This window comes from Clostridium guangxiense (assembly GCF_021043395.1).
Lineage (GTDB): Bacteria > Bacillota > Clostridia > Clostridiales > Clostridiaceae > Clostridium_S > Clostridium_S guangxiense.
The window spans coordinates 57,672-110,810 of the sequence record NZ_JAJNKE010000003.1 but is presented as its reverse complement, the minus strand read 5'-3'; the positions used below and the strand labels follow the sequence as shown (position 1 = coordinate 110,810).

At 30.9% G+C, this 53,139-nt stretch carries 43 protein-coding genes, 3 pseudogenes, 2 riboswitches and 1 other annotated feature (1 of these 49 cut by a window edge); of the genes and pseudogenes, 10 read left to right on the top strand and 36 right to left on the bottom strand.

Annotated elements, in window-relative coordinates:
• Positions 1-315: 315 nt before the first annotated feature.
• From LQK79_RS03525 to LQK79_RS03510, 4 genes are all read left to right on the top strand, one after another.
• On the top strand, positions 316-540 hold the full coding sequence (locus LQK79_RS03525) for a FeoA family protein (protein ID WP_231015559.1): 225 nt from the start codon (positions 316-318) through the stop codon (positions 538-540).
• Between the two features lies 1 nt (position 541).
• Positions 542-2,305, top strand: a complete 1,764-nt coding sequence (feoB, locus tag LQK79_RS03520; RefSeq protein WP_231015558.1) for a ferrous iron transport protein B — start codon at positions 542-544, stop codon at positions 2,303-2,305.
• 19 nt (positions 2,306-2,324) lie between these two features.
• Entirely contained in the window at positions 2,325-2,471 is a 147-nt protein-coding gene (locus LQK79_RS03515; RefSeq protein ID WP_084757090.1) for a FeoB-associated Cys-rich membrane protein, read from the top strand.
• A gap of 116 nt (positions 2,472-2,587) precedes the next feature.
• A complete protein-coding gene (locus LQK79_RS03510; protein WP_231015557.1) occupies positions 2,588-3,109 on the top strand; it encodes an amidase domain-containing protein in 522 nt (173 codons plus the stop codon).
• A gap of 4 nt (positions 3,110-3,113) precedes the next feature.
• Here LQK79_RS03510 and LQK79_RS03505 read toward each other — a convergent pair whose 3' ends face one another.
• The 9 genes and pseudogenes from LQK79_RS03505 to LQK79_RS03465 form a co-directional block, all read right to left on the bottom strand.
• Positions 3,114-4,025: a DMT family transporter gene (locus tag LQK79_RS03505; RefSeq protein WP_053243096.1), complete on the bottom strand. Its 912-nt coding sequence runs from the start codon at positions 4,023-4,025 to the stop codon at positions 3,114-3,116.
• Positions 4,015-5,406, bottom strand: a complete 1,392-nt coding sequence (locus LQK79_RS03500) for an MATE family efflux transporter (protein ID WP_053243095.1) — start codon at positions 5,404-5,406, stop codon at positions 4,015-4,017. Before LQK79_RS03500 ends, LQK79_RS03505 begins: the two co-directional genes overlap by 11 nt.
• A 39-nt stretch (positions 5,407-5,445) precedes the next feature.
• A pseudogene (locus tag LQK79_RS03495) lies at positions 5,446-5,734 on the bottom strand (NAD-binding protein); the annotation flags it as partial.
• A gap of 234 nt (positions 5,735-5,968) precedes the next feature.
• A complete protein-coding gene (locus tag LQK79_RS03490) occupies positions 5,969-7,387 on the bottom strand; it encodes a sensor histidine kinase (protein ID WP_231015556.1) in 1,419 nt (472 codons plus the stop codon).
• Positions 7,388-7,568: 181 nt separating this feature from the next.
• Positions 7,569-9,062 carry a glutamate/gamma-aminobutyrate family transporter YjeM gene (gene yjeM / locus LQK79_RS03485; protein ID WP_231015555.1) on the bottom strand — a complete coding sequence of 498 codons (1,494 nt, stop codon included), beginning with the start codon at positions 9,060-9,062 and terminating at the stop codon, positions 7,569-7,571.
• A gap of 352 nt (positions 9,063-9,414) precedes the next feature.
• On the bottom strand, positions 9,415-9,825 hold the full coding sequence (locus LQK79_RS03480) for a YjdF family protein (RefSeq protein WP_231015554.1): 411 nt from the start codon (positions 9,823-9,825) through the stop codon (positions 9,415-9,417).
• 768 nt (positions 9,826-10,593) lie between these two features.
• Complete coding sequence (locus tag LQK79_RS03475; RefSeq protein ID WP_231015553.1) at positions 10,594-10,911, bottom strand: AzlD domain-containing protein; 318 nt, start codon at positions 10,909-10,911, stop codon at positions 10,594-10,596.
• On the bottom strand, positions 10,908-11,618 hold the full coding sequence (locus LQK79_RS03470; protein WP_231015552.1) for an AzlC family ABC transporter permease: 711 nt from the start codon (positions 11,616-11,618) through the stop codon (positions 10,908-10,910). The genes LQK79_RS03475 and LQK79_RS03470 overlap by 4 nt, the downstream gene beginning before the upstream one ends.
• Positions 11,619-11,692: 74 nt before the next feature.
• On the bottom strand, positions 11,693-12,619 hold the full coding sequence (locus LQK79_RS03465) for a DMT family transporter (RefSeq protein WP_269144046.1): 927 nt from the start codon (positions 12,617-12,619) through the stop codon (positions 11,693-11,695).
• A gap of 227 nt (positions 12,620-12,846) precedes the next feature.
• On the opposite strand from LQK79_RS03465, the gene LQK79_RS03460 reads away from it, so the two are divergent.
• Positions 12,847-13,752: a metal ABC transporter substrate-binding protein gene (locus LQK79_RS03460; RefSeq protein ID WP_231015551.1), complete on the top strand. Its 906-nt coding sequence runs from the start codon at positions 12,847-12,849 to the stop codon at positions 13,750-13,752.
• Positions 13,753-13,906: 154 nt separating this feature from the next.
• Here LQK79_RS03460 and crcB (LQK79_RS03455) read toward each other — a convergent pair whose 3' ends face one another.
• The 3 genes from crcB (LQK79_RS03455) to nhaA all read right to left on the bottom strand — a co-directional run bounded on the left by crcB (LQK79_RS03455) (position 13,907) and on the right by nhaA (position 16,102).
• Positions 13,907-14,257 (bottom strand): fluoride efflux transporter CrcB, encoded by a 351-nt coding sequence (gene crcB / locus LQK79_RS03455; RefSeq protein WP_231015550.1) that lies wholly within the window; start codon positions 14,255-14,257, stop codon positions 13,907-13,909.
• Positions 14,258-14,269: 12 nt separating this feature from the next.
• Positions 14,270-14,698 (bottom strand): fluoride efflux transporter CrcB, encoded by a 429-nt coding sequence (gene crcB, locus LQK79_RS03450; RefSeq protein ID WP_231015549.1) that lies wholly within the window; start codon positions 14,696-14,698, stop codon positions 14,270-14,272.
• A 53-nt stretch (positions 14,699-14,751) separates the two neighbouring features.
• Positions 14,752-14,812, bottom strand: a riboswitch (Fluoride riboswitch).
• A gap of 87 nt (positions 14,813-14,899) precedes the next feature.
• Positions 14,900-16,102, bottom strand: a complete 1,203-nt coding sequence (nhaA, locus tag LQK79_RS03445; protein WP_231015548.1) for a Na+/H+ antiporter NhaA — start codon at positions 16,100-16,102, stop codon at positions 14,900-14,902.
• 275 nt (positions 16,103-16,377) lie between these two features.
• Here nhaA and LQK79_RS03440 point away from each other — a divergent pair, with 275 nt between their 5' ends.
• Positions 16,378-17,667: an MFS transporter gene (locus LQK79_RS03440; RefSeq protein ID WP_053243135.1), complete on the top strand. Its 1,290-nt coding sequence runs from the start codon at positions 16,378-16,380 to the stop codon at positions 17,665-17,667.
• A 157-nt stretch (positions 17,668-17,824) separates the two neighbouring features.
• Here LQK79_RS03440 and LQK79_RS03435 read toward each other — a convergent pair whose 3' ends face one another.
• Genes LQK79_RS03435 through LQK79_RS03425 form a run of 3 tightly spaced genes read right to left on the bottom strand, consistent with a single transcriptional unit; the run spans position 17,825 to position 21,347 of the window.
• Complete coding sequence (locus LQK79_RS03435; protein WP_053243134.1) at positions 17,825-18,964, bottom strand: acyl-CoA dehydrogenase family protein; 1,140 nt, start codon at positions 18,962-18,964, stop codon at positions 17,825-17,827.
• 26 nt (positions 18,965-18,990) lie between these two features.
• Positions 18,991-20,541 carry an acyl CoA:acetate/3-ketoacid CoA transferase gene (locus LQK79_RS03430; RefSeq protein ID WP_053243133.1) on the bottom strand — a complete coding sequence of 517 codons (1,551 nt, stop codon included), beginning with the start codon at positions 20,539-20,541 and terminating at the stop codon, positions 18,991-18,993.
• A gap of 29 nt (positions 20,542-20,570) precedes the next feature.
• The gene (locus LQK79_RS03425) at positions 20,571-21,347 is read right to left on the bottom strand and encodes an enoyl-CoA hydratase-related protein (RefSeq protein WP_053243132.1); all 777 of its coding nucleotides are present in this window, start codon (positions 21,345-21,347) and stop codon (positions 20,571-20,573) included.
• A 1,221-nt stretch (positions 21,348-22,568) separates the two neighbouring features.
• Here LQK79_RS03425 and LQK79_RS03420 point away from each other — a divergent pair.
• The gene (locus tag LQK79_RS03420; protein ID WP_231015547.1) at positions 22,569-23,342 is read left to right on the top strand and encodes a DeoR/GlpR family DNA-binding transcription regulator; all 774 of its coding nucleotides are present in this window, start codon (positions 22,569-22,571) and stop codon (positions 23,340-23,342) included.
• A gap of 36 nt (positions 23,343-23,378) precedes the next feature.
• On the opposite strand, the gene LQK79_RS03415 is transcribed toward LQK79_RS03420, so the two are convergent.
• The 11 genes and pseudogenes from LQK79_RS03415 to LQK79_RS03370 form a co-directional block, all read right to left on the bottom strand.
• Complete coding sequence (locus tag LQK79_RS03415; protein WP_231015546.1) at positions 23,379-25,397, bottom strand: methyl-accepting chemotaxis protein; 2,019 nt, start codon at positions 25,395-25,397, stop codon at positions 23,379-23,381.
• Positions 25,398-25,657: 260 nt separating this feature from the next.
• Positions 25,658-26,344, bottom strand: a complete 687-nt coding sequence (locus tag LQK79_RS03410; RefSeq protein WP_231015545.1) for an aspartate/glutamate racemase family protein — start codon at positions 26,342-26,344, stop codon at positions 25,658-25,660.
• Positions 26,345-26,361: 17 nt separating this feature from the next.
• Positions 26,362-27,063: a response regulator gene (locus tag LQK79_RS03405; RefSeq protein WP_053241183.1), complete on the bottom strand. Its 702-nt coding sequence runs from the start codon at positions 27,061-27,063 to the stop codon at positions 26,362-26,364.
• Positions 27,064-27,163: 100 nt separating this feature from the next.
• The gene (locus tag LQK79_RS03400; RefSeq protein WP_231015544.1) at positions 27,164-29,869 is read right to left on the bottom strand and encodes a sensor histidine kinase; all 2,706 of its coding nucleotides are present in this window, start codon (positions 29,867-29,869) and stop codon (positions 27,164-27,166) included.
• 20 nt (positions 29,870-29,889) lie between these two features.
• On the bottom strand, positions 29,890-30,057 hold the full coding sequence (locus tag LQK79_RS03395; RefSeq protein WP_157055656.1) for a hypothetical protein: 168 nt from the start codon (positions 30,055-30,057) through the stop codon (positions 29,890-29,892).
• Positions 30,058-30,088: 31 nt separating this feature from the next.
• The gene (locus LQK79_RS03390; protein WP_053241185.1) at positions 30,089-30,709 is read right to left on the bottom strand and encodes a K(+)-transporting ATPase subunit C; all 621 of its coding nucleotides are present in this window, start codon (positions 30,707-30,709) and stop codon (positions 30,089-30,091) included.
• An 18-nt stretch (positions 30,710-30,727) separates the two neighbouring features.
• Positions 30,728-32,791 (bottom strand): potassium-transporting ATPase subunit KdpB, encoded by a 2,064-nt coding sequence (gene kdpB / locus LQK79_RS03385; protein WP_053241186.1) that lies wholly within the window; start codon positions 32,789-32,791, stop codon positions 30,728-30,730.
• A gap of 24 nt (positions 32,792-32,815) precedes the next feature.
• Entirely contained in the window at positions 32,816-34,489 is a 1,674-nt protein-coding gene (gene kdpA, locus LQK79_RS03380) for a potassium-transporting ATPase subunit KdpA (RefSeq protein WP_053241187.1), read from the bottom strand.
• A gap of 17 nt (positions 34,490-34,506) precedes the next feature.
• On the bottom strand, positions 34,507-34,584 hold the full coding sequence (gene kdpF / locus LQK79_RS21160; RefSeq protein ID WP_084757114.1) for a K(+)-transporting ATPase subunit F: 78 nt from the start codon (positions 34,582-34,584) through the stop codon (positions 34,507-34,509).
• An 870-nt stretch (positions 34,585-35,454) separates the two neighbouring features.
• Positions 35,455-35,832 (bottom strand): annotated as a pseudogene (locus LQK79_RS03375) (transposase); the annotation flags it as partial.
• 275 nt (positions 35,833-36,107) lie between these two features.
• On the bottom strand, positions 36,108-39,542 hold the full coding sequence (locus LQK79_RS03370; protein ID WP_231015542.1) for a pyruvate carboxylase: 3,435 nt from the start codon (positions 39,540-39,542) through the stop codon (positions 36,108-36,110).
• Between the two features lie 604 nt (positions 39,543-40,146).
• Here LQK79_RS03370 and LQK79_RS03365 point away from each other — a divergent pair.
• Positions 40,147-40,707 (top strand): AAA family ATPase, encoded by a 561-nt coding sequence (locus LQK79_RS03365; protein ID WP_053241189.1) that lies wholly within the window; start codon positions 40,147-40,149, stop codon positions 40,705-40,707.
• Positions 40,708-41,043: 336 nt separating this feature from the next.
• Here LQK79_RS03365 and LQK79_RS03360 read toward each other — a convergent pair whose 3' ends face one another.
• Both LQK79_RS03360 and LQK79_RS03355 read right to left on the bottom strand, forming a co-directional pair.
• The gene (locus LQK79_RS03360) at positions 41,044-41,535 is read right to left on the bottom strand and encodes a hypothetical protein (protein WP_269144045.1); all 492 of its coding nucleotides are present in this window, start codon (positions 41,533-41,535) and stop codon (positions 41,044-41,046) included.
• A 576-nt stretch (positions 41,536-42,111) separates the two neighbouring features.
• Positions 42,112-42,195: riboswitch (cyclic di-GMP riboswitch) on the bottom strand.
• A 128-nt stretch (positions 42,196-42,323) separates the two neighbouring features.
• Positions 42,324-42,956 carry an epoxyqueuosine reductase QueH gene (locus LQK79_RS03355; protein ID WP_053241190.1) on the bottom strand — a complete coding sequence of 211 codons (633 nt, stop codon included), beginning with the start codon at positions 42,954-42,956 and terminating at the stop codon, positions 42,324-42,326.
• Between the two features lie 130 nt (positions 42,957-43,086).
• Between LQK79_RS03355 and LQK79_RS03350 the strand changes: the two genes are divergently transcribed.
• Complete coding sequence (locus LQK79_RS03350; RefSeq protein WP_198149926.1) at positions 43,087-43,239, top strand: hypothetical protein; 153 nt, start codon at positions 43,087-43,089, stop codon at positions 43,237-43,239.
• Between the two features lie 118 nt (positions 43,240-43,357).
• Here the strand turns inward: LQK79_RS03350 and LQK79_RS03345 are convergent, their stop codons facing one another.
• On the bottom strand, positions 43,358-43,867 hold the full coding sequence (locus tag LQK79_RS03345) for a tryptophan transporter (protein WP_053241191.1): 510 nt from the start codon (positions 43,865-43,867) through the stop codon (positions 43,358-43,360).
• A 124-nt stretch (positions 43,868-43,991) separates the two neighbouring features.
• Positions 43,992-44,237: a binding site (T-box leader), on the bottom strand.
• A 264-nt stretch (positions 44,238-44,501) separates the two neighbouring features.
• On the opposite strand from LQK79_RS03345, the gene LQK79_RS03340 reads away from it, so the two are divergent.
• Positions 44,502-45,563: an HD-GYP domain-containing protein gene (locus LQK79_RS03340; protein ID WP_231015541.1), complete on the top strand. Its 1,062-nt coding sequence runs from the start codon at positions 44,502-44,504 to the stop codon at positions 45,561-45,563.
• Between the two features lie 50 nt (positions 45,564-45,613).
• Here LQK79_RS03340 and LQK79_RS03335 read toward each other — a convergent pair whose 3' ends face one another.
• The 7 genes and pseudogenes from LQK79_RS03335 to LQK79_RS03305 form a co-directional block, all read right to left on the bottom strand.
• The gene (locus LQK79_RS03335) at positions 45,614-47,026 is read right to left on the bottom strand and encodes a putrescine aminotransferase (protein WP_231015540.1); all 1,413 of its coding nucleotides are present in this window, start codon (positions 47,024-47,026) and stop codon (positions 45,614-45,616) included.
• Between the two features lie 16 nt (positions 47,027-47,042).
• Positions 47,043-47,828 (bottom strand): annotated as a pseudogene (locus LQK79_RS03330) (ABC transporter permease); the annotation flags it as partial.
• Positions 47,829-48,728 carry an ABC transporter permease gene (locus tag LQK79_RS03325; protein WP_231015539.1) on the bottom strand — a complete coding sequence of 300 codons (900 nt, stop codon included), beginning with the start codon at positions 48,726-48,728 and terminating at the stop codon, positions 47,829-47,831. It lies immediately after the preceding pseudogene.
• Positions 48,728-49,816 (bottom strand): ABC transporter ATP-binding protein, encoded by a 1,089-nt coding sequence (locus tag LQK79_RS03320; protein WP_331000635.1) that lies wholly within the window; start codon positions 49,814-49,816, stop codon positions 48,728-48,730. Before LQK79_RS03320 ends, LQK79_RS03325 begins: the two co-directional genes overlap by 1 nt.
• A 14-nt stretch (positions 49,817-49,830) precedes the next feature.
• Complete coding sequence (locus LQK79_RS03315; RefSeq protein WP_231015537.1) at positions 49,831-50,901, bottom strand: polyamine ABC transporter substrate-binding protein; 1,071 nt, start codon at positions 50,899-50,901, stop codon at positions 49,831-49,833.
• Between the two features lie 126 nt (positions 50,902-51,027).
• Positions 51,028-52,503, bottom strand: coding sequence for an aldehyde dehydrogenase family protein (locus LQK79_RS03310; protein WP_053241195.1), 1,476 nt, complete (start codon positions 52,501-52,503; stop codon positions 51,028-51,030).
• Between the two features lie 403 nt (positions 52,504-52,906).
• Positions 52,907-53,139: the 3' end of a D-isomer specific 2-hydroxyacid dehydrogenase family protein gene (locus LQK79_RS03305; RefSeq protein ID WP_231015536.1), read on the bottom strand. It continues 751 nt past the right edge of the window; the window shows 233 of its 984 coding nt (coding positions 752-984); the start codon falls outside the window, past its right edge — the gene reads right to left on this strand; its stop codon occupies positions 52,907-52,909.

Sequence of the window (53,139 nt, the reverse complement as noted above, 5' to 3'; positions counted from 1 at the left end):
GTCTTTTTAGCTTCTAGAAGGATAATGGGCAAAGCCCAAACCTCGTGTCCTCGGTTAGCAATAATTTTAAGTTCTTTTTCTTGCTAAGAGAGTAGTCTTTTTAGCTTCTAGAAGGATAATGGGCAAAGCCCAAACCTCGTGTCCTCGGTTAGCAATAATTTTAAGTTCTTTTTCTTGCTAAGAGAGTAGTCTTTTTAGCTTCTAGAAGGATAATGGGCAAAGCCCAAACCTCGTGTATGATTATTGACATTTTACCTTTTAGATGATATTATTTAATTAGTAAATGATAATTATTTTCATTTAGGAGGTGTTAGGATGAGCTTATACGATTTAAAATATGGTGAAAAAGGAATCATAAAAAACATAGTAGGCGATGAAAAATTGTCAAAACGATTATTCGCTCTCGGATTTATAGAAGGCACAGAAGTAAAATTAAAGACCTCAGCTCCTTTAGGAGATCCTATTATAATTCACATTAGAGATTTCAATATTGCACTTAGAAAAAAAGATGCAAAAAATATATTTTTAAAGGAGGCTTAAAATGATAACTGCAGCACTTATGGGTAATCCAAACGTTGGGAAAACCACTTTATTTAATGCCCTAACTGGTTCTGATCAATATGTAGGTAACTGGGCAGGCGTAACTGTAGAAAAAAAAGAAGGATTTTTAAATAGCTCTATTGAAATAGTGGATTTACCCGGTATATATGCCATGGATACTTATTCCAATGAAGAAAAAGTTTCAAAGAACTTCTTACTAAATGAAAATGTTGACGTAATTATTAATATAGTTGATGCATCTAATTTAGATAGAAATCTATACCTTACAATGCAGCTCAAAGAATTTAGAAAGCCAATAATACTCGTTTTAAATATGATAGATGTAGCAAAGAAAAAAGGATTTATTATAGATTATGCTAAGCTTTCACGTGAATTAAACGTAAAAATTGTACCTATCGTAGCTGCAAAAAATAAAAACATAGGCGAAATTGAAAAAATTTTATTGAACCAAAGTTTTATGGCTTCAAGTTATGATAATGAATGTAACTTTCAGTCAGAAAAAGAAACCTATGCATATATTGAATCAGTCTTAAATAAATGTATAACTAAATCGAATAAATTTATAATTTCCTATACAGAAATAATTGATAAAATATTTTTAAATAAATTTCTTGCCTACCCTGCATTTTTTATAATTATATGGTTAATTTTCAAATTTACATTTTCGTGGGTTGGCGGACCACTTCAAGATTTAGCTGATACGCTTTTAAACAACTTACTTATCCCAAAATTGCATTTATTATTTTCATCTACAAGCCCGTGGTTCAGTTCACTTTTAATAGATGGAATAGTTGGGGGTGTTGGCTCGGTTATTGTCTTTCTGCCTATAATTTTGGCATTATTCTTTTGTATATCAATTTTGGAAGACAGTGGCTATATGGCTAGAGCTGCTCTACTTATGGACATAATAATGAGAAAAATGGGACTGTCAGGCAAAGCCTTTATCCCAATGGTAATGGGCTTTGGCTGTGGAGTACCTGCAATAATGTCTGCAAGAACACTGGAAAGTGAAAAAGATAGAAAATTAGCCGCACTACTTATTCCATTTATGTCTTGTAATGCTAAACTTCCTGTTTATGCTTTACTTACTGCAGCTTTGTTTCCGAAACATCAAGGATTAGTCATAGGCTCATTATATTTATTGGGAATTATAGTTGCTTTTATCGTAGGAAAATCCTTTAAAAACACATTATTTAAAAAAGGTGAAGAGCCATTAATAATAGAGCTTCCTGATTACAAATTTCCAGAACCAAAGAATTTACTTTTTCATACTTGGGAAAAGGGCAAAGGCTTTCTTAAGAAGGCAGGAACTATAATATTTTCTGTTTCAGTTATAATTTGGGTTTTATCCCACTTTGGCATCAACGGCTTTGTAGATATAAAATACAGCTTTTTAGCTGAAATTGGACATGTTCTTGTAGCATTCTTTGCACCACTTGGATTTGGCACATGGCAAAATTCAGTTGCCCTTTTAAGTGGACTTGCAGCTAAGGAAGTAGTTGTAAGTACTATGGGGGTCTTATATGGATCACATTTACCAAGCATACTTCCAACAATTTTTACCCCAGTTACTGCATACTCATTTTTAGTATTTACCCTTTTATATCCACCATGCATATCTGCACTTGGTACAATGAAAAAAGAATACGGCTTTAAAATGATGGCATTTATGATAGTCTATCAAATTTGTGTAGCATGGATAGCTTCATTTATAGTATACAATATAGGGATTTCAATATTTTAGATTAATCGAGGTGATTTTAATGATATTAGAATTAATAATAACAGCTTTAATAATTTTCACTGCTTTATTCATATTCATAAAAAATATAAAAAAGAGTTCACATGGTTCATGTAACTGCAGTTCATGTCCATCAAAGACAAAATCTTGTTGCAATAAAAATTCATAGAATTTTATTTATAAAAAATGAGGCTGTTGCATTTTAGTTCAACAGTCTCATTTTTTTATATCAATTTTATATAGACATTCATATAATTTATTATAAGTACTTTTAGGAGATATACAATGTTAAGACAAAACAAATACTTAAGATTTGAAGCTGTATCTTATGCTTTAACTTATGCCTTAAATCCAAATCCAAAATATAGATATTTCCAATTAATAGATGATAACGGCGGCGATTGTACTAATTTTATATCTCAATGTCTTTTTGCTGGCGGAGCCAAAATGAGCTATGGAAGTAGTTGGAATTGGTGGTATAACAATAAAAATACAAACAATGTCATGGACGATACTTGGTCTATATCATGGGCAGTAGCTCATTCACTATACTATTATTTAAGAAATAATGAAGAAACTAATTCTCCTTATATTAAAGGATTAGAAGTTTCAAATGCAAATAATCTTGAATTAGGTGATTTAATTTTTTATGAGGGTAACAACAAAAAAATATTTCATTCTACAATAGTAACTTCTATTTTTAACGGAGTTCCTTTAGTCTCTCAGCATACACCTGAAGCTATAAATATTTATTATAAAAACTCTTGGAAAGCAGTAAAATATCATTATATAAAGATTATTATCTAAACAACTATTTTTCATTTGTAGATAATATTAAAATAGTACTTAAAACGCTTATCATCCCAACAAACTCAACAATGCTAAATTTTGTATTAAGCCAAAAAATTGACAATATAACTGCTGACAATGGTTCCATGCAACTTAATATACCGGTTTCACTTGGTTTTATGTATGTAACGCTCTCAAAGTAAAAATAGAACGGTATGAGTGTTCCAAATAAAACTACAAATATAATTGCTAACATAGAATAAGTTGATATACTGCCGTGAATTTTGAATGGAGAAGCTACAAAGCTAAATAATATTCCTCCAATTAGCATACCAAAGCCAACTATAGTATTAGAGCCAAATTTAATTAAAATCCTTCTTGGATATATCGTATAAAAAGCTGCTGTAAAAGCCGCTATTATTCCCCAAAACAATGCATGACTAGAAATAGCTAATTTATGTATATTTCCATTAGTAGCAAGCAAAAATGTCCCCATCAATGCTAAAATTACAGCTAAAATTTCTTTTATATGTGGAATCCTTTTATATTTAATAATTGAATGTAAAATAATAAATACAAGGCTTAAATATTGTAAAATAGTTGATGTAGGGGCATTTGAGTACTTTATTGTCGTAAAATATGAATATTGAACCCCAAGCATTCCTATAATTGAAAATATAACAAGACTAAGTAAATCATATTTGCTTTTACAAAGTTTAAATATGTTTTTATCTTTCTTAATAACCGCTATTCCAATAAGTCCTATACCAGAAAATAATAATCTTATATCAACAAGCCAATCAGCACTTATATTTGCATTGTGAAATAAATACTGTGCGAAGGTGCCTGAAACTCCCCAAAGTGTTGCAGCAAAAATTACAAATACAATTCCTTTTGTCCTATTTTCAAGTGGTATTTTAACTTTAATATCCATTATTTAACTCCTTACACTTGCTTTTTCTAGTTATAACAATATGATTTTTCCACTTTCCACTTTTAAATCTTATAACATATAAAATACCTCGTACTGTCCAATCTATATACATTCCAAGAAAAATTCCAATAAGTCCAATTTTCAAGGTTATAGCAAGCAAATATCCAAGAGTTATTCTAAATAGCCACATTCCAATTATAGATGTTACCATAGTATACCTTGCATCTCCTGCTCCCTTAAGCCCAGCTGGTAAAACAAAAGAAATAGACCAAACAACTATTGCAAATGCATTTACTATAAGTATTTTTGATGATAAATTTACAATATCCATATTACTTGTAAATAACAATGCCAAATGCTTTGAAAACACAATTGATGCAGCACCAACTATTGCAAGAAGAACCGTCGATAATTTGGTTATGTATGAAAGACATTTGGTTGCACCCTCTTCGTCTCCTCTTCCCATGTATTGTCCTACCATTGCAGTAGCCGCAGTGGAAAGAGAATTTCCTGGTATATTTATAAAATTAGCTATAGAGTTAGTTATAGTATTTGAAGCCATAGCTATAGTGCCCATATCCACTATAAATACTTGCATTATTAATTTCCCACCATTAAATAGTATTGATTCAACACTTGCAGGTACACCTATACCAAATATAGGCCTTAATAATTCTTTATTTAATTTAAATTCCCTCAATTTTTTAAGTCGTACAATTCTTGAACCTCTAAGTAAAATTGTTATTATTACAATCGCTCCAATGGTTCTTGCTGTGGCTATGCCAAGTGCTGCACCCAAAACACCCATTCCATGAATTAAAACCTTACCTCCAATTTTAATTCCATTTATAAATGTCCAGGTAAATATAACATTTAAAATATTCATGACTATAGATATCTTCATAGGAGTTTTAGTATCACCAGCTCCTCTTAATATTCCATTTGAAACCAAATCTACAGTTATGAGTGGATATGTTATAAGTGTTATTCCTAAATAACTGAGTCCATCATTTATAACTTCTTTTTCTGCTGATCCAAATAACAATGCTATAATTGGCCTTCTAAATAAAGCCATAATTATTGTTATCAAAAGTGCTATACCTATACTAGAGTAAAGTGCCTGTTTTGTGGCTTCATTTGCCTTCTTTATGTTGCCTTGTCCAATGTATTGTGCAACAACAACCGTTCCTCCCACTGCTAAAGCTGAAAAGAAGGCTATAAATATGTTGTTAATTGAATCTATCATTCCTATAGCAGACACTGCTTCTTTTCCTATATGCCCAGCCATCATTGTATTAATCATACCCATTAATGTTACAAATAATTGTTCCATCAAAATAGGCAACGTCAAATTAATGACGTCTTTTCTAAGTTTAATCATATGTTAATCGCCTGCCTAAATCATTTATATAATAAAAGTTTATTTTTCTAAAAGCTTATATAGTACCTGTGTGCCATAATCCTCTTTATTATCTTCTACAAGTTTATCATATAATGATTTAGCTAATTTTTAACCCTGGGGTTTCAAAGCCCATATTTTCTGCTTCTGATAAAGCAGTGCTCATATCTTTAACAAAATGTTTTACATAAAAGCCAGGTGCAAAATCTCCTTTTATCATTCTTGGTGCTAAATTACTTAGTGACCAACTTCCTGCCGCACCAGTTTTTATTGTATTTAAAACTTTTTCCTCATCAAGTCCAGCTTTTTGTATAGTCATTTGCTTCCTCTCCTTCTATTAGAAATATAGCTATATAATCGTATGGGGAAACAAATATGAAATTAACTTCATTTTTGTTTCCCCATATATTATAAATTGTATTCAAAGTTCATTTTCTTAATTATACATCACTTGCTTTTTTTTCTCAATAGAATGAAACTCTAAAATATAAGGAAGCTTTGTTTTAAATAAATGTAAAAGAAAACACCTATTTAAAACAAAGCATTATAAATATATATCTGAAAGTTGAATTTTAACTTCTTCATTATCCATATCCATTAACTTCTCCTTATCATTGTCATAACATGAATCTTCATCTACAATCTTAGCCGGCAATTCTACTAAGAATTTACTTCCAACTCCAACTTTACTTTTAACAGTGATCCTCCCTCCATGCATTTCTACAAAGGATTTTACTAAGGACAAACCTATGCCACTTCCCTCAACATTTCTTCTAACAGAACCATCCACTTGGATAAACACATCAAATATTTTTTTTAACATATCTTCTGGGATACCTGTACCATTATCCTTTACAGATATAGTTAAAAATTTTTCTCCATCATGAATACTAACTTTTATGCTTCCACCTAAATCAGTGAACTTAATGGCATTAGACAGCAAATTAAGCATTATTCTTTCAATTTTTTCAAAATCATATGCAATAATTTTTTCTTCCACATCTGTATCAAAAACGACTTTAATACCTTTTAGCTTTGCATATTCTACAACAGACATCGTAATATCTTCGATAGTACTTACTATATTCCCATTTTTTTTATCAAGGCTATAAAATCCAAGCCCTATTTTATTAATATCTATGTAATTATTAATAAGTCTTATAAGTCTATAGCAATTCTGTTTCATTACTTTAGAATACTTAAAAAACGAATCCTTCATATTTACTTTTTCATCACAAATATACGTATTTTCAAGCAGTTGAATGGCGCTATAAATTATGTTTATTGGTGTTTTTAATTCATGGGAAATTGTTGAGAATAGCCTCGTTTTAAGTGCATTGTATTCATTTGCTTGTTTCAAAAGAGCATCTTTTTCTGCAATTTCTCTTTTGAGTCTTTTTGACATTTGCTTCAATTGTAATTCTTCATATCCAATTTTAGATATAAAATTTGCAATCATAAATAGCAAATTAACTGCTGATTTAATACTTTTATCATCAATCACCTTAATTTCCTCTGCAGCTTTTAAAAATCCTTTTTCATCTATATTTAATTCTTTAGCCTTTTGCATTAGGTTTGGCTTTTCTATTTTATGATTTAAAATCTGTCCACCTAAAATCGTACATATTTGTTTTCCATTGATTAATACTGGAGCTGCAAAATCTATAAGGCCTGCGTGACATGTGTATATATAAGGTTTCCCCATTTTTACTGCTGTTACTCCCCCACACTTATGAGAAATAGCACATTCATTGTCTCCTTTCTCTGTTGAGTGAATAAAATTCTCACAAAAATTAGTGTAGCAGCTTGGTTTTGTTACAGGTCTTCCATTTCTATCTACTGTAATACTTGCCATATTTGTACTTGCGGCAAAACTATCCTGAAACCTTTGAAGTAAATTAATATCCACTATATCCCCAATTTCAATAGAATCAATATCGATATTTTGCTGAATATTTTTCATAATATTTCTCTCCAATCCCCTTATTCCTAAAAATCTTAAAATTTGTAATTTATATATGCCCTTTTAATTATTCTTCATAATATTTAAAATTCCTGTAATAGCTAAAAAATTAATTTATAATTGGTATCGAAAATAAAAAAGTTCTATAAAACTATTTTCATAGTCTTACAGAACTTTAAATTCAGTTTCTTATTTTCTTTTCATATGAATTATACATTGTAAGCGCCACTATCGAAAAAAATACTGGTCCTATTATCATCCATATAGTTGATTTCACATCAGGTTTAACTTCAAGTATCGGTTGTATTATTGTAAATAAATTGGCAAAAAATATTGTACAAGTCACTATAATTCCTGCAGCTATACCACTTTTATAGTTTTTATATATTTCAAATGGTTTCTCTATTTCTTTCTTCTTTTTAAAGCTTATAAATGCTATTGAAAGAAACATATATGGTAAGGTCATTGCAACATTAGTCATAAGTACTATGTATGAAAAAAACTTAGATACTCCCTCACCACCAAATGAGATGACCATAATAAATATAGCTATTATTATACACTGTATTTTCATAGCATTTCTAGGCATTCCATCTTCATCAATTTTGCTAATAAATTTAGGCCATAGCTTTTCTGGAGTTCCCTCAATCAATTGCTTTAAAGGTGAATAAATAAGTGTAAAGTAAGATCCCAAATAAGCTAAAAACATTGACAATCCTACTAGTCTTGCAAAAAACACTCCTATAGAAACAGAGGTTGCTTGTCCAAGTCCAAAACTGATACCAATAGCATATCCTAAGTTTTGCATTATTATATAAGTTATGTTTGCCAAATTAATGCCATGAGTACTATTTAGATTATTCCACTTTAAGAATGTTCCACACATAAATATACCCACAGAATATCCAACTGCAATAATTACGGCTGATATAATCATTCCTCTTGGAAAAGTTTTCTCTGGATTTTCAGTTTGATCAACTAATCCTCCAACTGCTTCTATTCCTCCATATGCAAATATTGCAAAAACTAAAAATGATAGTAAATTTATCATTGAATTATTAGAACTATTTGGAGAATCGATAAATGTTCTTATAGATGTAATTGGTTCTGCAAGTTTTCCCCCATGTATAGCAAAAATTACAATTCCGCCTACAAGTAATACAACATTTAGAAGAGCAACTGCTGTCCCTCCTACAGAAGTTATCTTACTTATTTTTTGCAATCCTTTTGACGCAATAAAAGTTACTGTGATTACAAATAAAATTGCAAGTATTCCTATCACTTGAGTAGATTTTAATCCTAAAAGGAGATTATTTTCCGTAATATCCTTGCCAAATATTAAATTTGAAAATGGAATCCATATTTCCGTTGCTACACTTACCATCCAAATTACATATGCAGAATACCACATAAAAGTTCCTATAAAAGCAAATTTTCCTCCTACTGATTTTTCCATCCACGAATATATTCCGCCCTTTTCTTTCTTAAACGCAGATCCATATTCGGCTATCATAAAAGCATATGGTATAAAAAAAGTAAGTGCTGATAATATATACCATGGTATGGCAGCATACCCCATTTTATAAAAAGCTTTAGATATATTGTTAAATCCAAATACTGATGTAAATACCATAAGTACTAAGGGTACTAGCTTTAATTTTTTTTCTCTTTCCATGTCTATATCGCTCCTGTCATAATAAATTGTGTGCAAATAATTATTATATATAAAGTTTGTATTTTTATCAACAGCTGCAATTATCACTTTTTATTACGTCTCATGTCTTTTTTTGAAACTTTCACAATTATAGCAGGCTTACGATTAAACAATGTTATCAATTTATGGAAGTTAACTAAAAATTTTTGACTTTAATTCAGTTTTCTAGATAAAAGTTTTATTTTTTTACCATTAATTTCAACTAAAAATCTTTTTTATCTATTATTAAAACTTTATCCAGTATACCACCCCTCACAATACTATAATATCAAATTTAAATAAGCAAAAATGCAGGCTAAAACCTGCATTCTTATCAATGTCCTCTTTTTCTATCCTTTTTCTTCTGCTGCTTTAGTTGAAACCTTAATTTTTCAGCTTGTTCTCTATTTATCTTAGCTGCTACTTTTCTCTGTTTCTTACTATTTTCCATCTCCAGTTTTAATGCATTTTGCGATTTAGTTCCTATACCATGATTTTGGATCTGCTCTTTTATCTTTCTTTGAAGCTTTTTAGGATTTATTTTTTTCCTTGTAACATTAACTTCTTTAACAGGAGAACTAAATCTAATTGAATTGTAATGTTTTAATATAAATTCATATACCTCTCCATCTTTTGGCTCTCTGCCAAATACTACTCTGGCCACTTCTAGACTATCGCCAAAAGTCTTTTCAAATACACCCACCCAAAATGGATCTTCGTAAAATACATTTAAAGTAATATTCATTTTTATTCCCTCGCTTAAATTTAATTTCAAGAGAACGGACAACCTCGAGGGTAGGTTACTGACATGCATTATGCGTTTGGACTACCAACCAAACCGTGTTTTTATCTCTTAATCATATTATAACATTAATTATTTAACTTTCACAATTTAAAAATATTGCGAAGTAACAGTATCTTGGAATATTAAATAAAATTAATAAATCTAAGTGGTTATTTAAAAAAAGTGGTTGCTTTGAGTTCTAGAAGGATAATTGGCAGAGCCCAAACCCCGGGTATGTTTACTCACTAATCGTTCAAACAAATCGAAATCTCTAAAGCTTTTAACAATTTGCCACTAAGATTTATAAAATTTTATTTAAACTATTCCTTCAATACTGTTACTTCGCTAAACCGGAAATGCAAGGTAAATTTTTCTCCGGTTCCCTACGAAAAATACCCTATAATCACCGTTAATCAATAAATGAGTGGACAAGTTCACACCCAAAATTCCGTAGGTACGGAGGAATTTTTTCCTTGCACTACCGTGGGAGTGAAGTAATACTGCTGAAGAAACGATTTAAAAAAATTCTAATAAATCTTGGTAAAAAAATCATAAAATACTTAGATATTTCAATTTGTCTGAGCGCACAGCGAGTTATTGAAATATCTTAGGATTTTATGATTTTTTTACCTTAGATTTATAGAATTTTTTTAATGTTGCAAAGCAGTATTACTTCGCAATATTTCTATATTGCGATAATCATATATATGCTAAAACTTAGATAGTTGCCTAAAAAAATATCATTCTCAAAACAGCCATAGACAAAACTCCCACAATTACTGTAAGCAGCAAGTTATTTTTCTTAACAGCAGTAATGCATGTTATAGCTGCCGCAACTAAAACTGGCACATTTATTGAAACCTTATTATTTGATATTACTAATGCCGAAAATACAAGTGCAGTTAAAATTGAAATTGGAATGTACTTTAAAAACATTTCAACTTTTTTATTAAGCTTAATTTTAGAAATCAACATTACCGGAAGAACCCTTGGCAAAATAGTGACTATGGCTCCGCCAATTATTATGTACCAAACGCGCATACTCATTTTTTAATAGTACCTCCTATAACAGCTCCAACCACTGCTGATATTACTATTGCTGTATTTGCAGAAAAAATTTTTACAGCTGCAATAAATACCATTGCTGATGAAACTACGACAACAGCTGATTTTTTAGCTTCAGAATTATCCTTTAGGCTAGACACTAAAAGTCCTATAAACATGGCAGGAAGGGCAAAATCCAATCCAAATTTCTTATAATCATATATTAAACTGCTAAAACATGCTCCAACAAATGTTGCGGCAATCCAATTTAAATATGCAGTTATATTTACCCCAATCATCCATTTATAGCTTATATTGCTTTTACTACTACCTTCAGATGATGCAAGTGCAAAGGTCTCATCTGTCATAAGCACACCAACTGTAAAATTCTTTTTAAGAGAATTATCTTTAAAATAAGGTGCTATTGCCGCACTCATAAGAAGATGTCTTAAATTGACTAAAAATACAGTCAAAATTGTTTGCGTAACAGATGCTGATGAGAGAATCATACTTGCGGCAATAAATTGTGAAGAACCAGCATATATAAAAGTGCTCATAGCTACAGTTTCTAGTACCGTCATACCACAAGATTTGCTTACCACCCCACAAGCAAATCCAATACTTAAATATCCAAACAAAGTTGGTATACAATCCTTAACTCCTTTAAAAAATTCATTACCATTTACATGAATTCTTTGTTCCTCAAGCATAAACTTGCCCCCTTTGAAGTTCCATTTATATATTATAGATTGCTTTTTTACCTAAAATCACCTTCTGAGAAATCTTACCCCAATTGTTTCTCTTTTTTGTTTTCAGGCAAATTTACTCCTATTACTCCTATTAAAATGAGTATTGAACCTATAATATGATAATAATAAAATTTTTCATTTAAGAATATCACTCCTGCTAAAATTGATACTATAGTGGATATATTAGAAAATACAGAAGTTGTCGATGCCTCTAGTTTAGATAAACTAAAGTTAATTAAGAAATAGGCACAAATAGAAGATATTATTCCTAAATAAACTATAGATTCAATAAATACTTTGCTTAAAAGTGGAGTAAAATACTCATGTAGATTTCCATCAAAAATGTGTATAACAATTAGAATTAAATTAAAGCTTAAAGCTCCAAACCCCATCATGAAGTAAGTTATTTCAACTGGAGTAAATCTTCTAGATACTTTCCTTGAAATTATATTAAAAAAACCTGCTGAAATAACAGCGCCCATCAGCAAAAATATTCCTGTAATTGAACTGCTAGAGGCATTTGAATTGTCCATTATCACTATAAATGCAACACCTGAAACTGATATAACTATATAAATGAGCCTTTTAACAGAAGGAATTTCCTTTAAAAAATACGCTGCAAGTATAGTTACTGCTATAGGTATTAATGCTATCATAAGTCCACTAATGGATGAAGATGTATTTTTAACGCCATAGGTTTCAAAGATAAAATACATTACAGGTTCAAAAAAGGCCAATATACTCAACCACTTTATTGGCTTATTTTTAAAGTTAACCTTAATCAATTTAATCTTTATAAGTACTGTCATAACTAAAAAAGCTGTAAAAAACCTAAAAGCAACAAGTTCTATAGGCGTCGATACCTTTAAGGCCCTTTTTGTAAATAAAAAGCTCAATCCAAATATAACTGAAGATATTACAACAGTTACATATGGAAGTACTTTAGGTCGTCTTTCTATCATTATATCCCCCCTATACAAGCCAATTAATATACTATCATAAAATATTATAAAAGAATAGTTAGATTTATACAGTTTTTTAAACTTTAACGTAAGTTTTATAAAATAAAAACCACCGTTTTGGGGTAGCTTTTTATTTTACATTTTAAAATCTTATTGACAAATTTTCCTTAATCATATATTATTGTAAATGCAAATTATTTGCAGCCAAATTTTTTAGGAGTGATTCAATGTATAAGAAATGTTTAATTTTATTTATATCTATATGTATGCTTTTTTCACTTACCTCTTGCATGAACAATAGTTCAAAAGATTCTTCAAGTGGAAAGATAAAAGTAGTAGTTTCTTTTAATGCAATGAAAGAATTTGCTTATGCCATAGGAAAAGATAAAATAAATATAATCAATATGACACCAAATGGAACAGAACCTCATGACTTTGAACCTAAAACAAGAGATATTGAAGCACTTGTAGATGCAGATATATTCATATACAACGGTCTTGGCATGGAATCCTGGACCTCTAAAACTTTAAAATCAATAAATAATAAAAATTTAATTGTAGTAGAAGCTTCGAATGGTGCTAATATAATTAAAAACACTGATGCTGGAGAAATAAAGGAGCATGGTGCATATGACCCTCATCTATGGATTAGCTTAAAAGGTGCTGAATTAGAAGCTAAGAACATAAAAAATAGCTTTGTTAAGGCTGATTCGAAAAACAAATCTTTCTATGAAAAAAACTATAATACTTTTAAAAATCAACTAGATGAACTTTATAGCACCTACAACGAGAAATTTAAAACTACAGAAAATAAAAACTTTGTTACAGGTCACGCTGCTTTTGCATATCTTTGCAAAGATTTTGGTTTAAAACAAGAAAGTGTTGAAGATGTTTTTGCGGAAGGAGAGCCAAGTACAAAAAGACTTTCGGAACTAACTGATTTTTGTAAAAAAAATAAAGTTAAAACAATATTCGTGGAAGATATGGTAAGTCCAAAGGTTTCTAAAACACTTGCTAAAGAGGTAGGTGCTAAAGTAGAAAAAATATATACCGTTGAAAGTAAAGAAGATGGGAAAAATTATATTGAAGCTATGAAATCAAATCTAGAAATGATTTATAACAGCCTTAAATAAAAAAATGTGAAGTAACAGTATCTTGTAATGCAAAATACCGCTGCTTCACATAAACATGGATTAAGATTGAATTAATTGTTAGTGCAATATTCCATTTCTTAATTTCCTTTTATTCATATTCATTCACTGTAACCTACACTCCTTGACCCTTGCTCTATATTTTTAAATTCTCTCCTAAATAAAATCCCACAACGCCAAGTATTAATGTCAAAAAAATATACATGAATGCATTAAGCTTTTTTTTCCCTTGAAATAAGTTAAAACCTTCATACATAAAAGTTGAAAACGTAGTGTAAGCACCCATGAATCCATCAGCTAATAGCAGTGACATATTTTTACTTACGCCAGAGCTAGTTAAAACCCCTAATAAAAATGCTCCTGTTATATTTATTATAAAAGTTCCAAAAGGGAACTTAGATTTTGATCTTTTAGAAATAATATCTCCTAACTTGTACCTTGTTAAACTACCAAAAGCTCCTCCAATTCCTATTAAAATATATCCCAACGCTATTCCCCCTTATGAAATCTTCTCTTCTTCATTATCTTCAGTCTTTTTATTAAAGAATCTTGAAACTCCCTTTCTTGCCACAATAACTCCAAAGTATGCAAAGCATAGTCCAAATATTACTGAAAAGCTTATATATAATATTGAAGAAAAATATAATCCATGATTTATAAGCCCTACTGTTTCCTTGCACATAGTAGAAAATGTAGTATATGCACCTATAAAACCTGTTGTAATCCCAAGCCTTATATCATTATCAAGCTCCAAGTTCTCTATGGCTATAGTAGAAATTAGCGCTAACACAAAACTTCCTGTTATATTTATTATAAGTGTGTTTAAAGGTATAGCTTCCTTATAATTATAAAAATTAATATTTTTAATAATAAATCTTAAAATAGCTCCTAACGCTCCTCCTCCAGCTATAAGTAAATACTTTTTCATATGTTTCCTCCAATCCTTTTTATTATAAATAAACAAAAAACCCCTACACTTATTAAAATGTAGAAGTCATTAATCTAAAAGATAGTTAAGGCGAACTTCATCACCTATTCAGTTATTATGGGTCATATTATATCAATTAAGTTATAGTTTGTCAATTAAAATAGCAAGCTTCAAGCTTTATGTAAGTAACTTCTTCTTAAATTACGACAATTCATTTTTAGTTTTCATAAGCTTAAAAATTAAAAATCCTAAAATTGAAGATATTATGGAAACAGACATAATTGCTACTTTAGCATCATTTAAGTAAATTGCGTTCGAAAATGATAAAGAAGAAATAAATAGAGACATAGTAAACCCTATTCCTCCAAGTACACTTGCTCCATATAAATGTTTTATTGAGACTTTTGAAGGTAATTTGGCAATTTTAAATTTAATAAATAACCACGACATACCAAAAATGCCCAATTGCTTTCCACAAAAAAGTCCTAAAGCAATTCCAATACTCACAGGAGAAATCATAAGCCTTTTAAAGCTATTAATATTAACTATAACTCCAGAATTGGCTAAAGCAAATATTGGCATAATGCCATAGGCAGACACATAATTAAGTAAATGCTCCAATTTATAAGCTGCAGATTCTTCTGCTTCTACTCTAGTTTTCCCAAGTGGTATACTTATCCCCAAAAGAACTCCAGCAATCGTTGCATGAACTCCAGACTTTAATAAACAAATCCACAAAACAAATCCTAAAATTATGAAAGCTGAAATATGCCTTACTTTCAACTTATTAGCTATAATTAGAAATACAAAAGCGATCACTCCTATAAGAAGTGCAAGCCACCGTATATTATTCGTATAAAATATTGCAATAACAATAATTGCCCCTAAATCATCCACTATTGCTAGCGCTGTCAAAAATACTACTATACCTCTAGGCGCTTTTTTATTTCCTACAAGAGAAATTACCCCTAATGCAAAAGCTATATCCGTTGCCATTGGAATTCCCCAACCAGAAACCGTATTCTGACCAAAGTTAACCATAAAATATATTATTGCTGGAACCACCATTCCCCCTAAAGCAGCTCCAATTGGAAGTATTACTTTTTTTATAGTTTTAAGTTCCCCCACAAGAACTTCCCTCTTAATTTCCATTCCGACTAATAAAAAAAATATAGACATTAAGCCATCATTAATCCAGTGAAGTATAGACATTGATATAAAAAATTTTCCCATTCCTAATGCAATATTTGTATGAAGTACCTTTTCATAAGCATGATTCAAACTCGAATTTGAAATAATTACAGCAGTCAAAGCACACATAATCAGAATAATTCCACTTGAGGATTCTTTATGAAAGAATTCTTTAAACATATTAATGACTGCAGATGCCTTTTTTAATTTCATAACATTTCTCCTCGAATATATATGATGACTAATAAACAATTTTATAATTGCATTTTTAGTTTTCCCAATATTACTTTTTTAAAACACAGCTATGATTAAAAAAATGTTAATATAAATTAAAGAAGCCTTATTTTATATAATCTTAGTCATTTTATCAACACACAGCAACCTTTTATTATAGTACTAAGTTACATTAGCCATTTTTTACTTTTATTAACATCAGCTTAACACAATTATGGTAAAATAAATACAAATATTTTAACATGGAGGAAAACATGAAAGATTTAAATAAGATTGAAAAAAGCTGGATAATGTATGACTGGGCAAATTCTGCATACAGTATAGCTATAACATCTACTATACTTCCACTATATTTTAAAATGGTGTACTCTTCTGGCACGTCTGCTTCTTCTGCCAATTCTACTGCATACTGGGGTTACGCAAATTCAATTGGAACTTTAATCATTGCATTTCTGGCTCCCATTCTAGGAACTATTGCTGATTATAAAGGATATAAAATGAAACTTTTTAAAACATTTTTTATTCTTGGAATTATATTTACCTCTCTTCTTTCTATAGTTCCTAATACCTATTGGTCTTTGCTTCTTATTTTCTATGTAATCAATTCTATAGGTTTCTCCGGAAGCTGCATATTTTACGATGCTTTTCTAGTAGACGTAACACCAAAAGAAAAAATGGATAGAGTATCTTCTATGGGCTTTGGAATGGGATATATAGGCAGCACAATTCCTTTTATATTATCCATATCCTTAATAATACTTTCTCAATCAAAAGTTATTCCTCTTTCAATACAAACTTCCTGTAAAATATCCTTTTTAATAACTTCAGCATGGTGGGCACTTTTTACTCTGCCTATGATTAAAAATGTAAAACAAATTCATGGAATAAACATAGAAAAAGCTCCAATTGTAAATAGTTTTATAAGATTAAAAAGCACTTTAAAAAACATAAAGCACCACAAAAATTTATTTATATTCCTTCTTGCATATTTTTTCTATATAGATGGCGTTGATACAATAATAACTATGGCCACTTCATATGGTTCGGACCTTGGGATAAGCTCCTCTACCCTTCTTATAATACTTCTTGTAACACAATTTGTAGCTTTTCCATTCTCCATAATTTTTGGCCGTCTTGCAGAAAAATTTAAAGATAAAACAATGATTTTTTGCGGAATAATAATTTATTCTTTTATATGTATATACTCTTATTTCATAAAAACCTCTTTAGATTTTTGGGTACTTGCTGTACTTGTAGGAACTTCTCAGGGAGGAATACAAGCAATAAGCCGCTCTTATTTTGGTAAACTTGTACCTAAAGAAAGAGCTAATGAATTCTTTGGCTTTTATAACATATTCGGAAAATTTTCAGCTATAATGGGTCCTTTTATTGTAGGCATAGTTACGCAGCTAACAGGTGAAACTCGTAAAGGTGTGTTAAGTATAATATTTCTTTTTTTAGTTGGAGGGATTATTCTTTTTAAAGTTCCCGCTGATAAAAGATGTGCTAATTCTAAAAACACCGCATATGAATTAGACGCATAAAAAAGCTATGTTTTAAAATAATATCAATAAAAATTTATGTCATTAATGGAACCTAAGAATTGCTTATTTATAATTTCAGTAATCCTAAGATTCCATTAATTTCAAAATATTATATCAACTTTCTTTTAAACACGGCTTATTATGCTATAAGTAAACTTTATCTAAATAAAGCTCCACCAATAATCATTTTTTGAATTTCATTAGTTCCTTCATATATTTGAGTAATTTTAGCATCTCTCATCATTCTTTCAAGATTATACTCTCTCATGTATCCATTTCCACCAAGCATTTGTACAGCTTCAACAGTTACATGCATTGCTGCATCTGTACAAGCAAGTTTTGCCTTTGCAGCGGATACAGAATATGGTCTTCCATTTTGCTTATCAAGTGCTGCTTTGTATAATATATATTTAGCTTCTTCAATTTCAAGCTCAAGCTCTGCCATTTTAAAGGATAAGTATTCATTTTTATATAGAGGTTTTCCAAATTGAACTCTCTGTTTTAAATATTCTTTAGCTATATCAAAGGCTCCCTCTGCTATTCCAAGTCCTTGAGCTGCAACTCCTATTCTTCCTCCATCAAGTGTACTTAAACCCATCCTAAGACCTTTTCCTTCTTCTCCAACTAAATTTTCAACTGGAACTTTACAATTTTCAAACACAAGTTCTGAAACTTGAGCTGATCTTATACCACATTTGTTTTCAATTTTACCTACTGAAAATCCTGGGAAGCTCTTTTCAACGATGAAAGCAGATAAACCCTTAGCTCCTTTACTTTTATCTGTTGAAGCAATAACAAAGAATGTTTCTGATAATGGTCCATTAGTTATAAAGCACTTAGAACCATTTAATATATAATAATCTCCATCTCTTACAGCTGTAGTTTGAACACCTGATGCATCTGAACCTGCATTTGGCTCTGTTAACCCAAAGGAACCGAATTTTTTACCTGAAAGTATATCTGGAAGATATTTCTTTTTTTGTTCCTCTGACGCATTATTTATAATACCCCCAGCACAAAGTGAAGTAGTTACTGAATAGGAAATGCCAACCGAGGCATGGACCTTTGATATTTCTTCTACTGCAAGTACATATGAAAGATAATCTCCTCCGAAGCCTCCATATTCCTTTGGATAAGGCATACCGATAAAACCCATGTTACCCATTTTCTTATAAGCTTCTATTGGAAATTCACTATTTTCATCATTTTCTATAGCTATAGGTTTAAGCTCCTTTTCAGCAAATTCTCTTGCAGTCTTTTGAATCAACTGCTGTTCTTTAGATAATTCAAAATCCATTTAAAATTCCTCCTTAAAAAATAATATTACCTTTTTATGCCCATAGGCGTATCATAAAAAATTCTTTCATCCATCAGCTTAGGATCTTCATCCATTTTCGGTACAAAGTCCATTAAATCTAAAATATCTCTTTCCATGTTTATTCCTGGTGCTATCTCTATAAGGTATAGGCCATCTTTTTTAAGTTCAAAAACAGCTCTTTCAGTGATATATAAAACACTTTGACCCGTTTTTTGAGCATACTTGCCACTAAACGTAATTTGTTCTACGTTATCTATAAATTTTTTAACCTTACCTTCTTGAAGTATATTTAACTTTCCCTCTTCAACAGCCACTTTTAAACCTGAAGTGGTAAAGGTCCCACAAAATACTACCTTCTTAGCATTTTGAGATATATTTATAAAGCCTCCACAGCCTGCTATTTTAGGTCCAAACTTACTTACATTTAAGTTTCCCTCTTTGTCCACTTGTGCTAAACCTAGAAAAGCTATATCAACTCCTCCACCATCATAAAAATCAAACTGATAAGGCTGATCTAGTATGGCTTCTGGATTTATTGAAGCTCCAAATTCGCTTCCACCCTCTGGAATGCCTCCTACAGGCCCTGCTTCTACTGTAAGTGTCATATATTTTCCTATACCTTCTTCATTTGCAACAAGAGAAATCACCTCTGGAATCCCTATGCCAAGATTAACTACACTGTTTGGTTTCAATTCCATTGCAGCCCTTCTCGCAATAACTTTCCTAACGTTCAAAGGAGCTTTTTCTATACTTGTAAAAGGTATTTTTATTTCTCCTGTTAAAGCTGGATTATACTGACATCCAAAAGACTGTTCATGCTCTTCTTTTTTTGATACTACAATTGCATCTACATAAATCCCTGGAATTTTAACAAGTCTAGGGTCAAGACTTCCAGCTGCGACCATCTTTTCAACCTGCACAACAACAGTTCCACCACTATTTTTGCAAGCCTGGGCAATAGATGTGGCCTCAAGCGTAGCAACTTCCCTTTCAAGAGTTACATTTCCCTTTTCGTCTGCAAAGGAACCTCTTATAAAACATATATCTATTGGAAATGATTTATATAGAAGCTTTTCTTCACCATTTATATTCACTACCTCAACTATGTCCTCTTTTGTTACCTTATTTAGTTTTCCACCTTCAATTCTAGGATCAACAAAAGTATTTAGACCAACATGAGTTATAGTTCCCATTCTCTTTCCGGCAATATCCCTAAAAAGCTGCGAAATAGTTCCTTGAGGCAAATTGTACGCTTCCACCTTATCTTCTATAGCCATTCTTCCAAGCTTAGGTGAAAGATTCCAATGGCCTCCAACTACTCTTTTAATCATACCTTCATGTGCAAAATGATCTGCACCTTTACCGTTACTATCGCCTTGAGCGGCCGCATATATTAAGGTTAAGTCTCTAGGATGTCCCGTCTCATTAAATCTTTTTTCAAGGGCACAAGTAAGAGATTCAGGGCAGCAGCTTCCAACAAAACCACCTGTTACAATAGTTTCTCCATCCTTAACCATTTCTGCAACCTCACAGGGCTTCAAAAATCTTACTCCCATATTGAATCCTTCCTTTCACACTTATCCAATTAGCATCCCTTAAAATCAGGAGTTCTCTTTTCTACAAAAGCTTTCATTCCCTCTTTTTGATCTTCTGTCGCAAAGCACAAAGCCCATAAATTATTTTCATAACTGTAAGCTGACTCAGTATCCATATTAAGTCCGTTATTTATTGATAACTTTGCAAGGCTAACAGCATAACTTCCTTTTGTCATTATCTTTTTTCCAAGCTCCTTTGCCTTTTGAATAAGCTCTTCAGGCTTGTATATTTTATTAACGAGACCTATACGATAAGCCTCCTCTGCATCTATCATATCTGTAGTAAAAATTAATTCCTTAGCTCTTCCTTTTCCAACAATTCTAGGAAGTCTTTGTGTACCAGCAAAACCAGGTATTATACCAAGATTGACTTCTGGTTGGCCAAATTTTGCATTGACTGAAGCTAATCTAATATCGCAAGCCATTGCAAGTTCATTTCCTCCACCTAAAGCATAACCATTAACAGCTGCTATAACCACTTGAGACATATTTTCAATATCAGAAAATACTTTTTGAGCTACTCTTGAAATTTCTTTTCCTTCTATGGCATTTAAATTTTGCATTTCCTTTATATCTGCTCCTGCAACAAATGACTTAGATCCTGCACCAGTTATAATTACAATTTTCACATATTTTTTTAATGAAATTTCACTTATAAGCTGACCAAGTTCTTTTATAGTTTCGCTGTTCAAAGCATTAAGAGCCTTAGGCCTATTTATTGTAATTTGACCAATTCCATCTTCTTCTTCATAAATAATATTTTTCACAATGATCCCTCCAATTAGACTATGATAAACGTGTATTCTAAATAAACTTTAATCACTTAACTATTCATAATGTAGTACAGGCGCTCTGAAGTATCAGCCTTCTTTAAATTTTTGAAGCAATTGTATGGATTTTACTAAACTTCAACTAAAAAACCAATCTTCACATAATTACATTTTGAAAGACTGTCAAATAATTGTTTAAAGCTAACATGTTTATCTCATAGAACTGTAAACCTTTCTCCTCTAAACATAAGTACACTTTTTAAACCTTTACATCATTTGCATATTTGTTTACTACTTCTGAGCCACTGAAGCCCCTCATTATCATCTTGTTTACATAATGCCAAAAAGTGTTTCGAAAAACCAAGCATATCGTTACTATCCTAATCTTAACCTTATCCCTATTAATCTTTTATTCCCCCTGTCTTACTATTTATTTAAGAAGACGGGCTAACATCTTCTCAATATGAAATTCATAAAAACATTGCAATAATATGCTCAAATTATTGTTGTTTATTTGTTAACTTTTGATTATATTATAAGCATCATTACCATAACATGTCAATATATTTTTATAAATATTTTTGTAAATAGTTTTTTGATAAAGTTTTGGTTATATTATAGTTTATTTTTTATTTATTTGGTGTATAATAGAAGTAGTACATACATAGTTGCAAAATACGAGCTAGTGAGTAAATATAGATAAACAAGCTGAAACATTTAAATTGCCAATACCAAATTTATCCTTACAAACTGGAATTTGTCGAGCACTATAGTGAAGGGTTTTAACTCACTTCGTTTGTTAAAAGACTAAGGTTTTCGCTATGCGAAAGGTGAAGGGTTTTACGGTGCTATGCACGTAAAAGGTGAACTTTTTTATCTTCAATAAAAAGCTAAGGTTGATTTTCCTCCGTTTCCCTACGGAAAATCTTTAACGTATTTAAATTATTTATTTTTCGTAGAGAAACGGAGAAAAATATTCCTTAACCTTTTGCCGTGGCAAAAACCTTCACCTTTGACAAGCAAAGCTATGTCAAACCCTTCACTTTTCACATAAGTGAAAAAGTTAGTTTTTTAATGAGCAGGGCGAATTAAAACCCTTCACTCAGCTCGACAAATTCCAGTTTATCAGGATAAATTTGGAGATTGCAATTTTAAAGTTTCAAGTTGTCTATCTATAGTTATAGAATCCAGTTAAATATTAAGAAAGGAATGTTAGTTATGAAATCTGACAGAATCAGAAAAATTGAAGAATATATAATTAGTAATGAAGTAGTATCCCTAGATACGTTATGTGAAGTCTTTAACATATCAAAAAATACAGTAAGAAGGGATATAAACGATTTAGTTGAAAAAGGAAGTATTAAAAAGGTTTATGGAGGAGTAACAGTTAATTCAGATTTTAAAAATTCTCCAAATGGTTTAGTTTCATTTGAAGAAAGAAACATAAGAAATAATGAAGCCAAAATATCTATTGGAAAAGCTGCTGCTTCTTTTGTACAAGATAACGATATAATTTTTATAGATTCTGGTACAACCACTCTTCACATGATCGAGTATCTTAAAGATATAAAAAATGTCACTATACTTACTAACAATATAAATGCAATAGCCGCAGCTATTCCATTTGAAAATTTAAATATAATATGTCTCGGAGGAAGTCTTATAAGAAAAACAAATTCTTTTGAAGGCATAAGAAACTTTGAAATTTTCAAAGATTACAACATAAATAAAGCCTTTATGGCTGCCACCGGAATTTCTTTATCTAGTGGTGCCACAAATTCTTCTCCATTAGAATATAAAATCAAAAAGAATATCGTAGAAAAAAGCAAAGAGGTTTACTTATTAGCTGATGACTCAAAGTTTAATATTTCAGCACTTATGACTTATTGTAAGCTAAGTGATATAGATCATCTAATAACCAATACAGAACCTCCAAAGGAATATTTAAACTACTTTAATGAAAATAATGTAAAATATACTGTAAGCCAATAAAAAATGAAAAGGCAGTTCTTGCCTTTTCATTTTTTATTAAATCTTAAACTTATCAGCCTCACCATTAAGTTTATTTGCGACACTGTTAAGATCGCCTGCAAATTTTGCAACATTTTCAGAAGAAGCATACATTTCCTCGGAGGACGCTGATATTTCTTCTGAAGATGCAGAAGATTCTTCTGAAATAGCAGTAATTGAATCTATCTTTTCTAATATTACCTCTTTGGAATTCATAATAATTTCTATAGATTTATAAGTATCGTCCACCAAAGGAGCTATAGCTTTAACCGATGATAGCATATCCTCAAAGGCTTCAATAGTATTTTTTGCAATATTAGATTGTTCTTTAAATGCCGTCTTAACATCATTAGAAGTCAGCATTACATTTTTTGTTTCACTGCTTATACTTTCTACAAGCTTATATATTTGCTCTGTAGATTCCTTTGTTTGTTCTGCCAGCTTTCTAACTTCCTCTGCAACAACAGCAAATCCTTTTCCTGCCTCACCAGCCCTTGCTGCTTCTATAGCTGCATTTAACGCAAGTAGATTAGTTTGTTCAGATACTCCATTTATTACTTCTGTTATATTTCCAACCTTAGAAACACTGGAATTTAAATTAGTTATCTTATCAGCAACAATTGTAAAAGATTTGTTTACCGTATTTATAGACTCTAAAAGTACATTTATTTCTTCTTTTCCTTTTGTTACCTTGATTTCTGTTTTATTTGAACTTTCATTTACCTTTGATATTTTTTCGTTCATAATTTGCAGCTGTTCTGCAAATCTAGAAATTATATTGGATATATTAACAAGGTCATTTGCTTCTTCTGTTGCTCCATGCGCTACATCCTGTATAGCCCTTGCAACATCGCTAGCAGCATTTGTCATCTCTTCTGAACTTGAAGTAAGCTCCTGTGACATTGTATTTACTTTTAAAGTTCCACTTTTTATAGCTGAAATAGTATTCTTTAAATTATATGCCATACCTTTAAATGAGCTTGCAAGCAGCCCTATTTCATCTGAACTACTTATATTTATTTCATTATTTAGTTCTCCCTCAGATATTCTTTTAGATATATCAACTAAATGTTTAAGTGGAACTGTTATACCTTTTGATATTTTAGTTAATATAGCGGCAAATATAATAAATGCAACTATTGATATAGCAACTATAATCATTATAGTTGTATAAACAGTTTTGTTCACATTCTCCATAGACATACCTACATCTATAGCGCCAACAATCTGTCCATTTTTATGTACTGGAACAATTACATCATAAACAGGAATTTTATTTTTATACTCGTACTGTGAAGTATAAACTTTTCCTTTCGTTACTGCCGCTTTACTTCCAATATTGCTTAAAGTTATTCCCAGCCTGCTTTTATCACTATGTGCTTCAACTTTCAAATCTTTATCCATATATAATGCATAAATCATAGATTTATTATTTTTTACCATATCCTCAACAATAGTTTGAGTTTTAAGGGAATCAGTCAGCTTTTGCACCCTATTTGCGAGTATTCCAATTTGAACCATCCCACCACTCGTATTTTTTATATACCCATATTTATAATAATCATTTGTTTTAGAGCTTTTCCTTATCTCCTCCATAAATTCATCTTTTTCGCCTTTAAGTACAGGATATCCCAAGCTTTTGCTGTCAAATACATATCCTATAGACGTATTTAAATTAGAGTATATAATTTTGCCAGATGCATCCGTATAATTTATTTCATCAACTTGAAACTGCTCTGCTAAAGTTTTTAAGTAACTATTATTGATACTAGAGCTATTAGCTACTATGAAATCTCCTAACGTCTCTATTCTATTGTCAATAGACTCATTAAGCGAATCTACTGCACTATTATTTTTTTCTGTATCTTTTGATATTTGATTTGCCATGTTAATTCCATCAGATTTCATCTGAGATAATATTTTATTTCTTGATGTTATTACTGAAACAGCTGCTATAGTCATAATAATAACAAACATTATTATCATTGGAACAACAAGAATTTTAAAAGATACAGATCTCCTAAACCCTTTTTTCATTAAACAAATACCCCTTTTCTATCAATACTTAACTAAAAAGTAAACTTTTGTTTTATCGTATAATTATATATTTACTGTAGAAATTATCGTATTAACCTTTAGTATCCTGTAGCATATCAGCAAACATTTATAAAAATGCAATTAAAAGAATAATCATATTTAATGCTGTATGTTATTAATTTCACAAGAAAAATGAGCATTTTGTACTACTAATGAAAGTATATTTCATTCATTATAAAATATATTAAAACTTAATTGTATTAACTTAAATACCTTTTTATAACAGCTTCAGCAAGGCACTTTGAAGAATCAACAATATTAATTGGGACTTCTGTTTTCTTTAAAACAGGATTTAAATCCGTACATCCAATTATTATGTTCTGTATATCTTCTTCCTCCACTTCTTTAATTAGCTTTTTCAAAGTCTCAACATTTTTTTCGTCATCTTTATTCTCTTTTATGCTTTTGATCAAATTATTTAATATTACCTGCCATTCATTGTTAAATACAAATTCATGTTTATAATTTTTTATCCCTTTTTGATAAATTCCAAATTCATATGTAAAGCTTGTTGAAAATAATGTTGTTCTTTCACTATTTGTAGGAAGTTCTTTAACCGTTTCATCTACAATATTTAAAAGAGGAACATTAATCGACTTTTCAAGATCTTCAAAGTAAATATGTGCAAAATTACAGGGCATTGCTATAAAATCCACCCCTGTTTTTTCAAGTTTTTGAAGTCCCTCAATTATGGTTTCCTTCATAGCCTTATGATTTATTGGTTTATCTACATAAAAAGGTGTTGGCAGCGAATATATCATCATTTTAGGAAAATCATTGTCATTTCTTGCTCCATATTGTCTTTGGCATTCATCTATAACAAGCTCAAGAAAAGGAGCTGTAGATCTAGGCCCCATTCCTGCTAATATTCCTATTGTTTTCTTCATGTTAATCCATCTCCAATTTATTCTTCTATCATTCTATAACCAACTCCAACTTCAGTATAAATATACTCTGGTTGCGCTGGATCTTTTTCTATTTTTCTTCTTAAATTCGCCATAAAAACTCTTAAGGATTGAGTTTCATTTCCTAAAGAGGTTCCCCATATTTCACGAATTATAAAATTGTGTGTTAATACCTTACCTGAATATTTAGCCAATAGCACAATAATTTTATACTCTATAGGCGTTAAGTGAATTTCCTTATTATCAATGGTTACTCTTCTTTTCCCAAAATCTATTTTTAATGTTTTAACCTGAAAAGTCTCAATATTTTCTTTCTTTAAGTTATCATTAATACTACTATGTCTTAAAGACACTCTTATTCTTGCAAGAAGCTCACTTATACCAAATGGTTTAGTTAAATAATCATCTGCTCCCATGTCAAGTGCTTCAACCTTTTGACGTTCATTTTCCCTAGCCGAAACTATTATTATTGGAATGTTTAGTAACTCTCTTACTCTTTCTATAACCTGAGTACCATCAATATCTGGAAGTCCTAAATCAAGTATTATTAAATCTGGATGATTTGATATAGAAAGCGTAATAGCTTCATTCCCTTTATCAGTTTCAATATACTTATAACCCTGTGAGGATAGTGCTGCTGTTATAAAATTTCTTATAGGTCTATCATCTTCAACAACAAGAATGTAAGGATTATTATTCATTGCTCATCACCCTTTCTTTGTATAAGGTATACCACTTTCAACTATCAAAATTCATTTGCACCAAAATGCTCAGAAGATAGCATCTTAGTACAAATAAATTCTAAGTTTCAATCGATTTATATTTAGGAACATTAAAACTAAATACTGCTCCACCACCCTTTTTATTTATAGCTCTAATCTTTCCACCATGTGCCTCAACTATTGATTTGCAAATGGCAAGTCCAAGACCTACACCACGCCTCGAATCTGAAATTTTACTGCCATTTGTAAAAAATCTGTCAAATATATGTGGTAATATATCCTCTGCTACACCTATTCCATTATCAATGACTTCAAATATTACATCTTCACTTTTTTCATAAACCTTTATTTCTATAGTGGTTTCCTTTGGAGAAAATTTCACAGCATTATCAACCAAATTAATTATAACCTGCTCAATTAATCCTCCATCCATAGGTACCATTATAACATCTTCCGGAACGCTTACCTTTATTTTATGACTTTTTGCATATTTAGAACATCTCTGAACTGCTTCCGATACTACTTCTTCAACAAGTTCAATATCCTTTTTTATCTCCATTCTTCCTTCATCAAATTTAGTCATACTAAGCAAATTTTCCACAAGCCTTATAAGCCATTCAGTATCATCATATATTCCCTCTATAAGAGTGTTTTTTGTAGCTTCTGATATAAGCTTTCCATTTTCAAGTATAGTACTTGCAGCACCCTTGATTCCAGCAAGAGGACTTCTAAGATCATGTGAAATAGATCTTAAAAGATTACTTCTAAGTCTTTCTCTTTCAATTTCAACTTTTGAATCCTCCTGCTGCTTAGATAAAATTTCTCTATCCAGGGCAATTGCTATTTGTCCCGTTACGGTTTCAACAATAAATCTTTGTTCCGGCTTTAAAAAACCTTCTGTGCACGAAACTCCAATAACTCCAATAAGCTTTCCTTGAACCTCTATTGGCATATAATACCCCTGTGCCCTGTAAAAGGTATCCGTACCAGCACCGGACTCTTTTCCATTTAAAAATGTCCAAAAAGCTGCTGCATTTTCATCTGTGCCTACAAGCTTATGATTTTTAACACCTTTTTCTGGATTATATATAAATGGAGTAGAAAGTTTATTCCCATTTGAAAGATACCCCACAACAGTTCTATTAGTAAGCCTAGAAATATATTTTATGCCAACCGATATAACATCAGAGTCGCCTGATGCACTTAAAAGCTTAGCACTTACCCTATATAATATTTGAGTTCTTTTTTCATTAGCATTTGAAATTTTGGCTTCAGCTTGAATTTTATTAGTAAGAGTTCCAACCACCAGTGAAACTACCAGCATTATGGGAAATGTTGCAAGATAGCTTTTATCATAAAATTGAAAAGAATATCTTGGTTCTGTAAATAAATAATTAAAAATAAGCATTCCTACTATAGAAGATACTATACCAATAAAATAACCTGCTGTTGTCACATATACAATTATAACGCCTAAAATAAATATCATAATAACATTTGCTTCGGCAAAACCCATAAGATCAAACATTTTTCCCGCCGCAGTAGTTATTAAAATTATAATGATAGCTTTAATAAAATCTTTTAAAGATGAATTAAGTTTAATGCTTTCAAAACGTACTTTTCTTTTTTTCTGATACGTTGAATTAGGTATAGTATATACATCAATATATGCATTAGAATCCATAAGCTTATCTACAATATCCTTAGCATAAAAATGAAATACCTTACTGGTTTTCTTATGATTTTTTCCTATTACAATCTTAGTTATATTCCTAAGCTCTGCATATTGTATTACCTCTTCAACAAAATTTTCTCCATATATAGTTATAACTTCCCCACCAAGCTGCTCTGCTAAACTAAAATGAGAATTTAATCTTTCTTTATCTTCTTTGCTAAGTTTAGAGGATTTTGTGTTTTCTACATAAAGTACAACCCATTTTGAATGATATACTTCTGCCATTCTTGCTGCAGTTCTTATTATTCTTTGAGAGGAAGGTGAAGGTCCAATGCAGGCCATTATTTTATCCGAAGTTGGCATAACCGTTATTTCCCTTTTTGAAAGTCTTGCACTTTCAACTTCATTGTTTACTCTGTCTGCCGTTCTCCTTAAAGCAATCTCTCTCAAAGCATATAAATTATTTTTAGTAAAAAAGTTATGAAATGCTCTCTTTACCTGCTCCTTTTTGTATATTTTGCCATCGCTAAAACGCTTTAAAAGTTCATCTGGTTCAATATCAATTATTTCAACCTTATCCGCTTCATCAAAAACCTTATCTGGAATTGTCTCTCTCACACAAATTCTTGTTATATTAGCAACAACATCATTTAAACTTTCTATATGCTGAACATTTAATGTAGTGTAAACGTCAATACCAGCTGCCAAAAGTTCTTCTATATCCTGCCATCTCTTTCTATTTCTTTGCCTTTTTGCATTTGTGTGTGCAAGTTCATCTACAAGTATTATCTCTGGCTTTCTTTTAAGTGCTTTATCTATATCAAATTCCCTTATATTTACTCCCCTGTAATTCACAACTTTTGTTCTTATAGTTTCAAATCCTTTAGTTAATGCCATAGTTTCCGTTCTTGCATGTGGTTCTATATATCCTATTATTATATCTTTCCCAAGCTCTTTTACCTCTTGTGCCTCCCTAAGCATAGCATAAGTTTTGCCAACTCCTGCTGCATAACCAAAAAATATTTTTAACTTTCCCCTCATAGCTTTACTTTCTTCCTTTTCGATTTGATTCAAAAGATAGTATGGATCTGGTCTCTGATTGATATTCATTTCAATTCCCTTACCTTATATTATTCTTTGCCTATCAAGACACACTTATTATCTCTTTTTAATAATAAAGTAGTATTACTTTCTGGAGATTCATATTTTCCCCAATATGGATTGTTACCATAATTATACACCATATATATTTTCCAGCAAAATAATATAATGATTAAACTTATAACTATTTTTTTCATAATACTTTCACCTATCCCTATTAAATAAATGTCACTTAAGTAATGAAGCCACCTCTAAGTTTACTTTAAGAACATTTACTCTAGGTTCACCTAAAATCCCTATCGTTCTACCTGTCGTATATTTTTTAATAATTTCCTTTAATTTTTCTTCACTTATACCAGTAGCTTTTGATATAGCTGGCACTTGAATTTCTGCAGCTTTAGGACTAATGTCTGGGTCAAGTCCTGAACCTGAACTTGTAAGCAAATCTGTAGGTATATCTTTTTTACTTACTCCTGGATGAGTTTTTAAAAAATCGTTTATATCATTTTTCACCCTTTTTGAAAGTTCTTTATTTGAAGGAGCTAACTGCTGTGAACCAGAACCAACTCCAGCATAGGCAGTCTTTCCATTTTTATCAGGTTTTAAATCAGCTTTTGTATAAGTATTATAATTTACAGCCGAAACCCTTCCTCTAAAAAACCTTTTGTCCGTAAAATTCTGACCTAAAAGTGCAGAACCAACTTCTTTACCTTTATAAGTTATAATACTTCCATTTGCCTTTTTATTAAGAAATGCCTGACCTATTCCAGTTATAAAAAGCGGATAAATTATTCCACACACTACTACAAGAACAATACATAAACGAACAGCTTTAATTATTGATTTCATTTTCAAAGCTCCTTTCCATTAACCCAAATTAAAAATTCTAACTAGTGGAGTAATTAATAAATCTAAAATCTTAATACCAATAAAAGGAACAATTATGCCGCCAACTCCAAATATAAGCATATTTCTTAAAAGCATTGCTTCTGATTTCATAGGCTTATACTTGACACCCTTCATAGCAATAGGTATTAAAAGCGGTATTATTATAGCATTAAATATTAAAGCTGATAATATCGCACTGTGTGGTGTAGAAAGTTTCATTATATTCATAACCTGCATTTGTGGTATAGCCGATACAAATATAGCAGGTATTACAGCAAAATACTTTGCAACATCGTTTGCTATACTAAAAGTCGTAAGAGCTCCTCTTGTTATTAAAAGCTGCTTTCCTATTTCAACAACTTCGAGTACTTTTGTAGGATCAGAATCCAAATCAACCATATTAGCAGCTTCCTTTGCTGCTGTAGTACCACTGTTCATCGCAAGTCCGACATCTGCCTGCGCAAGTGCTGGAGCATCATTCGTTCCATCTCCTGTCATTGCAACAAGTTTACCCTCTGCCTGTTCTTTCTTAATGGCTTCTATTTTATCTTCTGGTTTACATTCTGCAATAAAACCATCAACTCCAGCTTCCTTTGCTATAGTTGCAGCTGTCAAAGGATTATCTCCCGTACACATTATGGTTTTTATTCCAATTTCACGAAGCCTTTCGAATCTCTCTACAAGCCCTGGTTTTACGGTGTCTTTAAGGTATATAACACCATAAATTTTGTTATTTACACAAACTACAAGAGGAGTTCCACCTAATTTTGCAACTTTATTTACAGTTTCCTCCAAATCTTTTGGAATAACTCCTTTTAATTGAAAGATTCTATTTTTTATAGCATCATAGGCTCCCTTTCTTACTTCAGTACCGTCCTCAAGATCTATTCCACTCATTCTAGTTTGTGCTGTAAATTCTATAAATTCTATATCCTCATATTTCTTTTTATCAATTGATGAACCAAGTTTATTTCCAAGCTCAACTATGGATTTTCCTTCAGGAGTATCATCCTTTAAAGAACACATTACAGAATAATCAATAAGCTCCTTTTTATTAGAATTACCTACAGTTATAAAATCTGCTGCAAGTCTATTTCCAAAGGTTATCGTTCCTGTTTTATCAAGTATCATAGTATCAACATCGCCGCAAGCTTCAACAGCCTTTCCCGACATAGCTATTACATTAAATCTGGTTACTCTATCCATACCTGCAATTCCTATTGCAGATAAAAGCCCTCCTATGGTTGTAGGTATAAGGCAAACTAAAAGAGCTATTAAAGTAGACATCTGGATCTTAACTCCTGTATATGAAGCTATAGGATAAAGTGCTACCATTACAATTAAAAAAATAAGAGTTAAACTTACAAGTATTGTATTAAGTGCAATTTCATTAGGCGTTTTTTGTCTCGAAGCACCCTCTACAAGGTTTATCATCTTATCAAGAAAAGATTCCCCTGGGGTTGCAGTAATTTCAATCTTAAGCCAGTCACTTACAACCTTTGTTCCTCCAGTAACGGAAGCAAAATCTCCTCCAGATTCCTTCATAACCGGTGCAGATTCACCTGTTATTGCAGATTCATCTACAGATGCTATACCATCTATTACTTCACCATCATTTGGAATTATATCTCCATTTTCTGCTAAAACTATATCTCCTTTTTTAAGTTCATTAGCATTTATAGTTTTTATACTTCCATCTGACTGTAAAAGCTTCGCAATAGTATCTTTACGAGTTTTTTTAAGGGTTTCCGCTTGAGCTTTACCTCTTCCTTCTGCTACAGATTCTGCAAAATTGGCAAATAAAATAGTTATAAATAAAATCACAGCAACAATTAGATTATATATTCTAAGATTGTTTCCTTTATCACCAAATACTCCAGGAAAAACAGTAAGAATAACCGATATAAAAAATCCTATTTCAACTACAAACATTACTGGATTCTTCATCATATATTTAGGATTTAACTTCTTAAAAGATTCTAAAATTGCTGTATTTAATATATCCTTTGTAATAAATTTAGATTTTCTATCCTCATTTTTCATAATATACCATCATCCTTCTTTTAATTACAATGTAAGATGCTCAGCAATAGGTCCAAGTGCCACTGCTGGAAGAAAAGTAAGTGCTCCAATTATAAGCACAATAAATACAAGCGTTAATGTAAATGTTGTGTTATCTGTTTTAAATGTACCTGTAGTTTCTGGTATAGCTCTTTTTGACGCTAAGGAAGCTGCTACAGCTATAAGTATTATCATTGACAAATACCTACCTAAAAACATTACAATTCCAGTTGATACATTCCAAAACATAGTATTATCCGCTAAGCCTTCAAATCCCGAACCATTATTGGCCGCTGCACTTGAAAACTGATATAGTATTTGTGTAAGACCATGGAAGCCCGGATTCGATATACCTGCTAACCCATTTCTTGTTACTAAAGCTAATGCTGAAGACATTAGTATTAAAAATGGGTGAATAATTATGGCAAATGCAACTAATTTTATTTCCTTTCCTTCTACCTTCTTTGATAAGAATTCTGGTGTTCTTCCTACCATAAGTCCACACAAGAAAACCGTAAGTATTGCGTACATAATCATATTCATGAAGCCTACACCTTTTCCACCAAATACAACATTGAGCATCATATTCATAAGAGCTGTAGCTCCACCTATAGGAGTTAAAGAATCATGCATATTATTTACTGCTCCACAAGAGGTTGAGGTTGTTGCTGTTGTGAAAAGAGTAGACGCTCCTAAACCAAATCTAACCTCTTTGCCTTCCATATTTCCCATAGCTTGACTAAATCCAATTCGTGCAAGAACTGGATTACCTGCTTTTTCAGCATTGTAGCATATAGCTAAAAATATAATAAACAGTACACTCATGGCTGCAAAAATTGAAATTGCCTGTTTTTTCTTTTTAATCATATGCCCAAAACATACCACAGTTGAACCAGCAAACAAAAGCATTGAAATTATTTGCACTGCATTTGTAAGTGGGGTTGGATTTTCAAATGGATGTGCAGAATTTGCTCCAAAAAATCCTCCCCCATTAGTCCCCAAAAGCTTTATAGATTCCAAACTCGCCACAGGTCCAAGAGGTATATCTTGAAGTTTACCTTCAATAGTTGTTATAGTTTTAGTTGGTGCTAAACTTTGAGGAACACCCTGTCCAATATAAAATATAGCTACTACAATTGACACTGGAATTAAAATTCTAGTTATAATTCTTACAATATCAACATAAAAATTTCCTATCTCATCCTTCTTTCCAGAAAGTGCTCTCATAAACGCCAATGCTGCTGCAAGTCCTGTTGCTGCCGCAAAAAACATCATAAAAGTAATAACGAGCATTTGACTTAAATATGAAAGTCCAGATTCTCCACTGTAATCTTGAAGATTTGTATTAGTTAAAAAACTTACTACTGTATTAAAGGTAAGTCCTTGTTCCATTCCTTTTATCCGATCAGGATTTAATAAATTAATAGCTTGTAGCCTTAAAATTAGGTATGCAATAAGCGCTGCAATAGCATTAGTCGATAATAATGCCAAAATGTATTTTTTCCATGTCATTTCTTCTCTTTTTATTCCTGACACTTTATAAATAAAACTATCAATTTTATTAAACACAGGATCAATAAAAGTTTTTTCATGCTCTGAAACCTTGTATATATACTTTCCAGTTGGTATACAAAGTAAAACAAAAACAATTAGTATAATTGCAATTTGTAATATTTCCATTTTAGTGCCTCCACCATTTAAAATTTTTCTGGGTTAAACAATGCATAACATAAATACACAAACAATAAAATTATTACAATAATTAAAAATATCATTATGCTCCCCCCTTACTGTTTCCTAGATATTTGATCTTCACACCAATCTGTAAAAAATTTAAGTGCTAAAAAACCAACTATTAATAAAATAATAAATATAATATCAAGCATTTTTCTCCCCCCTCTTTTCAGTGTTAATACTATCATCTTGTACATAAAATTTGGGTTAAGATTTTATCTAAGCGTATAAAGATTTCATAAAGATTTTTCGCGTAAACGTACACATATCGGGGTTTGGGCGATAGCCCATGTGATTCTTGAACTATATTATTAGTCTTCTCCCCAATATCGGGGTTTGGGCGAAAGCCCATGTGATTCTTGAACTATATTATTAGTCTTCTCCCCAATATCGGGATTTGGGCGATAGTCCATGTGATTCTTGAACAAGCTTTTATGTTCTTTATATAATAAAACAAATTTGTGCTTGAAATTTATTATACATAAAAAATAAGGAGACTCTAGAGAATTTTGTGTAATTGACAAATTTATAATTAAACTATTACTCGAAATTCATCTATTTCAGTAATAGTTTATTATTTTTAGTAAATACCGTTATTGTCAAGAAAAAAGTCTCACTTTTCTGCTCTTATTTCCATTAGTTTGCCTATTTATAACCTCATCACTAAGAAGAAGTTCAAAGAGCTGTATTATATGCTGTAGACATTACTATAAGATTTTTATTGTATATATTTTTAATTGTCTTGTAACTATATGCCCCATAACTTACGGCACGTTTGCAAGCATCATCTATTATTTCATCACTATATTTATTTCAACATCAACAGTAAATACTAAAAATATAATTTATGCCGTTAATAGCATTAGTAAAAAATAAAATAATATGCATAAGTTTTTAAAAAGTACACACTGTTAAGCTAATTCATTATTTAGTTGTTTATGAAATACTATTGACAATTCAGCTAAAACTCTGCCCCAATTAGGTCTTAGTTGAGTCCACTTTTCAATTATTTTCATAGTGGTTAAATATACATATTTATTTAAAGATTCATCAGTGGGAAGTATAGTTCTTGATTTTGTATATTTGCGTATTTGCCCATTAAATCGTCCAAGAGTACTTGTAGTATTAATATTAATCATCTTTCTTATTTCTGGAGAGAATGAGAGGAAGGTCGATAACTGGTTCCAGTTATCATACTAAGAATCTATTACGATAGCATATTTATTCTGCCATTTGTCTTTTAGATTATTAGGTTGAGCTATGGCAAGTTCTTCAGTTTAAAATTTATAGGAGGTTGTAAAAAAAGGTATTCTATAAGTTTTACTACACCGCGCATAAAGCATTATGCGCGGCTCGTAAAAAAGAATACCTATATTTTTCACATCCTCCTATAGACAAATTTCATATACTTGCATATGAATAGCCTAAACATATGTAAACATCTTTATTCACAATCTTCCTATTACTTCTCACCTTAAAATACATAGCACCTAAATATACAATTGGATAAATTTTATTTTTCATATAAAAAAGTGCGAATAACTCGCACTTTTTTGCTTGAAATTTATTTCAACTTAATTAATAACTCTCTTGCTTGAACTTGTTTTCCTTCTTCAACAAGTATAGATCCAATAACACCGTCAACGCTTGCCACTACATTTGTTTCCATTTTCATAGCCTCTATTACCATTAAGCTTTGACCTTTCTTTACCTGATCACCTTCATTTACAAGTATTTTTATTACATTCCCAGGTATACTTGCTCCTATTTCTTTTTTGTTCTCAGGATTTGCCATAACTGTTTCTTCAAACACTTCTTGCTTAGCAGCACTCATCTTATCTTTAATTTTAATTTCTCTTCTGTTTCCATTTATTTCAAATACAAGTGTTCTATTACCTTGTTTATCTAACTTACCTATATCTAGAAGTTGAACAACCATTGTCTTTCCTTCGGCTATTTCAAGTTCAGAAATTTCACCTTCAGAGAGTCCATGGAAAAATACATCACTGCCTATTCTGCTTAAATCCCCATATTCGTCTTTATATCTCAAATAACTTTCAAAAACCTCAGGATACAATGCATAGCTTATTACATCCTTATCTGTAGGTTCAATTTTGCAATCTTTATTAAGGTGAGTTCTTACAGCATCAAAATCCTCTGGAGGTAAAAGTTCTCCTGGTCTACAAGTAATTGGCTTCTCTCCTTTTAACACAATTTCTTGAAGGTCTTTTGGAAATCCTCCCATAGGCTGACCCATCATACCTTTAAAGAAAGAAACAACAGAATCAGGGAATGGCATATCCTTAGCTTTTTCAATTATATTTTCAGGAGTAAGGTTGTTTTTAACCATAAATATTGCTAAATCTCCTACCATCTTTGAAGATGGAGTAACTTTTACTATATCTCCAACCATCAAATTTACCTTTCTATACATTTCCTTTACCTGTTCAAATCTATGCCCTAAACCAAAACTTTCTACCTGAGGTTTCAAATTAGAGTATTGTCCACCAGGTATTTCATATTTATATATTTCTGCTGAAACGGCCTTAAGTCCAGATTCAAATTGACTATATACAGGTCTTACTGTACTCCAGTAATCTGATATCTGCTGTATATCTCCTATATCTATTCCCGTATCCCTTTCAGTATTCTTAAGTGCAGCTACCACAGAGTTAAGCGCTGGTTGACTTGTAAGTCCTGCCATGCTGTTAAAGGCAGTATCAGCTATATCCACACCTGCATGAGCTGCCATAAGTACTGTAGCTACTCCATTTCCTGTTGTATCATGAGTATGCAAATGAATAGGTATAGATATTTCATTTTTAAGTGCTCTTATAAGTTTTAATGCCGCATATGGCTTTAACAATGCCGACATATCCTTTATTCCAAGAATATGAGCGCCTGATTTTTCTATTTCCTTTGCAAATTTTACATAGTAATCCAAAGTATATTTATCTCTGTTAGTATCAAGTATATCTCCTGTATAGCACATACATGCTTCTGCTACTTTTCCTTGATTTAAGACTTCATCTATAGCAACTTCCATACCCTTTAACCAATTTAAAGAATCAAATATTCTAAATACATCTATTCCAGATTTTGCAGATTGCTTTATGAATTCTCTTACTACATTATCAGGATAGTTCTTATATCCTACCGCATTTGCCCCTCTTAACAGCATTTGAAATAATATGTTAGGAACTCTTTTTCTAAGTCTTTCAAGTCTTTCCCATGGTGATTCCTTCAAAAATCTATAAGCCGTATCAAAGGTAGCTCCTCCCCACATTTCCATGGAGAATAAATCTTTTGCAAGCAGCGATTCTGCTCTTGCTATTTTAACCATATCTACTGTTCTAAGTCTCGTAGCCATTAAAGATTGATGTGCATCCCTCATAGTCGTATCTGTAAGGAGTAATTTGTCTTGTTTTTTAATCCACTCCACAAGTCCGTTTGGTCCCTTTTCATCCAATATTTGCTTCGTTCCAATCAAAGGCTCCTTTATTTCATACTTAGGTACTGCTGGAACATCAAATTCAGTTTTATTTCCGTGAGTTTCATTTACTACCTTTTCTCCTATGAACTTAAGTATTCTAAGTTCAGTATCTACTCTAGGAGTTATGGCAAAAAGTTCTGGGTTATTAGCTATAAAATTAGTATCACACTGACCTTTTCTGAAAGTGTCATGGTTAAGTACATTTATAAGAAAATCTATGTTTGTTTTCACACCAGATATATAAGTTTCTTTTATTGCACGAATTGACTTTCTTATAGCATCTTCAAAGGTTCTTGACCATGATGTTGATTTTACTAGTAGGCTATCATAATATGGGCTAATTACTGCTCCTGTAAAACCATTTCCTCCATCAAGTCTTATTCCAAAACCGGAACCCGTCCTGTATACATCGATTCTTCCAGTATCTGGCGCAAAACTGTTAGAAGGGTCTTCTGTTGTTATTCTGCATTGTATTGCATATCCATTTAAATGTACATCCTTTTGACTCTTTATTCCCACTTCATCTGAATCAAGCCTATATCCTTCTGCTACTAAAATTTGACTTTGAACTATATCTATTCCCGTAACCATTTCTGTTATTGTATGCTCTACCTGTATTCTTGGATTCATTTCAATAAAATAATGGTTACCGTCTTTATCTAATAAGAATTCTAGTGTTCCAGCACTTCTGTAGCTTATAGAGCTTGCTATTTTAAGAGCATCCTCACATATTTGAACTCTTTTTTCCTCCGAAAGCGCTACTGCTGGAGTAATTTCTATTACCTTTTGATGTCTTCTTTGAACAGAGCAATCTCTTTCATATAAATGAACTATGTTTCCATATTTATCTCCGAGCACCTGCACCTCTATATGTTTTGGATTTTCAAGATACTTTTCTATAAAAATGTCATCTATTCCAAAAGCCTTTTTAGCTTCATTTTTAGCACTTCTACAAGCAGCTATAAGATCTTCCTCTGATTTAACTATTCTCATTCCTCTTCCACCGCCGCCTGCTGCCGCTTTAACCATAACTGGATATCCACAGCTTCTGGCAAATTCTAGTGCTTGTTCTTCTGATTCTATAGGTTTTTCAACTCCTGGTATAGTAGCAACTCCTGCTCCCTTGGAGGTTATCTTGGAATTTATCTTATCTCCAAGTTTATCCATCATATCTCCAGTTGGTCCTATAAATTCTATACCAGCTTCAGTACATCTTCGTGCAAATTCAGCATTTTCTGACAAGAAACCATATCCAGGGTGTATTGCATCTACGCCTTTTTTCAAAGCTAAATTTATTATTTCATCAATATTTAGATATGCCTCTACTGGTCCTTTATTCTTACCTATTAAATAGGATTCATCGGCTTTTGTTCTAAATAAAGCTAACTTATCCTCCTCAGAATATATAGCAACCGTTCTTATTCCAAGTTCATGACAAGCCCTAAAAACTCTTATTGCAATTTCGCCCCTATTGGCTACCAGAACTCTTTTAAATTTTTTTATCACTTTTTAGCCCCCTCTAGAAATCAAAATTATGTATATTTATTTTGTACAATAATATTATTATATATAAGGTATAAAATTTTTTCAATTGAATTTTTTATTTTTTGTGTCTTGCATTAAATTAAATAATTTTTCATAGAGTTCCCATTTTAACTAATGCCTTTATTTCAATATGAAATTTTATTTTATTCATAAAATCATTTTGAACTATAATTCATTTTAAATTCCATCGACTCCTAAAGCTTCCGCTTGATTTTCCATCTTTTTCAAAACACTTTACCTATATTTGTCACTATGATTTTTTGCATAAAAATTAACAAATTATTAGTTGTAGTTTTATACTTTACTACCAATATTTTAATTAAAATAACTCGCTAATATTGTTTTTTTTATTTCATTATAGACTAAATATAACAAACTTCTATTAAATCAATTTATTTTTTTAAAAAATATGTTAATTTATTAACTATGAACTTCATTTTATGTTATAATAACCAAGTATGGATTTTACTAAAGGATTACTGCAAAAATATAATCAATTAAAGCAGTACATCCATAAACTAATTATAATAACTATTCATAATATTAAAGGAAGGCGATCAATCTTATGAAAAAGAAATTAATACTTGTTGGTTCACCACCAGCTTGTGGCAAAAGTTATGTTTCTATGGAACTATGCAAAAATTTAAGTAATCCTGTGTATTTGGACAAAGACACAATAATTCCATTATCTAAAAAGGTATTTGAAGCTGCTAACGAACCAATAAATAGAAGTTCAGCTTTTTTCGAAAAATACGTAAGAGATGCAGAATACGTTGCAATCATGGATGTTGCATTTGAAAGTCTTAGATTCAACGATCACGTAATAGTAAATGCACCTTTTTCAAAAGAATATAGAAATAAAGAATATATAGGAAGTTTAAAAGAAAAACTTAAAGATTATGATGCAGAGCTTATACCTGTTTGGGTAAGCTGTGATATTGAAGTTTGCCATGAAAGAATGATAAAAAGAAATTCAGAAAGAGATACATGGAAACTTGAACATTGGGATGAATACATAAAAGGAAGGGACTATTCAGTTCCAGATCTTGACGGAGTTTATGTAATAGATAACTCATCTACAGAAAGCTTCAAAAAAGATTTAGACGGATTATTAAAGGTTTTATAATATCCCTTATCCTTTAGAGCCTTTTTTGATTTATAAAAAGGTTTTCTATATAACATTTTAAAATGTTGTCTTCAAAAAAAACCTTATAAACTTCCACGCAAAAAAACTTCCGTAAAATTAAGTGCTTCCAAACTTAATTTTTATGGGAGTTTCATTTTTAAGCAAATTAGAAGGAACTGGACAACAAATTGCATTTAGATTCAGGAACACTTACCCCTCTTTTAAAGAATATTTCACCATATCTAAACAAGTAATTTAATCCGAAAAAAGTTTTCTCAAGCTTTAATTTACTGAGAAAAATTTTTTCTACATTAAATTTATAAAACAATAGTAAAACTATTTATTTTCTGCTCTTGATATCATTTCTTTTACAATATTTACATATTTTTCAGAAACCTGAGGACATGCCTTTAATATATTATCTATTGTATAATCCACATTGCTATCATTTATAATTTTTAAATTTTTACCTTCTTCACAAAGCATACCTTCATCTGATAAAGAGTTATAAATTTCATCTACTACATGTGATTTAATTATTTCATCACTTTCAATGCAATCATTAGAAAAATATAAAACATCTTCGACTACCACAAGTTGACCATATACATATTCCTTTTCATATTCCTTTAAACCATCAGCAATCTTATGCTTTGCGTGCTCAACATGTTTTATATCTAGCACATTAGACTTGTCTTTTCTAGTTAGCAAAGTTCTTACATCTAACTCCATAAGTCTTTTTTTCATATGCTCAGAAAAATTTTCTCCAAATTCCTCTATAAACATTTTTATAGATATTCTTTTTTTTCTTCTATTATTGATTCTCAATATGAACGCACTCCTTTTTCACTTAATTTTTCAAACTAAATTGGCAGCATATCCATTATAAAAAACCACCTATATAAGGTGGCATATAACTATTAATAGAAATATTTAAGTTTTTCGTATTAACTTTTTATAAAGCCAAAATTTTTAGTAATAATATTTATCACTTATTATTAGTATATCACAAATTTCAATAAGCAACAAATTTGCTTAAATACTAACGCCATAAAATGCTACAAAAGATTTATAGTAATATAAAAATGGTGTTGTAAAACTTCGTTTCTAGTAACTTTACAACACCATTTTAACTTCGAGAGTTTTTATTTACTGTTTGCATTTTTCAAATTAATAATTCCGAATCATTATACTATTGACCATTTTTATAAGTTTAAAGACCAAAACTAAATTACACCCTTTTAACCATAATTAAAAGATTTTAAATTTTCTATTATAAAAGTCAACTCCTCCCCTCTATTATTAATTCATCAACCATTCTTAACTATAAATAAAGTTTATAAAAGCAATAGTTATATTTCAGAAATTTCAAAAAATAAAACCAACAATTAATTAACATAATAATTAATTGTTGGCCGGTTGCACAAGTAACTCCAAATCTCTAAAGTGCCCACATAGAAGAGATTTATCATAGTTTCCAACTTTTCTAAAAAAAACTATTAATAATATTATTATAATATCACATAAGCATAAAAAGTCAATATTTAACTTGATAATTATAAAGTTTAAACATTAGTGACATAAGCTTTTACTAACATTCTTTTAAAACATAGTCTTTAGGTCAAATCTTCTTTCCTTTTTCTTTCAAGCTGTGAAAATATACACCCACAATAATCCTGCCTATATAAATTATATTCTCTTGAAAGCTCTATAGAACGCTTATAACCATTTTTCTTTTTAAAATCAGAATAGAGATATTGTATATCATACTCTTTTCCAAATTTCTCTCCTATTTCATTTAGTTTTTGAGCATTTTTATAAGGACTTATTGACAAGGTAGTTGTAAAATAATCATATCCTTTATCTTTAGCAACAGAAGCAGTTTCTCTAAGTCTTAATTCATAACACCTAAAGCATCTCTCTCCTCCTTCACTTTCACTTTCAAATCCCTTAGCAATTGAATAAAATTTATCAGTATCATAGTTTCCTTCTATAAAATCAACTTTATGCTTAGTTTTAAATCTAACTATGAAGTCTTTCTCTTCCTCAACTCTTTTTGTATACTCGTCTTGAGGATATATATTAGGATTATAATAAAAAACCGTTATTTTAAAATAATTAGATAAATATTCAATTACATAACTACTGCAAGGTGCACAGCAACTATGAAGTAAAAGTGAAGGAACTTTGTTCTCCTTTAATATTTCCTTTATAATATCATCAAGCTTATTTTGATAATTTATTTTCATCTTTTCACCTCAAACTAAAGTAACTATTAGTATGTAATTCTCCATGTATTTTAATTTATTATATCATGTTTAATTTTATTTTAAAATGTATATACTACTACATATAAAATACAGAAAGGAAGATTTTTAAATGGAAAAACAGAAGAAATCAAGTACAAATAATCAATGGGCATCATTACCTGAAGAAAAAACTCAAAACTGCAATTCAAGTACTAAAAATGATAAAACTGCCACTGATAATAAATGGACATCAACTTTAAAAAACAATGTTGAGGACAAATAAAAAATTGGGGCTGCCGCACTAAAAAAATTGCGAAACAATCATAACAGTTAAGGATTTTAACAAGCAAAGTGAAGTTAAAATCCTTAACTTTAATTATTTTCTTTATTTATTATTAATGTTATGCCGTTCTTTTACTCTTCAAGGCTATATTTATTGCATTGAAAAGTACAATTGACGCAACCGTGTTAATAGCACATGCTGGTATTACAATTGATAAAAACAATATTCTAAAACTCCCTGGAAGTCCCACCATAATTGATGCAGAAGTTAAAAACACAAAGCCGCTTATTATAGTTCCTATTGCAGTTATCACCACTATTTTTATTTGATTATTCAATATTTTTCTAAAAGGTATCATAATTAAAAATATGACATTAGTAGTAATAAATTTATCTATTATATTAGGAAGCTGACCTCCTGGAAATGTTGTACTAGCTGCACTTAGTAAGCCAGCAACAATTCCACAGCAGAGACAAGTTTTATAATCATCATTAAGAATTATTATTATAAATAGCAGTGTTAAATAAAAATCAGGTTTCATGCCTAAAACTAAAGGCGGTGTGATTTGATGCAATATAGCACCTATAGCTAAAAGCAAAGAATTAATAACTATCTTTTTTATATTCATAATATTTCTCCCCTTATATTTTTAATTTGTAACAAAAGCAAAACTATTATTTAATGAAGCCGGCCTTTTATTAAAAAATAGTTAAAAATAAAAAACTCCGCCCAAATACATACTATAAACTATGTATTAGGACGGAGATACTTCCGCGGTACCACCTAATTTGTGTCAAAAACACCTCTTGATTCGAATACTAACATATTCTATCCGTTATAACGTACGGCAAACGTTAACTACTACTCTTCTTTAATTAAAAGAATTTCGGTTTACTCTTCAAGGGTCCATTCACCATTAGTTATTGCACCGAGATTCCACCATCCTCAGCTCTCTTTAGCTAAACTAAATACTTACTCTTCCCTATCAACAGATTTGTCATTACTTTATTTTATAATACCATTTTTATAGAATTTGTCAATAGAAAAAATATTGAATATAAATTTGAATTTAAATAAAGTTTTTTTTAAACAAAAGGCAAATTAGCCTAAAAAACTATTTAGAAGTAAATTTTCAATACGATAATATATTCATAGATAGATATTATATGTTAAGAAAAAATATAATAATTTATAGTTATATAAAAAGTACTAATAAAATAAATTATTACAACAGTTTAAATATTATATATGAGGTGAGTTAGATGTTGTCGAAAAGTAAATTATTGCCTATTAATGAACTAAAAGCAGGAATGATATCTGCTAGTGATATAAAATTCGGAAATAGCCTGCTATTAGCAAAAGGAGTTCCTATATCCGAATCAAGCATAAACATATTAAGCGAAAATTACATTGTTGATAAAGTAGAAATTTATGAAGAAGATGATGATTATAATAAACAGCTGCAGACTAAAGTTAAAACTGTAGAAGAATTAGAAAGAAACTTCAACGAATTATCATCAAATCTTGAAGATATCTTTAATAATATATACTCCCTGCAAGTTAACGGCATTGAAGATCTAAGAGTTTTCTCAAAAAAAATTCAAGAAGAATTTAAATCTACAGGTTTAGTAATTAGGGACATAGTATCTCACGGAAGTAATGATAAAAATATATACAGACATAGTGTTAATGTAGCAGCTATTAGTTTTATACTTGCAAAATGGCTTGGTTTCAATGAAAAAGAAGTAAACTTATTAACCTATGCTGCACTACTACATGATTTTGGGAAAACACAAATAGATCCAAAAATAATTAATAAAGAAGGAATTCTAACGAGAGATGAAGTAGAAATTATTAAAACGCATCCTGTCATAGCATATCACTTTGTTAAAAAAATTCCATTCATTGATTCATCCGTTGGAATTGGAGTATTAATGCATCATGAAAGAATGGATGGTACCGGATATCCTATGCATATAAAGGAAGATAAGATTCACAAGTTTGCTAAAGTAATAGCAATAGCCGACTTATTTGACAATGTCAGCTCTAACAGATATTTTAAAGAGGTGTCAGGTCCGTTTGATGCACTAAAAGTAATTCAAGAAGAAAGTTTAGGAAAGCTTGATAATATGTATTGCAATATGTTTTTAAATCACATAGTTAATTATTATATGGGGGAAAATGTTATTCTTAATGATGAAAGATCATGTAAAATAATCCAAATTGATTTAAATGATATTACAAAGCCTCTTTTACTGGATGATAATGGATTTTTAGATCTTAGAAAAGAAAAAGACTTGTATGTAACAAAATTAGTTGTTTAGTTACATATTATAGATGTACTGCCTTCAGGCAGTACATCTATAATATGTTTTCACTGTATATTACTTAATGTTTCATCAAGAACTCTGCATACAAAATCACATTGATTTTTTTCTATTGTTAAAGGTGGTTCTATTCTTATAGTTTTTGCATTTATAAGAGTTCCTGCAACTAGCACCCCTTTATCAAACAAACCTTTTGATACTTTATAGCCAGTTTTATCACTTTCAAATTCAATTCCTATCATAAGTCCCATTCCTCTTACTTCTTTAACTATATTTTTATATTTACTGGCTACTTTTCTAAGTTCAGCCATAAAATATGCTCCTATTTTTTCTGCTCTCTCTGGCATCTTATCTTCAATTAAAACATCGATTGTAGCAATTGCTGCTGCGCAGGATAGTGGATTTCCTCCAAATGTAGTAGTATGAATAAATGGATTAGGAAAGAATTCCGAGAATACATCCTCCGTTGCAATTACAGCGCCAATTGGCATTATTCCTCCTCCTAAAGCTTTTGCAAGACACATTATATCAGGTTCTACTCCATAGTTTTCAACACAAAACATTTTTCCTGTACGTCCCATTCCAGTTTGAACTTCATCTGCAATAAGTAAAATATCAAAATCTTCACATATTTCTTTTACCTTTGCAAAATAATCATGGGGAGGAACTATGACCCCTCCCTCACCTTGAATAGGCTCCAGAATAATCGCGGCAATATCTTCACCAACCATGCTAGATGCCCTTACTGTTTTATACATCATATCCACATCACCATAAAATACACGTTTAAATCCTGAAACAAGAGGCATAAAAGGCTTTCTAAACATTCCTTTTGATGTAGCTGACAGTGAACCTAAACTTTTTCCGTGAAATGCTCCAACAGTAGATATAAAGTAATTTTTGCCTTTTTTCTTTTGATGTATTTTTGCAAGCTTTATAGCTCCTTCCACAGCTTCTGTTCCACTATTACCAAAGAAGGAATATTGAAGTTTTCCAGGTGCTATTTGTGCAAGAAGTTTTGCCAGTATTGCTCTTAAAGGGTCAAGCAAGTCCTGACTATGAAGCGCCTGATGCTTTAGTTGAGCATTTACTGCTTTTAAGACTTTTGGGTTTCTATGACCCACATTATAAATTCCAAAGCCTCCAAGGCAATCAATATATTCTTTACCATTTACATCAACAAAACTGTTGAGTCCTGCATCTTTCCATTCTACTGCCGCATATTGTCCACCTTTAGTAACAGATTTTCTATACTCAAGAAAACCAGGATTAACAAAGTTTCTAAAATCATCAACTGTTTCCTTTATTATGAATTTTCTGTCATTTTCATCTAGTTTGTCCTTGGATATAAAATTCAATACCTTATGAGTATATTCAATTAAAGAATCCTCATCCTCCTCTTCTAGCTGATACTTATTTTTTAAGTCTTCTTCCATAATTTCAGCATTGTTGCTTATCATAAAACCACACTCCTTAATTTTTATTTAATTTTAATTGAAGCAATTCTGAAATAATAGCAACACTTAATGTTATCACTATCATCACAGTTGACAGCGCATTTATTTCTGGTGTAACCCCTACTCTTACCATTGAATATATTTTTAATGGCAAGGTTTCGTAACTTGGTCCCGAAACAAAAAAGCTTATTATTACATCATCAAGAGAAAGAGTAATTGCCATAAGAGCACCTGCCGCTATTCCTGGTAGTATTATTGGCAGTGTAATCTTAGAAAAAGTTTGAAATTCATTTGCATAAAGATCCATTGCCGCATCCTCAAGAGAACTGTCAAATCCACTTAATTTTGCTCTTACAACGACAACTACATAAGATATACTAAAGGTTACATGTGCAAGTATAAGTGTTATAATTCCAAGAGTTATTTTAGCTTGAGAAAAAAACACTAAAAGCGAAATTCCCATTACAATTTCAGGTATTATTATTGGCACATACAAAAGACCATCTAAAGCCGTTTTTCCTTTAAACTTATATTTATACATTCCTACTGCCGCAAGAGTACCTATAGTTGTAGATATAAGTGTACTTGCAAATGCTACCAAAAGACTATTTTTAAGTGCAATAAGTATATCTCCATCACTAGCAAGCTGATAATACCACTTCATTGTAAATCCCTTCCACACCGCATTAACCTTAGAATCATTAAAAGAATATACTATAAGAATTATTATTGGAGCATATAAAACCAAATAGATAAGAAAAGAATATGAAGCTAAAATACTTTTTTTCACTTTATTCCTTTTCATCTAAAACACCTCCAATTTTTTACTGCCTTTTTTAAAGTAAATCACTATAAATAATACAGTTATAGCTATAAGGAATATTGAAATAGCAGAACCAAAAGGCCAATTTCTAGCTGTCAAAAATTGATTTTGTATTAAATTACTTATAAGCATTACCTTACTTCCCCCAAGAAGATCTGGAATAAAAAATAATCCTAAAGCTGGTATAAAAACAAGTAAGCAGCCTGCTGATATTCCCGGAAGTGTAAGTGGTAAAATCACCCTTAAGAATGTCTGAACTGGGTATGCGCCAAGATCACTTGATGCTTCTATATAACTTTTATCTATATTATCAATGGAAGTATACAAAGGAAGAACCATGAACGGAAATAACGTGTATATAAGTCCAAGAAGTACTGAACCATTAGTGTAAAGCATCTGAAGTGGATTTTTTATAATGCCCAAACCAGTTAAGTATGAATTTATAACTCCAGTAGTTCTTAATATAACAATCCATGCATAGGTTCTTACTAAAGAATTTGTCCAAAATGGTATCATAATAAGTATAAACATAATCATTTTATATTTTTTAGGTAAAGTCGCCACAAAATACGCAAATGGATATCCTAAAACAAGACATATTGATGTGGTTAAGAATGAAATCCAAAGTGAATACATCAATATTTTAATATACATTGGCTGCACTAAAGTCTTATAATTTTCAAGCGTAAATTTATATTCAATTTGACCATAGCTTCCCCTTGTCAAAAACCCCATAATTAAAACTATAATAAGTGGAACAGCAACTAACATAAGCATCCAGAACATTACAGGTGATATAGTAAATATATGTCCATATTTCTTTTTCCTTTTTACACTTTTTTCTTTAACATAAATGGTTCTCTTTGAAATTGCTTTATCCATTAACTTATCACCACCCCATCTTCAGATTTCCAGCAAACAAAAATTTCTTTTTTACCCTTTTCAATTTTGAAAGTATCTGCTGCTGGTTCATTTACTATAATTTCTCTTCCACTGTTTAATGTAACAACGGTTCTATTTAGAGCCCCAACAAATATTCTTTCTTTTATTTTTCCTGCCATAACATTGTCAAATTCATTTTTATCATAGCTTAATTTTATTCTTTCAGGTCTTACAGCAATATAAACAGAATTATCCTTTTTAAGCTTAGCTATACTTTCTTTTTTGTCTACAATCTTTACTATTTCACTATCACCTATCAAAGCTCGTGCTTCTATGCCATTGTTTTCTTTAACCCTTCCTGCAAATATATTTGTGTCCCCTATAAAATCGGCAACAAACTTTGTTTTTGGCCTTTCATAAATCTCATCTGGAGTCCCTATCTGTTCGATTTTGCCGTTATTCATTACAGCAATTCTATCTGACATAGTAAGAGCTTCTTCTTGATCATGAGTTACATATATAAATGTAATTCCAAGTTTTCTTTGAAGATGCTTTAGTTCAAATTGCATCTGCTTTCTAAGTTTTAGATCCAACGCTCCAAGGGGTTCATCCAAAAGTAAAACCTTAGGATTATTTACAATAGCCCTTGCAATAGCAATTCTTTGCTTCTGTCCTCCACTTAGTTTATTAGGATATCTTTTTTCAAAGCCGTTAAGCTCGACAAGCTTTAAAACTTCTATAACTTTTTCTCTTATTTTTTCTTTTGAAAACTTTTTTATTTTAAGCCCAAAGGCTATATTGTCAAATATATTCATGTGAGGGAAAAGTGCATAATTTTGAAATACTGTATTTACATCTCTCTCGTATGGATTTTTATTTGAAACATCTTCTCCATCAAGTAATATTTTGCCTGATGTAGGTTCCTCAAATCCAGCGATCATCCTAAGAGTGGTTGTTTTTCCACATCCACTTGGCCCAAGAAGAGTTAAAAATTCGCCTTTTGTTATACTTGCACTTATATTGTCAACTGCTTTTTGAGACGAAAATGCCTTCACAACATTTAAGAGTTGAATCATATATTCCATAATACTTGCCTCCTTTTTTACTGTTTAAATTGTGTCCATATAGAATCATATATTTTTGTAGTATCACCTACATCCTTTATGTGCTCATCCTTAGCAGAAACATCCTTATCTGGGTAAAGGGTTTTATTATTTAAATACTCATTTCCAATATACTTACGTGCCGCCTCATTTGGATTAGTATATGGATATGCCTTTGATATTTCTGCGCTTACCTGCGGCTGCAGTACAAAATTTATGAATAACTCTGCATTTTCCTTATGTTTTGCACCTTTGGGAATTACAAAATTATCTTCAAAAGCATACATACCCTCCTTTGGAAAAAATGTTTTAAGATCCTTATTGTCCTTTTCTGCTAAATAAGCTTCTGCTGTCCAGCAATATCCGACAGATGCCTCTCCATTAATTAATGCCGTTTTAGGACTATCGCTGTCAAATATCTTTATATTTGGTTTTAACTTTTGAAGCTCACTTTTCGCCTCATCAAGCCTACTTTTATTTGTTTCATTAAACGAGTATCCAAGTTTTTTAAGCGTCATACCTATAAGTGCTCTTTCATCATTTAAAACCACCATAGAGCCTTTAAATTTACTATTCCAAAGATCACTATAGCTGCTTATACCTTGAGGAAACTTCTTAGTATTTACAACTGTAACTACATTCCCACATAAGTACGGAACACTATATTCATTTTTAGGATCAAAGGATAAATTTTTATATTGAGTTCCTATATTTTTTAAATTAGTCACCTTATCCTTATCAACCTTCTCAAGTAAATCTTGTTTTTTCATAATATCAACCATATAATCACTTGCAACTGCTATATCATATTGACCTCCACTTGCCTGAATTTTAGCAAGCATTTCTTCATTTGATGAATAAGTTGTATAGTTAACTTTAATGTTATATTTTTTTTGAAATTCATTGATTACTGATTTAGGTAAATATTCTGTCCAGTTAAAAACGTTAAGTGTTCCACCTCCAGAATTAGAATTTGCAGTACTTGAACTACTGCACCCTGTTAACACAGCTACTATGATAATAGTTGCTAAAGATATACTTACAAATCTCTTTATTGTCTTATATTTCATTTTCAATATCCCTCCTAACTTTAACTTATCATTTCAATTTTATCCTTTTCATTTGCATCTGCTATTTTATCTTCAAAATACAGCTTATACAAAACAGCGCCAAATCCGACAAGAATTATTAAAGTTTTATTCTTTAAACCAATTTATAGGCTTAACATCTAAATTAATATTTATTTGTTTAACCTCTGTATATTCTTCATATCCAAACACACCCAGCTCCCTTCCAATACCGCTTTGTTTATATCCACCCCAAGGTGCCTCATTATATGTTGGATTATATGTGTTTATCCACGTTATTCCAGCGCGCAATTTCTTTATAACTCTATGAGCTTTTGCAATATCATTTGTAAAAACTCCTCCTGCAAGACCATAAGGTGTATTGTTAGCAAGATATACAGCTTCTTTTTCATCTTTAAATTTTTGTACTGCTAAAACCGGTCCAAAAATTTCCTCTCTAACAATTTTCATATCTGGTGTAGTATCTATAAATATAGTAGGCTCAACAAAATACCCATTTTTAAGTTCATCTGTGAGAATTCTATTTCCACCGCAAACTAATTTAGCTCCTTCCTCCTTACCATATTCAATATACTTAAGCACCTTATTCATATGCTCTTCTGAAATTAAAGGTCCCATTTCAACTCCTTCTTCTGTACCCTTACCTATTTTTATTCTTTTAGCTCTAGCTACAAGTCTTTCTATGAATCTATTATAAATGCCTTCTTGTAAAATAAGCCTCGAACCAGCGGAACAAACCTGCCCTTGATTACAAAATATAGCAAACAGTGCATAATCAACTGCTGTTTCAAAATCAGCATCATCAAAAACTATATTTGGTGATTTTCCTCCAAGTTCAAGAGAAATATTTTTTATATTCGAACTAGCCGCTTTCATTATGCTTCTTCCTGTAGATGTGCCACCTGTAAATGCAACCTTATCCACTTCCATATTTACTGCTATTTCATGACCAACTGTTTCTCCTGCTCCTAAGACCAAATTAACTACACCTTTTGGGAAACCCACTTCTTCAAATATTTCAAAAAGTTTAATAGCAGATAACGGTGTCAGTTCTGAAGGCTTAAAAACAATTGTATTGCCAGCTGCAAGTGCAGGAGCAATTTTCCATATTGACATCAAAAGTGGATAATTCCATGGAACTATCATTCCACAAACACCTATAGGCTCCCTTACAACCATCGCTTGCACATCATCTGGAACTTCATAAGTCATACCATGTGGTTTTGTAGTAAGTCCTGCAGAATACCTAAGACAAGCAGCAGAATCACTTAAATCACATTTTGTTTCCCTTAACGCTTTACCATTATCAATAGTTTCTAAGTACGCAAGTTCCTCTGATCTTTTTTCTATTATATCTGCCACCTCAAATAATAATCTTGCTCTTTCTACTGCTGATGTATCCATCCATCCATCATCATAAAAAGCTTTCTTTGCTGCCTTTACTGCTAATTTTACATCATCTTTATTTCCTTCTGTAGCCACAGCTATAATTTCTCCATTTGCTGGATTTATTATATTTCTTGTTTGACCACTTGCTGAAATCTTCCATTCTCCGCCAATGTACATTCTTAAAACATTTTCCATCCAAAGCACTCCTTTTACATTTTTATAAATTTACGAACTATTTTTTAACGATTATTTATAATTTTATTCATATGTTTAATATTTTATTACTAATGTCATATATAATTTATCATATTGTTAATAAAACTTCCATGTTTAAACTGGACAAATATAAACCGACATTTATGTATTCTTGTAACAAAGGTATCCTAATATGTAAATAAAAGCATATAAGCATAACTAAAAAGAGGCTGTCGCACTAAAAAAATTTCGAAGCAATCATAATAGTGAAGTTAAAACCCTTCACTTTAATTAGTTCGCAATTTTTTATATTCAGTGCAACAGCCTCTTTTATATTGGATAAACAACCCAGAACTCAAAAATTGTAAATTTCAAATTCCACATTGTCTATCTATACAATATGCTAATACCTTATTTCCCAAGGGTTTTCTTTACCCTCAATAAATGAAATACAACTTAGTATAGAGTTTTCTACCATATCACTTACTGCCTGATCTGTATAAAATGCAGTATGTGGAGTGACAATTACATTAGGATAAGATTTCAAAATCGCAAGCTGTCTGTTGTCAAGTATCTCGCATTTTAAATCATTATAATAAAGATTTGTTTCATGCTCAATAACATCTAAAGCTGCAC

Excerpts from the sequence above, each read along its gene's own strand:
- LQK79_RS03525 (WP_231015559.1), top strand. The coding sequence starts at position 316 with ATGAGCTTATACGATTTAAAATATGGTGAAAAAGGAATCATAAAAAAC.
- feoB (WP_231015558.1), top strand. The coding sequence starts at position 542 with ATGATAACTGCAGCACTTATGGGTAATCCAAACGTTGGGAAAACCACT.
- LQK79_RS03515 (WP_084757090.1), top strand. The coding sequence starts at position 2,325 with ATGATATTAGAATTAATAATAACAGCTTTAATAATTTTCACTGCTTTA.
- LQK79_RS03510 (WP_231015557.1), top strand. The coding sequence starts at position 2,588 with ATGTTAAGACAAAACAAATACTTAAGATTTGAAGCTGTATCTTATGCT.
- LQK79_RS03505 (WP_053243096.1), bottom strand. The coding sequence starts at position 4,025 with ATGGATATTAAAGTTAAAATACCACTTGAAAATAGGACAAAAGGAATT.
- LQK79_RS03500 (WP_053243095.1), bottom strand. The coding sequence starts at position 5,406 with ATGATTAAACTTAGAAAAGACGTCATTAATTTGACGTTGCCTATTTTG.
- LQK79_RS03490 (WP_231015556.1), bottom strand. The coding sequence starts at position 7,387 with ATGAAAAATATTCAGCAAAATATCGATATTGATTCTATTGAAATTGGG.
- yjeM (WP_231015555.1), bottom strand. The coding sequence starts at position 9,062 with ATGGAAAGAGAAAAAAAATTAAAGCTAGTACCCTTAGTACTTATGGTA.
- LQK79_RS03480 (WP_231015554.1), bottom strand. The coding sequence starts at position 9,825 with ATGAATATTACTTTAAATGTATTTTACGAAGATCCATTTTGGGTGGGT.
- LQK79_RS03475 (WP_231015553.1), bottom strand. The coding sequence starts at position 10,911 with ATGAGTATGCGCGTTTGGTACATAATAATTGGCGGAGCCATAGTCACT.
- LQK79_RS03470 (WP_231015552.1), bottom strand. The coding sequence starts at position 11,618 with ATGCTTGAGGAACAAAGAATTCATGTAAATGGTAATGAATTTTTTAAA.
- LQK79_RS03465 (WP_269144046.1), bottom strand. The coding sequence starts at position 12,619 with ATGATAGAAAGACGACCTAAAGTACTTCCATATGTAACTGTTGTAATA.
- LQK79_RS03460 (WP_231015551.1), top strand. The coding sequence starts at position 12,847 with ATGTATAAGAAATGTTTAATTTTATTTATATCTATATGTATGCTTTTT.
- crcB (WP_231015549.1), bottom strand. The coding sequence starts at position 14,698 with ATGAAAAAGTATTTACTTATAGCTGGAGGAGGAGCGTTAGGAGCTATT.
- nhaA (WP_231015548.1), bottom strand. The coding sequence starts at position 16,102 with ATGAAATTAAAAAAGGCATCTGCAGTCATTAATATGTTTAAAGAATTC.
- LQK79_RS03440 (WP_053243135.1), top strand. The coding sequence starts at position 16,378 with ATGAAAGATTTAAATAAGATTGAAAAAAGCTGGATAATGTATGACTGG.
- LQK79_RS03435 (WP_053243134.1), bottom strand. The coding sequence starts at position 18,964 with ATGGATTTTGAATTATCTAAAGAACAGCAGTTGATTCAAAAGACTGCA.
- LQK79_RS03430 (WP_053243133.1), bottom strand. The coding sequence starts at position 20,541 with ATGGGAGTAAGATTTTTGAAGCCCTGTGAGGTTGCAGAAATGGTTAAG.
- LQK79_RS03420 (WP_231015547.1), top strand. The coding sequence starts at position 22,569 with ATGAAATCTGACAGAATCAGAAAAATTGAAGAATATATAATTAGTAAT.
- LQK79_RS03415 (WP_231015546.1), bottom strand. The coding sequence starts at position 25,397 with ATGAAAAAAGGGTTTAGGAGATCTGTATCTTTTAAAATTCTTGTTGTT.
- LQK79_RS03410 (WP_231015545.1), bottom strand. The coding sequence starts at position 26,344 with ATGAAGAAAACAATAGGAATATTAGCAGGAATGGGGCCTAGATCTACA.
- LQK79_RS03405 (WP_053241183.1), bottom strand. The coding sequence starts at position 27,063 with ATGAATAATAATCCTTACATTCTTGTTGTTGAAGATGATAGACCTATA.
- LQK79_RS03400 (WP_231015544.1), bottom strand. The coding sequence starts at position 29,869 with ATGAATATCAATCAGAGACCAGATCCATACTATCTTTTGAATCAAATC.
- LQK79_RS03395 (WP_157055656.1), bottom strand. The coding sequence starts at position 30,057 with ATGAAAAAAATAGTTATAAGTTTAATCATTATATTATTTTGCTGGAAA.
- LQK79_RS03390 (WP_053241185.1), bottom strand. The coding sequence starts at position 30,709 with ATGAAATCAATAATTAAAGCTGTTCGTTTATGTATTGTTCTTGTAGTA.
- kdpB (WP_053241186.1), bottom strand. The coding sequence starts at position 32,791 with ATGAAAAATGAGGATAGAAAATCTAAATTTATTACAAAGGATATATTA.
- kdpA (WP_053241187.1), bottom strand. The coding sequence starts at position 34,489 with ATGGAAATATTACAAATTGCAATTATACTAATTGTTTTTGTTTTACTT.
- kdpF (WP_084757114.1), bottom strand. The coding sequence starts at position 34,584 with ATGATATTTTTAATTATTGTAATAATTTTATTGTTTGTGTATTTATGT.
- LQK79_RS03365 (WP_053241189.1), top strand. The coding sequence starts at position 40,147 with ATGAAAAAGAAATTAATACTTGTTGGTTCACCACCAGCTTGTGGCAAA.
- LQK79_RS03355 (WP_053241190.1), bottom strand. The coding sequence starts at position 42,956 with ATGAAAATAAATTATCAAAATAAGCTTGATGATATTATAAAGGAAATA.
- LQK79_RS03350 (WP_198149926.1), top strand. The coding sequence starts at position 43,087 with ATGGAAAAACAGAAGAAATCAAGTACAAATAATCAATGGGCATCATTA.
- LQK79_RS03345 (WP_053241191.1), bottom strand. The coding sequence starts at position 43,867 with ATGAATATAAAAAAGATAGTTATTAATTCTTTGCTTTTAGCTATAGGT.
- LQK79_RS03340 (WP_231015541.1), top strand. The coding sequence starts at position 44,502 with ATGTTGTCGAAAAGTAAATTATTGCCTATTAATGAACTAAAAGCAGGA.
- LQK79_RS03335 (WP_231015540.1), bottom strand. The coding sequence starts at position 47,026 with ATGATAAGCAACAATGCTGAAATTATGGAAGAAGACTTAAAAAATAAG.
- LQK79_RS03325 (WP_231015539.1), bottom strand. The coding sequence starts at position 48,728 with ATGGATAAAGCAATTTCAAAGAGAACCATTTATGTTAAAGAAAAAAGT.
- LQK79_RS03315 (WP_231015537.1), bottom strand. The coding sequence starts at position 50,901 with ATGAAATATAAGACAATAAAGAGATTTGTAAGTATATCTTTAGCAACT.
- LQK79_RS03310 (WP_053241195.1), bottom strand. The coding sequence starts at position 52,503 with ATGGAAAATGTTTTAAGAATGTACATTGGCGGAGAATGGAAGATTTCA.